Raw genomic sequence first — 43,910 nt, 5'->3', positions numbered from 1 at the left:
GTGTACATATCCATTCCTGCGGTAACGGCGGCTGGCGGTTTCGCCCTTACGGCGACTCACTTTTTTTACAAGCGCCTAAAAAAAGTAAGCAAAAAAACGCTCGCCCCAAGCGTCCGGCCCCTCGCCTAGGCTCGGCGTTCCTTCGCTCCGGTATCCATCCGGGGACACTGCCCTCCGGTTGGCTTCGCTGCACCTACATGCAGCGTGTTCGACTGCGTCGAACGGCGCTTCGCGCCACTCCCCGGATGAACACCTCCACTCAGCCTTCCGAAAGGGGCGGGCAGATCAAAATCAAAAGCAGGCGAGCTAACGCTCGACCTATTGAGTGGTGAGAAGCGAAGCGTGTACGCCGATCCACTGTGGAGTGAGCCTGCTCGCGATGGCGGCCTGCCAGCCGACCAGTTTCTTGCTGATGCACCCAAACCCCTGTGGGAGCTGGCCTGCCAGCGATGGCGGCCTGCCAGCCGATCAATCTCTAGCAGGTGTTCACCGAACCTGTGGGAGCTGGCCTGCCAGCGATGGCGGCCTGCCAGCCGATCAATCTCTAGCAGGTGTTCACCGAACCTGTGGGAGCTGGCCTGCCAGCGATGGCGGCCTGACAGCCGACCAGTCTCTAGCAGGTGTTCACCGAACCTGTGGGAGCTGGCCTGCCAGCGATGGCCGCCTGCCAGCCGACCAGTTTCTTGCTGATGCACCCCAAACCCCTGTGGGAGCTGGCCTGCCAGCAATGGCGGCCTGCCAGCCGACCATTATCTTGCAGATGTACCCCATTCCCCTGTGGGAGCTGGCTTGCCAGCGATAGCGCCCTGACAGCCGACCAATTTCTTTCTGCTGCCCCCGATTGATCGTTCCCTACGCTCCGCGTGGGAATGCCGCGCGGGACGCTCCGCGTTCCATTTTTGTGTGTTGAAAGATGTGTAAGAAACACAGCGAATTCCCACACATTTTTCAGGTTGCCGGGTAGGAAGCTCTGTCTCTAACCTCTGGCTGTCGCTGAAAACTCAGCGACCGGGTGTGAGAACCCGGTAAGCCTGTTAATACAACACCAGTACAACCATAATTGCCGCCAGCTTATCCTCTGTCGACAATGCTCTATGGCGGCTGTGTGCGGGCGGACTTCGGTCCGGCCGGGTTTGGGCTCTGACCGGTTTCTCACTCCGCACATAGCTGCCACCCCTTCGTCGCGTGAGAAACGGCAAGTGATGGCTCCAACCGAGAAAGAGCATACAATGAATAAGCTGATTCCCGATCCACCCGTCAACACCGCACCCACCTCCGAAGCCCCCGAAGCCGAAGCGCTCCTCAGAGACCGCGAAGCCATAAAACGCGCCCTCGATTACTACCTCGACCCGCCAGACCAATACCTCGAAAAACCCCGTAGCCCGAGCACGATGTTCATGATCGCCCCCAACATGGACACCGAAAGTCTCCTGGCCCAAGTCTGCGAGTCCCTGGCCTCGGCGAGTGTCATGGCCAGCGATTTCGCCGCGAACCTGCTTGGCCCGCAGCGCAATACGGCGCTGGCAATCCAGCAGATCATCATGCTGGCCGAGCTCGCCGTGAACCGAGCCTTGGATAACGTCGATCCGCAAGCGACCTGACTTTCTCCAGCCCATAAAAAAACCCGGCATAAAAGCCGGGTTTTTTGTCTGGCGTCGATCTTAAGCCTTGAAGGTTTTGCCTTCAAATTGCTCAGCCACGAATTTCCAGTTGACCAGGTTCCAGAACGCTTCGACGTATTTCGGACGAAGGTTGCGGTAGTCGATGTAGTAAGCGTGTTCCCAGACGTCGCAGGTCAGCAGCGGGGTGTCGCCGCTGGTCAGCGGGTTGCCGGCGCCGATGGTGCTGGCCAGGGCCAGGGAACCGTCAGCCTTTTTCACCAGCCAGCCCCAACCGGAACCGAAGGTGCCGATGGAGGTTTTGCTGAATTCTTCTTTGAACTTGTCGAACGAACCGAAGGAAGCGTTGATGGCTTCAGCCAGCGCGCCGGTTGGTTGACCGCCGGCGTTTGGCGCCAGGCAGTTCCAGTAGAAAGTGTGGTTCCAGACCTGTGCGGCGTTGTTGAAGATGCCGCCCGAGGAAGATTTGACGATTTCTTCCAGAGTCTTGCCTTCGAACTCGGTGCCTGGCACCAGGTTGTTCAGGTTCACGACGTAGGTGTTGTGGTGCTTGTCGTGGTGGTATTCCAGAGTTTCCTTGGAAATGTGCGGCTGCAGGGCATCGTGTGCGTAGGGCAGCGGCGGCAATTCGAAAGCCATGATGATTCTCCTAATCAGGTCAGTTGCGGTGAGCGCAAGGCCGATCACGGGCGGCCAGACAAGCGCCGGGGAGTTTGTACTCTTTGCGGCGCATCGGATCGGATCATAGCACCGGGGGTGCGGCATAACCACGCAACAACTGTGTGGAATAGAGGTTCCAGAGCCTTTTGGAATAATCAGGGCGCGACGATTAATTGAAACGCCACGGCAAACATCATTACCGCGACCAACAGATCGAGAATCCGCCAGGTGCTCGGCCGGGCCAGCCACGGCGCCAACCATGCGGCGCCCAGTGCCAAGGTGAAAAACCACAACAACGACGCACTCGCGGCCCCCACTACATAAGCGCCGGGCTCGGTTTGTTGCGCGCCCAGTGAGCCGATCAGCAACACGGTATCCAGATAAACGTGCGGGTTGAGCAGGGTCACGGCCAAAGCGCTGAGCATCACCGCGCGCAACGAGCGCACCGTCTGGTTTTCACCTTGTTGCAGGCTTTGTTTCGAGCACGCCCGACGTAACGCCTGACTGCCATACCAAATCAGAAATACAGCCCCACCCCAACGGGCAACCGCCAACAGGGTCGGGTTTTGCGCCAGCACCGTTGCCAGCCCGAAGACTCCGGCGGCAACCAATAAGGCATCGCAGGTCACGCACAGTGCTGCGACTGGCAGGTGATGTTCACGCCGAAGGCTCTGCGCCAGCACAAACGCGTTCTGCGTGCCGATCGCCATGATCAGCCCGGCGGCCACCAGCAGGCCGTTCACATAGCTTTGCCACATAGGTTTTACTCCGCGTTGGCCGCCAGATCGCGCAGCACTTGAAGGGCGCGTTGGGCATCGGCCTGACCGACGAACAGGTGATCGTGGTAGTAACCGGCAATCACGTTGCAGCTGATGCCGGCCTGTCCCAATGCGGTGGCGAAGGCGGCCGTCAGGCCGACGGCTTCGAGGGCCGAATGCACGTTCAAGGTGATCCAGGCCGCGACGTAGTCGAAGCTGAAACCGGCTTGTTCCGCGTGGGAACGTTCCAGAATTACTGTCAGGCCTTCCTGCTCGCGAAAGCTGCCGACGATCTCGAGGCCGGCGGGCAACTGGCCGTCACGCAGTGTGCAGAACACGAATTCGCCGTCGTTGAGCTGTGGGCTCATGCTGCGCAGCAGCGTTGCCAATGAAGTTTCGCCAGCCATGTCGGTGATCCTTGTTCAAGAGTTCTTGCTGGCCATTCTCCGGTGCAGCGCGGTATAAGAAAAACCAATCATGCTGATCGCTCATTAGGAAAACTGATGTTCGACTATAAACTGCTTTCTGCTCTGGCCGCCGTGGTCGAGCAGGCCGGATTCGAACGCGCCGCGCAGGTGTTGGGTTTGTCTCAATCGGCGATTTCCCAGCGCATCAAGCTGCTGGAGGCGCGGATCGGCCAGCCGGTGTTGGTGCGGGTCACGCCACCAGCGCCCACCGAGATTGGTCGGCGGTTGCTTAACCATGTCCAGCAGGTGCGTCTACTCGAACGGGATCTACAGACGCTGGTTCCGGCGCTGGATGAAGAAGGCCTGCCGGAACGCCTGCGCATCGCCCTGAACGCTGACAGCCTCGCCACCTGGTGGGCCGCCGCCGTCAGTGATTTCTGCGCCGAGCAACACCTGCTGCTGGATCTGGTCGTCGAAGACCAGACAGTCGGCCTCAAACGCATGCGCGCTGGCGAAGTGGCCGCGTGCATCTGCGCCAGCGAGCGTCCGGTGGCTGGCGCGCGCAGCGTGTTGTTGGGTGCTATGCGTTATCGGGCGCTGGCCAGTCCTGCATTCATCGCCCGGCATTTTCCTGAAGGCGTGCGGGCTGACCTGTTAGCGAAAACGCCGGCGCTGGTGTTTGGCCCGGACGATTTCCTACAGCATCGCTACCTTGCCTCCCTCGGTGTCGATGGCGGTTTCGAACACCATTTGTGCCCATCATCTGAAGGCTTCATTCGCTTGACCGAGGCCGGTCTTGGCTGGGGACTGGTGCCTGAATTGCAGGTGCGCGAGCAGCTGGAACGCGGTGTATTGCAGGAGCTTTTGCCAGATAAGCCCATCGATGTGCCGCTGTACTGGCATCATTGGCGCAACGGCGGTCAGCTGCTGGGGTTGCTGACCGATCAATTGGTGCGGTCGTCGAAGCAATGGCTGGTGCCGTTGGACTGACGGGCAGCGTCAAGACTCACGCATTACGCAAAACGAAACACATCGGAGCTCTACATGAAAATTCTGGTCACCGGCGCAAGCGGCTTCATTGGCGGACGTTTTGCGCGTTTTGCCCTGGAGCAAGGCCTGGACGTGCGGGTCAATGGGCGCCGGGCCGAAAGCGTCGAACACCTGGTGCGCCGTGGCGCCGAGTTTATCCCTGGCGACTTGAGTGACCCGGAACTGGCGCGCGAGCTGTGTTCCGATGTCGAGGCAGTGGTGCATTGCGCTGGCGCGGTCGGTTTGTGGGGACGGTATCAGGACTTTCATCAAGGCAACGTGCAGGTCACCGAAAACGTGGTCGAGGCTTGCCTGAAGCAGCGGGTTCGGCGTCTGGTGCATTTGTCGTCGCCTTCGATCTACTTCGATGGCCGTGATCACCTGGGGCTGACCGAAGAACAGGTGCCTAAACGTTTCAAGCATCCCTACGCCGCCACCAAATTCCTCGCTGAGCAAAAAGTCTTTGGCGCGCAGGAATTCGGTCTCGAAACCCTGGCCCTGCGCCCGCGTTTCGTGACCGGGGCAGGTGACATGAGCATCTTCCCGCGCCTGCTGAAGATGCAGCGCAAGGGACGCCTGGCGATTATCGGCAACGGCCTGAACAAAGTCGATTTCACCAGCATGCAAAACCTCAATGAAGCGTTGCTCAGCAGCTTGCTGGCCAGCGGTTCGGCACTGGGCAAGGCCTACAACATCAGCAACGGTACGCCGGTGCCGCTGTGGGATGTGGTCAATTACGTCATGCGCAAGATGGAAGTCCCACAGGTGACGCGCTACCGTTCCTACGGTCTGGCCTACAGCGTTGCCGCGCTCAACGAAGGGGTGTGCAAGCTGTGGCCGGGGCGGCCCGAGCCGACGCTGTCGCGTCTGGGCATGCAAGTCATGAACAAAAATTTCACCCTGGACATCAGCCGCGCCCGGCATTATCTGGATTACGATCCGAAAGTCAGTCTCTGGACAGCCCTGGATGAATTCTGCGGCTGGTGGAAGGCCCAGGACATTCGCTGACTTTCCAGCTACCCGTCTGCCAGCACTGAACCGAGTCTGGCGTTGAGGGTCAATCGGTGCGGCCGTGGGGTTTATACTCGCCGCATACAGCCATCACCGCGTTCCACAAAGGTTGACTCAATGTCCATGCGAAACGATGCCAACGACGACTTCGATTTACCGAGCCTGCGCGCAGACGTCCCCGATGACGATGATTTTCCGGCCACTGCTCGCACCTCCGTGCATTCACGGACGGCGCCTGCGGTCAAAGTCAAAAGCGCCAGCACCGGTCCTCTGTGGGCCTTGGTCGGCGCGTTGTTCTTTGCCTTCGCCGGCCTTGCCTGGTGGAGCTTTCAGCAAATTTCGCTGATGGAACAGCAGCTGGTGGCGACCCAGGAAAGTTTCGCGCGCATCAGTGAGGATGCGGCGGGGCGCTTGCAGGACATTTCCGGCAAGGTGGTCGCCAGCCAGACCAACGTCACCAGCGACAGCGAAGCCTTGAAGCTGCAAATCAAGCAGCTGGAAACCCAACTGCTGGATCAAAGCAAGCAGCAGCAGGGCGTTGTCGGCCAGACCAGTGATCTGGACAAGCGTCTGGCGCAGATGACCGCGCAAACTACCGATCTGGACAAGCGCCTGGCGCAGATGACCGCCCAGGACACCGAACATCAGACCGCCAACACGCAATTGCAGGCGCAGGTCAAAGCCTTGAGCACTGAATTGGCGGCGCTGAAAAGTGCCCCGGACGACAGCAGCAAATTCGACGCCCAGCTCAAAAGCCTCGGGGCCGATATCGTCGCGCTGAAGAAACAGGGCAACCCGAGCGCCGCCATCGAGCGTCTGGAACAGGACATGATCGTGCTCAAAAGTCAGCAGGACAACCGCCCGACGCCTGCGCAAGGCGCCACCAATACCGCCGAGTTCGACGCGTTCCGCGGCCAGACCACCCGCAACATCAACACCCTTCAGGCGCAGATCCAGAATCTGCAGCAACAACTGCGCGCCCGGGCGCAATAGGCCGGTCACTGAATACCTGTGGCGAGGGAGCTTGCTCCCGTTCGGCTGCGAAGCAGTCGCAATCAGGCGACTCGGATTAACTGAAGGACCGCGGTGAATGGTTTTGGGGCGGCTTCGCCACCCAGCGGGAGCAAGTTCCCTCGCCACAAAAAACCCATTTGCCGCAATGGCCTGCGCTTTCCTGAATATTCGTACATATCCCATTGCCGTCTACGCTCTTGAAACACCGACAAGAACGAGGGATGCATTATGGGGGGGCTGCACAAGTTGGCCGTGCTGGGCGCGATGCTTTTGCTGTGCCTGGGGCAGGTTCAGGCCGCCACGGCGGAAAAGGATGACAGCCAGGCCGCCAAGGCCTTGCTGGAAAAAGCCCTGGCGTATTACCACGACAACGGCGACAAGGCCTTCGCGGCCTTCAGCCGCCAGGGCGAGTTTGTCGATAAGGATCGTTACGTCTTCGTGGTCGATACCAAAGGCGTGATGCTCGCCAGCGGCGGGCCGTCTTCGGCGTTGATCGGGCGTGATGTGTCTGAAACCCTCGGGCCGGATTTGCAAAAAGCCTTCAAGGACGCCTTGAACGTACCGGAGGGCAATGGCATCCAGCAGGCCGAATATCGCTGGCAGAACTGGTCCGACGGCAAGGTCGAGCGCAAACATGTGTTCTATCAGCGCGTTGGCCAGCGGATTCTGGCCGTCGGTTATTACCTGCCACGGGCGTCGGCGGAACAGGCAATGGCTTTGCTGAACAAAGCGTCGACGGATCTGACCAAGGACGAAAAGGGCACGCTGACCGCGATCAATTCCCTAAAGGGCGGGTATTTGCAGGATGACCTGTATGTGTTCGTCGTCGATCTGAACACCCAGCGATACGTGGCCCACGGCACCAACCTGCGGCTGATCAATACCGACTTCGGCAAGATCAAGGACCCGGAAGGCAAACCGGTGGGCGAGCCGATCCTGGGATTGATTGCCAAACAGGATTACGGCGAATACGCATACCGCTGGAAAAACCCGGTGACCGGCAAGGTCGAGGACAAACATGCATACCTGAAGAAGGTCGGGCATTTTCTGGTGGCTGTCGGGTATTACAGCCCTTGATTCATGGGTGTCTGTGAGGACGCCATCGCGAGCAGGCTCGCTCCCACAGTGGATCTCTAGTGTTCACGGCATATGTGGACGACAAAGATCAAATGTGGGAGCGAGCCTGCTCGCGATGGCAGGCGACTCGGTCTATCACCGGACCTTATCCTCCCGTCCCCGCAACAGCATATTCGGCATCGCAACCGCCGCCGCCAACCCCAGCAACGACACCGCCGCACTGACCATCAACAAATGCTGGAAGGTCAGCAGCAATTCAGCGCGCAAGGCGTTCTGGGCCTCCCCCGGCGCAGCGTTCAACCCCTCCAGCAACACATTCCCCGAACTGCCCTCGGCAATCAACGACGAGCCGGCCAGGTGGGCGAAGCTCGAATCCTGCAGCAACGCCAGCAGCAGCGCCGACATCAACGCCACCCCCATTGCACCGCCCAGCGAGCGGAACAGGTTGGTGGTGCTGGTGGCGACGCCGATATCCCGCTGTTCCACCGAGTTCTGCGTGCCGACCAGAGACGTCGGGAATTGCATGCCGCCGGCGATCCCGCTGAGCAACATAAACAGGCTGCAGAGCACAAAAGCCTGAGGCGGACTGAATGCCATGCCGAGAATCGAGATCGGCATCAGCACCGCACCCGTCAGGATCATCGGTTTGTAGCGCCCGGTCACTGACGTGCGGCGTCCGGCGAAATAAGCTCCGATCGGCAAGCCCATGGCCAGCGGCAATAAGTGCAGTGCGGCGCTGTCGGCTCCGGCGCCGGTGACACTCTGGAAGCGCAGCGGCATCAGCACGATCAGCGAGATAGCCTGGAAACTGGTGAAGAAAATCGTGCACCAGCAGAGAATCGCGTTGCGGTTGGCGAACAGGTGCATCGGCAGCAACGGCTCCCGCGCCCGGCGTTCATGCCAGACGAACAGCGCCAGCACCAGCACCGCACACCCGAGCAGGCCCAGCACTTCGGCACTGCGCCATGAATGGCCCTGACCCACTTCGGTGATGCCCAGCAGCAAAGCGGTCAAGCCGATGATCATCAGCAGCGTGCCGAGGTAATCGATGACCGGTTTGCGCTGCGGCACGGGCAAACCCACTAGCGTGCGATTGGCCACCAGCCAGGCACCGAGACCCAGCGGCAGGTTGATCAAAAACACCCAGCGCCAGGACAGGTATTCGGTCATGTAACCGCCGAGCACCGGGCCGGCGACACTGGCCACGGCGTACATGCTGCTGAAATAACCTTGGTAGCGACCGCGCTCCCGGGGCGGAACGATGTCGCCGATGATCGCCTGGCTGACCGAAATCATCCCGCCCGCGCCGATGCCTTGAATGATCCGCGCCAGCACCAGTTGCTCCATGCTCTGGGCCATGCCGCAGAACAACGAGGCCAGGGTGAACAGCCCCATGCCGAACAGCATCAACTTGCGTCGGCCGTACAGATCGCCGAGCTTGCCGTAGATCGGCACCGCCACGGTCATCGCCACCATGTAGCCGGAGATCACCCAGGCCAGCAGGCTGACGTCCTTGAATTGCGCGGAGATGGCCGGCATCGAAACGGCGACGATGGTCTGGTCCAGTGCGCCAAGAAAGATCGCCAGCATCAGGGCGATCAACACGCTGCGAATGGCCGGTTTGGGCGTTTCAGGCTGGTTGAGATTGGTCACGGGCGGAACCTGCGGGCAGTGATTGACCCGCAAGCCGCCAGGCGAACGGGGATGCTCGCCAGTGTAAGTCGGTAGCAGGCTATTCGATAGCCTCATAAGGAAGCCCGACGTAATTTTCTGCAATGGTTTTTCGACCGGCCTCGGAGTCGACGAAATAGTCCAGCTCCGACTCGCTGATGCGCTGGCTGAAGGCGTCGTGATCGTCGAAGCGGTGCAGCATCGAGGTCATCCACCAGGAAAACCGTTCGGCTTTCCACACCCGGCGCAGGCAGATCTCAGAGTACTTATCCAGCAAATCCATACGGCCTTCGCTGTAAACCTTCTGCAAAATAGTGAACAAAGTGCTGACGTCGCTGGCCGCCAGGTTCAGGCCTTTGGCACCGGTAGGCGGAACAATGTGCGCAGCGTCGCCGACCAGGAACATCCGCCCGTACTGCATCGGCTCGACCACAAAACTGCGCAGCGGCGCGATGCTCTTTTCGATGGACGGCCCGGTCACCAGGGATTCGGCCAACGCAGCAGGCAGGCGCGATTTGAGCTCATCCCAGAAGCGCTGATCCGACCAATCCTCGACCTTCTCGTCCGCCGGCACTTGCAGGTAATAACGCGTGCGGGTTGCCGAGCGCATGCTGCACAAGGCGAAACCGCGTTCGTGGCGGGCGTAGACCAGCTCGTCGTGGACCGGCGGCGTATCGGCGAGAATGCCGAGCCAGCCAAACGGATAGACCCGTTCGAAAACCTTCAGGCACTCAGCTGGAATCGACTGCCGCGCCACGCCATGGAAACTGTCGCACCCGGCGATGTAGTCGCAATCGAGGCGATACGTTTCGCCATCCTTCTCGAACGTCACGAACGGTTCTGCGGTTTTCATCCCGTGCGGTACGACGTTGGCGGCCTGGTAAATCGTCTGCGCGCCAGCCTCCCGACGAGCGGCCATCAGGTCCCGGGTGACCTCGGTCTGGCCATAGATCATCACGGTTTTTCCGCCGGTCAGCGCTTGCAGATCGATGTGCACCTGTCGTCCGTCGAGGGCCAGTTCGAAGCCGCCATGGACCAGCCCTTCGGCGTCCATGCGCTGACCCACCCCGGCCTGACGCAACAGCTCTACCATGCCTTGTTCAAGCACCCCGGCGCGGATTCGCCCGAGCACATAGTCGGGGGCCTGGCGTTCGAGAATCAGGGTGTCGATTCCGGCGTTATGCAGCAACTGGCCGAGCAGTAAACCAGCGGGGCCGGCGCCGATGATAGCGATTTGGGTTTTCAGCATTTTCATTGTTTTTATGACTCGCAAGCTTCACGCGACCAGAGCCGGTGAATGATTTTTATGGATCGAGTGCTTGCATTTTTCCCTCGCGGGTCTGTCAATTGAAGGTGAAAACTGAGCCGATACCTGTACATTCTGCCAATCGGTGCGATTATCGCCCGTAACCCTTTGAGGCCTGGATTGAAGTGATGAACAAGCCTGACCTGCCTTCGATTCCAGTGTTCAAGCTCTACGGTGAAAGCCTGGATTGGCCGACCCCTGACTTGCTGCACTGTGAAACCATTTCCAAACGCAGCCGCGAACACCAATGGGAAATCAAACCTCACCGTCACGCCGATTTGTGCCAGTTGCTCTTCGTATTCAAAGGTCAGGCAGAGCTTGAAATCGAAGGCAAACAGACGCAACTGACTGAACCGGCCATCCTGATCCTGCCACCGTTATCGGTGCATGGTTACCGGTTTTCCGAGGACGTTGAAGGGTTCGTCGTGACCCTCGCCGCGCCGCTGGTGGCCCATCTTCAGTCGCAGCTGGGCAACTCGGTGAACGCGCTGGCCCAAGCCGAAAGCTACCCGGCGGGCAAGGAAAGCGACTACCTCAACAGCCTGTTTTCAGCGCTGCAAGACGAATACACCGGCCACCAGCCCGCCCGCGAGATGCTCATGCATTCGCTGGTCAGCGTGATCATGGTCTGGGTCAGCCGTCAGGTGATTTCGCGCCGCGCCGCCAGCCAGCGTCCGCAACGGGCCAGGGAATACCTCAATGGTTTTATCCAACTGGTGGAAGAGACCTACCGCCAGCACGTCAAGGTCGAGGACCTGGCGCATCGGCTGGGGATTTCCGTCTCGCACCTCAACGGCACCTGCCGAGAGCTGGCGGGGCAACCGGCGTTGCAGATCATGCACGAGCGCCAGCTGCTGGAGGCCAAGCGCTTGCTGACCTACACCAGCATGACCATTTACGAAATGTCCGACGTGTTGGGGTTTTCCGATCCCACCAATTTCACGCGCCTGTTCCGACGCCGGGTGGGGATCTCGCCCAAGGCTTTTCGCGACCGCTTGAAGGCCGATCAGGACAACGAGGCCTGACCGCCTTCGTTACCGAAGGGCGTTGAGGGTCGCGTTGTGGGGAATGCAGCGCTCGAAGTTACAACTCGCGTAGTCGCGGGGCAGTTGTCGCAACTGCTCGACACGCCAGGCAGCGGTGCCATACAGCGCCAGCGTCGCCGCGCAGGTGATGAAAATGGCGAGGTATCTTCTTGTTTTGGTGTTCATGGCGTTGACCTCTGAACGAATACCCTTCGGTATTACTTTCAGCATAGGTCAGCGCGGGCGAGATGCCAGCGACGGCGCTTTTGCATTTACCCCGACATTCAGAACACTGATGCCCCCTGTGGGAGCGAGCCTGCTCGCGATAGCGGTGGGTCAGTCGCCATCATTGTTGAATGACCCACCGCTATCGCGAGCAGGCTCACTCCCACAAGGGATTGGTGTCGAGCACAAAAGCTGCGGTATCCCCAATCAAACTGTGGTAGTGAGCCTGCATCGGTTCGGTTACAGGCCAATATCCCACGCCGGTTCTTCTGGGAATCTGAGCACCAGAAAATCCAGCATGCTGCGCAGCGCCACCGGCATGTGTTTGCGCGAGGCATACACCGCGTACACGTTCATCTGCCGAGGCTCGGCATGGGGCAGCAGCCGAATCAGCTCACCACTGTGGATATGTACGCCCGCCTGATAACTGGGCAGCATCGCCACACCCGCACCGGCCATGGTTGCGCGCAGCAATGTGCTGGCTTCATTGGCGCTGATGTTGCCCTGCACCGGCACCGACACCGGCTCGCCGTCCTCTTCGAAATGCCAGAGGCTTTTGCCGAAGTAGGAATGGGTCAGGCAGTTGTGCTGGCTCAGGCCCTCGACCCGTTGCGGGGCCGGGTGTTCGCGCAGGTAAGCGGGGGAGGCGCAGATCACCGAGCGGCAGACCGTCAGGCGCCGGGCGATCAGGTTCGGGTCCAGGTCGTTGCTGGTGCGGATCGCCAGGTCGATACGCTCGTCCACCAGGTTCACGGTGCGGTCGAGCATCTGCATGTCGATGCTGACACCGGGATAGCGTTTGACGAAAGCCGCCATGGCATCCGCCAGTTGCGCCTGGCCGAACGAAGTGCTGACGCTGATGCGCAGCAGGCCGCGTGGCGCCTCATCCGGCTCGCTGACAGCGGCTTGCATGTCGGTGGACAGGTCGAGCATCTGCCGACAGCGAGGCAGGATTTCGCTGCCGGCGGCGGTCAGGCTCAATTTGCGCGTGGTGCGGTGCATCAGGCGAGCGCCGACCCAATCTTCCAGCTCCGCCAGATAACGCGAAACCACCGGGCGTGAAAGGTCCAGATGATCGGCGGCAGCCGATTGGCTGCCGAGGTCGACCACTGAGACGAACACCCGCATTGCTTGAAGACGATCCATGATTTGCCCGCTTTCAGAAACAAACTATGTTCAAGCATCGCATTTTTTTTACTGAGTCAGGCAACTAAGCTCTGTCCCCATCGCCAGACACGGCATTCAGACCACGGAGCAACAGATGATCGGCTTCACCTCTCTCAAGCGCATTTTTGCTGGCCACCGCCACCCTCGGCTTCGCAGCCCACGCCGCGGCGGCATCGACCCTGACCCTGGACGTGTATAACCCGGGTGACAAAGCGATCTTCCCGGTGACCTCGGTTCTGGTCAGCGGTGAGAAAGAAGCGATTCTGGTGGACGCGCAGTTCGGCAAATCCCAGGCCGAACAAGTGGTCGAGAAGATCCGCGCCAGTGGTAAGCAACTGACCACCATTTACATCAGCCACGGTGACCCGGATTACTACTTCGGCCTCGACACCCTGACCGCCGCGTTCCCGAACGCCAAGGTGCTGGCCTCGCAGCCCACCGTTGATCACATCAAGCACACCGTCGACGGCAAACTGGCGTTCTGGGGCCCAAAAATGGGCACCGACGTGCCGGCTAAAACAATCGTGCCCGGCGTGCTCAAGGGCGACAGCCTGATGCTCGAAGGGCAGAAATTGCAGGTGGTGGGCCTGGACGGCAAGCAGCCGGACCGGACCTTTGTGTGGATCCCGTCGATCAAGGCAGTCGTCGGTGGTGTGGTCGTCGCAGAGAACATTCACGTGTGGATGGCTGATACGCAAACCGCGCAGTCCCACGCCGACTGGTTGGCTACGCTGCACTCCATCGAAACCCTGAAACCGAAAACCATCGTGCCGGGGCATTACCTGGGTGAGAGCGCCCGTTCGCTGGCCGCTGTGCAGTTCACCGCCGATTACATCAAAGCCTTCGACGAAGAAACCGCCAAGGCCAAGGATTCAGCCGCGCTGATCGCCGCGATGAAAAAACGCTTCCCGGCAGTGGGCGAAGTGAGCTCGCTGGAGCTGAGCGCGAAAGTCGCCAAGGGCGAGATGAAGTGGGGTGAGTGAGTTGATGTAACCGCAGGATACCTGTGGCTATGGAGTTTTTGTGGCGAGGGGATTTATCCCCGTTGGATTGCGCAGCAGTCCCAAGCTTTGACGACTGCTTCGCAGCCGAACGGGGATAAATCCCCTCGCCACAGAAATCCCTTCACCGCAGATAAATCCCCTAACCACAGATAAGTCCCTTCACCACAAAAGCCCTTTTACCAAGCAAATTTGCATTGATCACTCAAGCCAACTGGAGAACGTCATGAGCAAAATCGCAATCATCGGTGCCACCGGTCGTGCCGGCAGCCAACTGTTGGACGAAGCCCTGCGTCGTGGTCATAGCGTCACGGCTATTGCTCGTGACACCTCGAAGATTTCCCCGCGTGCCGGGGTGGTCGCCAAGAATGTCGATGCTCTGGATGCCGAAGCATTGCAAGCCGCCGTCGAAGGCCATGACGTGGTGATCAGTGCGGCGCACTTCGCGACCCTGCCTGCCAGCGCTGTCATCGGGCCGGTGAAAAAGGCCGGGGTGAAACGTCTGCTGGTGGTGGGCGGTGCCGGTTCGTTGTTGCTGCCGGATGGCACTCGCGTCATCGACAGCAAGGGCTTCCCGCAGGAGTACAAAGTTGAGGCCAGTGCCGGTGCTTTGTTTCTGGAGAACCTGCGTCAGGAACAGGATCTGGACTGGACCTTTCTGTCACCGTCGGCAGAGTTTGTCGAAGGTGAGCGCACGGGTTCGTTTCGGGTTGGTAAGGATGATTTGCTGGTGAGCCGTGCAGGGCGCAGCTGGATCACTTTTGCTGATTATGCGATTGCGATGTTGGATGAAGTGGAAGCGCCGAAGCATTCTCGGCAGCGGTTTGCAGTTGGGTATTAGGCTGAAAACCACCCCTCACCCCAGCCCTCTCCCCAAAGGGGAGAGGGGGAAAGGGAGCCGATCTTCAAGCCTTTCAAAACCTGAGTTCGACTCGGAGTCGCAGGTCGCATTAGATACCCCAAGCACCTCGGTCAGTCCCCTCGCCCCTCTGGGGCGGTCCGACGTTTCGGGAGGGTTAGGGTGAGGGGTGGATGTAATTGACACACCACACACATTCACCGCGCCCGAGCCTGCTCCACCAACCACCCCATCAATTCACGCAATTTCGGCGAAGGCCCCGGTTTTTCCGGGAACACCAGGTAGTACGCCAACCCCGTCTTCACCTTCAATTCAAACGGCATGACCAGCCGTCCGGCGCTCAGGTCATCGCCAATCAACGACCAATCCCCAATGGCCACGCCGGTCCCCTGGGACGCCATCGACATCGCCAGGTCCAGGGTTTCGAAATGCTGACCCTTGCCGACATTGCTCAAACGAACATCGGCGCTGGCCAGCCAGGCTTTCCAGTCGCGTTCGTCGCGGGTCGGGTGCAACAGCATGTGTTGTTCCAGATCCTCCGGCGCCTGCAACGGCACCGGCCCTTCGAGATACGGCCGGGAGCAGACCGGCGTCAGTTGCTCATCGAACAGCCGATGGGACGCCAGTGACGTCTCCGGCGGGATGCCATAGATCACCGCCGCATCGAACTGCTCGCGATGAAAATCCACCCCGTGTTTCACCGTGGTGGTCAATTCCACCGGCACATCCGGGCGCTCCCTCTGCCACTGCATCAAACGCGGCAACAACCAGCGCATCACGCACGTGGGTGCCTTGAGTTGCAGGGTTTTGCGCTTCTCGCCGATCTGCTCAACCGCCTCGTCGATCAAGCCGAAAATCTGCTGGACCCGTGGCAGCCATTCGCGCCCTTCGGCGGTCAAGTCGAGGCCGCGAGCCTGGCGGATGAACAGTTCATAACCTAGATGTTCTTCCAGCCCGGCGATCTGCCGACTCACCGCGCCCTGGGTGATGTACAGCTGTTCGGCGGCCCGGGTGAAGTTGCAGCACTGCGCGGTGATCAGAAAAGTGTGCAGCGCCGGCAGGGGAGGCAATCGTTTCATTGGGATCCAAGGTATGACGTGAGGACATGGCTAGTATGACTTTTTATCCATTGTTGCGGCTATGTGTCGCCCGTTCCAATGAGGCCATCCCTGGACCTGCCCACGCATCATAAACACTGCGCAGGCCCGGCGTCTCAAACGAACAAAAAGGGCAAAGACATGGCGACGTGCGGCGAAGTATTGGTCAAGTTACTCGAAGATTACGGGGTCGAGCAGGTGTTCGGCATTCCCGGGGTTCATACCGTGGAGCTGTATCGCGGGCTGGCCCGTTCGAGCATCAACCACGTGACGCCGCGTCACGAACAGGGCGCCGGTTTCATGGCCGACGGTTATGCGCGCACCAGCGGCAAACCGGGTGTGTGCTTCATCATCACCGGCCCTGGCATGACCAACATCACCACCGCCATGGGCCAGGCGTATGCCGACTCGATCCCGATGCTGGTGATCTCCAGCGTGCAATCGCGCAGCCAGTTGGGCGGCGGTCGCGGCAAGCTCCACGAGCTGCCGAACCAGAGCGCACTGGTCGGCGGCGTGGCGGCGTTCTCCCACACCCTGATGTCGGCGGCCGAATTGCCGGGTGTATTGGCCCGCGCTTTCGCCTTGTTCCAGGCCGGTCGTCCGCGTCCAGTCCATATCGAAATTCCGTTGGACGTGCTGGTTGAAGAGGCCGACGACTTGCTCGCCAGTCTCCCGGTGAACATCGACCGCGCCGGTGCTTCGCCGAGTGCGATCAGCCGCATGACCACGCTGCTGGCCGGTGCCAAGCGCCCACTGATTCTGGCCGGTGGCGGTGCCATCGATGCAGCCGCCGAGTTGACCGAGTTGGCCGAACTGCTCGACGCGCCAGTGGCCCTGACCATCAATGCCAAAGGCATGCTCGAATCCAGTCATCCGTTGCTGATCGGCTCGACCCAAAGCCTGGTCGCGACTCGCGCCTTGGTGGCCGAGGCCGACGTGGTATTGGCCATCGGCACCGAACTGGCCGAGACCGATTACGACGTCACCTTCGCCGGCGGTTTCGAGATTCCCGGCGTGCTGCTGCGCGTCGATATCGACCCCGATCAGACCGTGCGCAATTACCCACCAAAAGTCGCCCTCGTGGCTGACTCGCGCAACGCCGCGCAAGCCTTGCTGAGCGAGTTGTCCAAGCACTCGCTAGCCGAGCGCCGCAACGATTGGGGCCAGGTTCGCGCTGCCCGTCTGCGCGAAGACCTCGCCGCCACCTGGGACGCCCCGACCCTGGCCCAGACCCGTTTCCTCGAAACCGTTTTGCATGAATTGCCGGACGCAGTCTTCGTCGGCGATTCGACCCAACCGGTGTACACCGGCAACCTGACCTTCAACCCGGAACGCCCGCGTCGCTGGTTCAACTCGTCCACCGGTTACGGCACCCTCGGTTACGCCTTGCCGGCGGCGATTGGCGCCTGGCTCGGCGGCAGCGTTGAGGGTGGCGCGCGTCCTCCAGTGGTGTGCCTGATCGGTGACGGCGGCCTGCAATTCACCCTGCCGGAACTGGCCAGCGCCGTTGAAGCGCGCACCCCGGTGATCGTGCTGCTGTGGAATAACCAGGGCTACGAAGAGATCAAGAAATACATGGTCAACCGCGCCATCGAGCCGGTGGGCGTGGACATCTACACCCCGGACTTCATCGGCGTGGCCAAGGCGCTGGGCTGCGCGGCCGAAGCGGTCAACGGTGTCGAGCAGCTGCGCAGTGCACTGCGTACTGCCGCTGATCGCCAGGGCCCGACCCTGATTGAAATCGATCAGACCCAGTGGATGAAGGCGGTGTCGAAATGAGCTTCCCTACTACTCTGGACGGCCTCTACATCAACGGTCAATGGTCGGCCGGCAATGAACATCTGCGCGTGATCAACCCGGCTACTGAAGCCCTGTTGACCACCGTGAATGGCGGCGATGAAAAAGCCGTCGATCAAGCCGTCACTGCCGCTACCCAGGCGTTCGGCGACTGGTCGAAAACCACCGGCACCGAACGTGGCGCAATCCTGCGTAGAATCGCCGCGGGTGTGCAGGCCGGTCGTGATCACTTGATGAAGCTGCAATCGAGCAACAACGGCAAGCCGCTGTTCGAAGCGGCCATCGACGTTGATGACGTGATCGCGACGTTCGAGTACTACGCCGGTCTGGCCGAAGGCCTCGACGCGAAGCAAGACAGCAATGTCGAGCTGCCCACCGACGACTTCAGCGCTCGCGTGCGCCGTGAGCCGTGCGGCGTGGTCGGTCTGATCGTGCCGTGGAATTTCCCGATGGTCACCACTGCCTGGAAACTTGCCCCGGCCCTGGCCGCCGGTTGCTGCGTGGTGCTCAAACCTTCCGAAGTCACGCCGCTTCCAGAGCTGGAACTGGCGGCGATCATCGCTGAAGCCGGCTTGCCTGCCGGGGTGTTCAACCTGGTGTGCGGCACCGGTCTGGCCGTCGGCGCGCCGCTGTCGGCCGACCCGCGTATCGCCAAAATCTCCTTCACTGGCAGCAATGCGGTCGGTGTGCAGGTCATGCAACGCGCAGCGGAAACCGTCAAAGGCGTGAGCCTTGAACTGGGCGGCAAATCCTCGCTGCTGGTGCTCAAGGACGCCGACATCGAACTGGCCGTGGAAGTGGCCTGTGGCGGCGGTTTCTTCAACGCCGGGCAGATGTGTTCGGCCACCAGCCGCGTGCTGGTCGCCGATGAACTGGCGGATGAGTTTTTATCGAAGCTGAAAATTCGTGCCGAATCCATTCGCGTGGCCGATCCGTTCGACCCGAACGTGGAAATGGGCGCATTGGTCAATCAGGCGCAATACCAGCGTGTGCTGGGCCACATCGATCGCGGTCTGAGCGCAGGCGCCAAGTTGATCTGCGGCGGCAATCGTCCCGCAGACCTGTCCCGTGGTTATTTTTTGCAGCCGACGATATTCACTGAAGTGCCCCTCGACAGTGCGCTGTGGTGTGAAGAGATTTTCGGGCCGGTGATCTGCGTGCGCAGTTTCGCCTCTGAAGCCGAGGCGATTGCCCTGGCCAACGACAGCCAGTTCGGTCTGGTCGCCAGCGTGGTGACACGCGACGCCGAGGCGGCCGATCGGGTCGCCAACGCCTTGCAGGCGGGGCTGGTGTGGATCAACGCGCCGCAGGTGATCTTCCCGCAGACCGCCTGGGGTGGCTACAAACAGAGCAGCATCGGTCGCGAATTGGGGCCGTGGGGCTTGCAGGCTTTCCAGGAAATCAAACACGTGATTCGCGCCGTCTGAAGGCACGAAAAAGGTCAGCGCATGCCTCGCGACGAGGCATGCGCTGACGTCATGGCTTCAATGAATTTTTATCGATAGTCAGGTGTTTTGCACGACCTCAGGATGAACTCGCTGGTTCAGCCAAGCCCCCGAAAATACGAGGGATAACGCTGGTCCGGCCGCGCGGATGCAACAGTTTCGACCTGCCTTATACCTACAAAAACAAAGGGAGTCCGTAATGGGCGAGCATGATCTGAACAGACGTCAATTCATCAAAACCGTGGGCGTGGCCTCGGTGGCAGCGGCGGCCATGAGCTTGCCCTTCGTCAAGGCCAATGCCAGCGACACGCGCTTCCAGGGCAAGACCCTGCGCCTGCTGACCTGGTCCGATGACACCGGCCTCGCTGCATTGCGCAACATCGCGGCCACCTTCGAAGACAAGTACGGCTGCAAGGTCATCGCTGACCGCACCGGCAGCACCTCGGAAATGGTCGCCAAACTCAAGGCCGCCGGCGATCGTCCGCAGTACGACATCATCACCCTGGCCGGCGTCGGCGCCGAAGGTCTGGCCGCCGCCAACCTGCTGGAAAAACCCGACCTCAACCGCATCCCCAACCTGGTCGATGTGCCGGAGAAATACCGCACCGGCGCCAATGGCCACGGCATCGGTTACCTGCTGTGGTGCAACAGCCTCGTCTACAGCACCCGCACCATCAAGGAAGCGCCAACCAGCTACGCCGCCCTGTGGGACGCCGAGCTGTCGCCGAACATCTTCCTGCCGCCGCCGAACTGGACCGAGGCCATGGACCTGATCATCATCGCCGCCAAACTGGCCGGTGGTGACGAGCACAACATCGAGCCGGGCTTCAAGAAACTCGCCGAGCTGAAAGATCGCGTGGTGACCCTGGGCGAAAACCCGAACCAGATCGCCGAACTGTTCCGCACCGGTTCCCTGGACATGGGCGGCCTGTACGCGCCGGCCTTCTTCCCGAAACAGATCCGCGATCCGGCCTACGGCCTGGGCGCCACGTTTGGCATGAAGGAAGGTTTCTACACGGACCTGATGCTGTCGGTGATGCCGAAGAATCGTCCGGGCGATACCGATCTGGTCTACGCCTTCATCAACCACTCTCTGGACCCGCTGGTGCAGGGCAAGATGGCCGAAGACATCTACAACGGCCCGGTCAACGCCAAGGCGATCATCTCCGCCGAAGCGCGCAAGAGCCCGTACATCCTCACGCCGGAGCAGATTGCCGAGAAAGCGATCATGCACGACAACGCCTTCCTGGCCTCCGTGCATGACCAATGGATTCGTCGTTACACGGAAATCTTTTCTTCCTGATCGAGTGGCGAACACAAGTCTTCAGAACACTGCGAACCCCTGTGGGAGCTAGCCTGCTAGCGATTGCGGTCTGACATTCAGCATTGATGTCGACTGACGGATCACTATCGCTAGCAGGCTAGCTCCCACAAGGGGCCAAGGTGATTTTGAGAATTGTGTTTGCCAGCTGCTTTCCATTGACGAGACCCTTGCTATGGAACACCAACCTCTGACTCATCCGGTCGCCGCCGCTCCACTGCGCGCCAGCCGGGGTGTTTCGCCGACGGCGCGTGCCTGGTTTTTCCTCACGCCGTCGATGCTGTTTCTGGGCGTGCTGATTGCCGCCAGTCTGCTGGTGCTGCGCATGAGCGTGGGCACCAAAGGCGCGGAATGGACCGGGTTCAGCCTGGCCAGTTACGCCCAATTGCTCGAACCCTATTACCTCAAATCCTTGCTGCTGACCCTGCGCCTGGCGCTGATCAGCGCGGTGATCGCGGTGGTGCTGGCGATCCCGGTGGCGTACACCATGTCGCGCCTGACCTCGCCATTTGTGCGCCGGATCTTCCTCGCCGCCGTGCTGTTGCCGTTGCTGGTCAACCTGCTGCTGCAAAGCTACGGCTGGCTGGTGATCCTCGGCCCGGGCGGGATGCTCAATCAGGCGCTGATGGGCCTGGGTTTGATCAAGCGCCCGATCATGCTGCTGTACAACCAGAACGGCGTACTGATGGGCCTGGTGCAAACCGCGTTCCCGTTGGCCGTGCTGCCGATTGCCAGCGCCATGCGCGGCGTTGCGCGCACCTATGAAGAAGCCGCCGCCACCCTGGGCGCGAGTCGCTTTCAGGTGTTCCGTCAGGTGGTGTTGCCGATGAGCATGCCGGGGATTATCACCGGCGCGACCTTGGTGTTCGCCTACAACGCCAGCAGTTTTGTGGTGCCGTTGCTGCTCGGTGGCCGGCGCGTGCCGATGCTGGCGGTGATGGTGCATGACCAGATCGCCCCGCTGATGAACTGGCCTGCCGCGTCCGCTGCCGGTGTGGTGCTGATTGTCACCACGCTCGCGATCATGACCTTGTCCGAATTCATCACTGGCCGTCGTCGGCGCATGCTGGAGGCTTCCCAATGAGCACGTTGACCAAAAAGCGTTATGGCCTGCTGCCCGGCGAGACCGGCAAGTTCGCCGGCATCCTCTCAGGCTTCATCCTGCTGCTGGCGGTGTTGCCGATCCTGACCATGATCGTCATGTCGTTCAGCGGTGCGTCGAACCTCGACTTCCCGCCGAGCAGCTACAGCCTGCAATGGTACAAGGCCGCCTGGCACACCTTCGTGTCGCCGGATTCCAGCGATGTGCTGAGCCTGGGCAAAGCCATGACCACCAGCCTGATGGTGGCGTGCCTGACCATGGTCTTCGCCACCATTGTCGCGGTGCCGGCGGCCTACGCGCTGACCCGTTGCGAATTCCGTGGCAAAGCCGTGGCGCTGCAATTGATGTCGCTGCCGTTAGTGTTTCCGATGGTGGTGTTGGGCCTGGCGTTGCTGCTGGTGTTCGACAGCCTGCCGTTCCAGATGACCACCTCACGGCTGGTGATTGCCCACGTGATCCTGGCCTTGCCGTTCGTGGTGAAGAACTGCACGGCGGCGATGCTGTCCATCGGCAGCGAAGTCGAAGAGGCCGCGCAAATGCTCGGCGCTTCACCGCTGCGGGCGATTATCGATGTGGTGGTGCCGTTGATGAAATCGGGGATTCTGGCGGGGATGCTGCTGGCGTTCATCGTCTCGTTCAACGAATTCACTGTGACCTATTTCCTCTACACCATCGATGTCATGACCGTGCCGATCTGGATGTACAGCCGCACCGTGTCATCGCTCGACCCCACCGTATTTTCGTTTGCCGTGCTGATCGTGCTGATCGACTTCGTCCTGATCTGGGCGTTGGAGAAGCTAGTCGGTGAAGGTGGCGTTTCGTTCTGATTTCTTGAGGTGATTTATGACTGGTCTGATTCTGGAAAACGTCGAGAAACATTACGGCTCGGCCTGCGCGGTAAAGGATGTGAACCTGCATTTGCCGGAAGGCAAACTGGTGTGTTTCCTCGGCCCGTCGGGCTGCGGCAAAACCACTTTGTTGCGGATGATCGCCGGGCTTGAAACCCTGAGCGGCGGCGAGATTCGCCTGGACGGTGAAGACATCGGCCACACCCCGGCGCATCAACGCAATTTCGGCATGGTGTTCCAGTCGCTGGCGCTGTTTCCGCACATGACGGTGGGGGAGAACATCGCCTACCCGCTGAAACTGCGCGGCGTCAGCAAGGCTGACCAGCAGGCGCGGGTGGTGGAGTTGCTGGAGCTGATCCAGCTGAGCGAGATGATTGATCGTCCGGTGGCCAAACTCTCCGGCGGTCAACGCCAGCGCGTGGCGATTGCCCGGGCGATTGCCAACCACCCGAAAATCCTCCTGCTGGATGAACCGCTGTCGGCGCTCGACGCCAAGCTGCGCGAGTCGATGCAGGTGGAAATCCGCCAGCTGCAACAGCGCCTGAACATCACCACGATCATGGTGACCCACGACCAGCGTGAAGCCATGACCATGGCCGATATCGTCGTTGTGTTGGGCGAACATCGGGTACAGCAAGTGGGCACGCCGATTGAAATCTACCGGCACCCGGCCAACGAATTTGTCGCGGACTTTATCGGCTCGGGCAACATCTTCCCGGCCACGGCGCTGGGCAACGGCAAGGTGGGATTGCCGGGTGGCGATGCGCTGGAAGTGCCGATCTGCAGCAGCATTGTGGTGGGTGAGAAAGTGAAAATGCTGATTCGTCCTGAAGACCTGCAACTGTCGCACCCGCAGGCGACGGCGGGGAACCGGCTACTCGGTACGGTGACGTTTGTGCGCGATATCGGCGCGACGATTGAAACGACGGTGGAGTGTTCCGGTGTGTCGTTTACCGCGCTGAGTACGCCGTGTCAGGGGTTTGGGTTGAGCATTGGCAATCCGGTGTCGGTGACCCTTCCGGCCGAGGCTTGCCGAGTACTCGGCGCCTGATTCAGATTTGATGTTGGCCTTGCTGGCCTCATCGCTGGCAGGCCAGCTCCCACAGGTTACATCGGTGTTCACTTGATTGTGTGATCACCCACAATCCCTGTGGGAGCTGGCCTGCCAGCGATGAGGCAATCAGTTACACCCTCAATACTGAATCAGACACTCAACCGCAACCGCGCCAAATCCCTCAACGGCGGTGCCCCAAACAACCGGCTATATTCCCGGCTGAACTGCGAAGGACTCTCATACCCCACCCGATACCCCGCCGCCGAAGCTTCCAGCCCCTCGGCCAGCATCAACCGCCGTGCTTCCTGCAAGCGCAGCTGCTTTTGATACTGCAACGGACTCATCGCTGTCATCGCCTTGAAGCGGTGATGCAACGTCGACACGCTCAGGTTCACTTCTTTCGCCAGGTCATCGATGCGCAGCGGTTGCTCATAATTGCCGTTAAGCCACTTGATCGCCTGGCTGATACGGTGGCTTTGGCTATTGGCGATGGCAATCTCATAGAGTCGATGCCCCTGCTGGCTGCGCAACAACCGATACAGAATCTCCCGACGAATCAGCGGCGCGAGCATGGCGATGTCTTTCGGGGTATCCAGCAAACGCGCCAGACGCAACACCGCGTCGAGCATTGCGGTGTCGATCCGTTCGACATACAAGCCGCGTCCGGTCGGTCGGGTCGGTACGCCCAATGGGCCGGCGTCGGCAATCAACGCGGTGATTTCCGCCGGGTCGATGTCCAGCCGCACCGCGAGGATCGGTTCCTCAGACGTGACATTCACCACGCGCCCGCTCAACGGCATCGAGACCGAGACGACCAGGTAATTCAGCGGGTCGTAATTGAAGTACTCATCCGCCAGCCGCACCTCTTTGCGCCCTTGCGCCATGATGCACAGGGCCGGTTGCGCCAGCACCGGGGCAAAGTCGTGGGACTTGCTGTGTTTGGACATGAACAGCGAACCGACGGCAGTGGCATAAGTGCCATCGTCCGTGGTGTTGCGACGGATGATGGCGGCCAGTTCCGCGCGCTGCTTCTCCATGTCGGCATCCAGCGGGGCTTGAAAGTGATCGAACGACGACATGCCGGGCATCCTCGCTGAGGGGTGGGTAATGAGGCCAGCTTAAGTTTGTGCAAGACGCAGCGGTAGACACATCCTGCCTCAAGCTTGCCTGATTCTGCATTGAGTGGATCAGCGGTGCCTCTATGCCTGCACCCTCCAGGGAAAACTTGCTTGAAAGCCGTGTTTCATCGCTGCGAGGGCATTTACAGGTTGTTACAGGTTTATCGAAACGCCGCGCAGGATTGTGCAACAAGCCGGCAGGAATCGACTAACCACGCTTCCCCCTGCGCGCTTAACCTTTGATCCTGTCGCAGCCCGTCCCACGGCTGCAACCGGACTACCTGGGAGGGTTGAACATGTCTACGCAGATCCCCGTCAGTCATATGGCTTTTGTCCGTGCCCGCGCCGGGCGTTCGGCGGAACTCGGTGCGCGCCTGAGCGCCTTGATCGAGCCGTCCCGCAGCGCGCCGGGTTGCCTGAGTTTTTCCCTGCAGCATTCGCAATGTGATCCGGAGTTGTGGCTGGTGTCCGGTTTCTGGACGCACCAGCAAGCGATGACCGCTTACTTTGGCACCCCGGCCATGCAGATTTTCGCCGAGCTGGTGCAGGAGCTGGTAGTCAACAGCCTGGATTTTCATACCTTCAAGGACGTGTCGGCCGACCAGGCGAAGAGGCAGCCCGGCTCGTGGGTACACAAAATGGCGGGTTGAGGGTTTAATGGCTCCATTCTCAATCAGCCAGGATCCGCGACATGGGACGTAAAGCCTTTGAAACCTTCGAAGCCGTATCCGCTGTAGTGCCCCGCGAAGGCGGCTACTACGCTGCGATTGCCACCAAACCAATCGGCGGCTCCGGCGCACCGCGCTTCAACAAATTGCTGGAAGACCAGACCTTCAAGACCGCCAAAGAAGCGGACGAGGCTGCCGCGCTGGAACTGACCCGCCTCAAAGGCGTGGGCGAAGACGGCGAGCTGATCTGGTAATCACCTGACCGCCCCCGGGCGGAACATCTTGAACAATGCCTCTGGCCCCAGCTGAAAATAATCCGCTGGCCCGCCGCCGCGCAGAATCGGTTCTGCCGCGGCGGTGTCGTATACCCCATCCTTCAACAGCCACTTGGCGATATGCACGGCGACCACTTCGCCGAGGATCAGCCAGCTCGGCACCACGTTCCCGTCCGCCCGCTGCAACTGAATGATCTGCGTGACCTTGCACTCGAAGGACACCGGGCTTTCGGCCACCCGTGGCACTTGAATGATTTTCGACGCGACCGGGGTCAATCCGGACAGTTCGAACTCGTTGACTTCGGGTGCGACCATGGCGCAGCTCTGGTTCATCTGCTCGGCCAGCGGACGCGTGGCCAGGTTCCAGGCGAATTCGCCGGTCTGTTCGATGTTGTTCAGGCTGTCTTTACGGCCGACGCTGGAGAAACCGATGATCGGCGGAATGTAGTTGAAGGCATTGAAGAAGCTGTAAGGCGCCAGGTTCAAGCGGCCATTGGTGTCCTGGGAGGAAATCCAGCCGATGGGGCGAGGGCCGACGATGGCGTTGAACGGGTCATGCGGCAAGCCGTGGCCATTGGCGGGTTCGTAGAAGTGGATGTCGTCGGGCATGGGCGCGGGTTCCAGAAGCTTTATTCGTGGGCGCTCATAGTGCTGGGACGAACAGATAATTTCCAGCGATGCGGTCCAAATGTGGGAGCGAGCCTGCTCGCGATAGCGATGTGTCAGTCAGCCCATTTGTTGCTGATACACCGCTATCGCGAGCAGGCTCGCTCCCACAGGGGGGCTATGTCTATTCAATAAAAAAGGGGCAGAACCGCTAAGATCTGCCCCATTTTTTGCTGACGGGTTTAGTCCGTCTCGATCCGCGAATGCTTGCGGGTGTCTTTCATGGTGATGTACACCAGCAACGACACCGCAATACAGGCGGTCACATACCAGTAGTAACCGGTTTCCATGCCAATGCTCTTGAACCACAGCGCGATGTATTCAGCGGTGCCGCCGAAGATCGACACGGTCAGCGCGTACGGCAGGCCAACGCCCAGTGCACGAATTTCGGTCGGGAACAGCTCGGCCTTCACTACGGCGTTGATCGAGGTGTAGCCGCTGACGATGATCAGGGCGGCCATGATCAGGAAGAACGCGCCCCACCAGCTCTGGATCGTGTGCAGAGTGGTCAGGATCGGTACGGTGAACAGCGTCCCGAGGATGCCGAAGGCAATCAGGATCGGACGACGGCCGACTTTATCCGACAGCCCGCCGATGATCGGTTGCAGGCACATGAACAGGAACAGCGTGGCAGCGGAAATAGTGGTGGAGTCGGAGATGCTCATGCCGACGGTGTTCACCAGGTATTTCTGCATGTACGTGGTGTAGGTGTAGAACGCCAGGGTGCCGCCCATGGTCAGGCCGACCACGGTCATCAGCTCTTTTGGATGGCGCATCAAGGTGCGCATCGCGCTTTCCTTGGCCTTCTCTTTCTTGGTGAACGACTCGGTTTCTTCCATGCCACGACGCAGGTACAGCGCGACCACGGCACACAGTGCGCCGATGGCGAACGGGATGCGCCAGCCCCAGGCGTACAGCTCTTCGGTGGTCAGGACTTGTTGCAGCACGATCAACACCGCCAAGGCGATGAGCTGACCGGAGATCAGGGTCACGTACTGAAAGCTGGAGTAGAAACCGCGACGGTCCTTGGTCGCCATTTCGCTGAGGTACGTTGCCGAAGTGCCGTACTCGCCACCGACCGACAGGCCTTGCAGCAGGCGGGCGAAAATCAGCAGGATCGGCGCGCCTATGCCGATGGTTTCATAACCCGGGCTCAGGGCAATCAGCAGCGAGCCGAAGCACATCAGGTACACCGAAGCCATCAGTGCTTTTTTGCGACCGGCCTTGTCCGCATAGAGGCCCATCAGCCAGCCACCGATCGGGCGCATCAGGAAGCCCACGGCGAAGATCGCGGCGGTGTTCAGCAGTTGGGCGGTGGTGTCGCCTTTCGGGAAAAAGGCCTTGGCGAAGTACAGGGAGAAGGCGGCGTAGACGTACCAGTCGTACCACTCGACCATGTTGCCGACAGAGCCGCTGAAGATCGACTTGATGCGACTGGCAGTGGTTCTTTCTTTAGCCGGCACGGCAGCCGACCCAAGGGGCAGGGCGTTGGAGTTATCCATTGAAGGATCCTTCGTTTAATTGTTTTTGTGGAGCGCGTTGAAACGCAGCCTGACTGGGCTATAGCAGGAGGTGTGCCAAGGGGAGGAGGGCCGGTTTAGAGGGGGGGACGGGATTTTGTGAGCGGATGTTTGCTTATGAATGGCGGGAGCGTGAGCGGAAATCCGCTTATTCAGGGAGGGCCACCCCTCACCCTAACCCTCTCCCCAGGGGGGCGAGGGGATTGACCGAGGTGTTCTTGGAGGTACATCGACCTGAACAATCGAGTCGAACTCAGGTTTTGAAAAGCATGAAGATCGCTCCCTTTCCCCTCTCCCCAGGGGGTAGAGGGGACTGACCGAGGTGCTCTTGGAGGTACATCGACCTGAAAAATCGAGTCGGACTCAGGTTTGAAAACAAAACAGATCTGCTCCCTTTCCCCCTCTCCCCCATGGGGAGAGGGCTGGGGTGAGGGGTGGATTTCACGGCTGAACATTACTCCCCCAAAAACATCTCCCGACTCAACCCATGCCGCTGCATCTTTTCATTGAAGGTCCGGCGCGGCAGTTGCAGTTCTTCAAGCACCGCTTTCACATCGCCCTTATGCCGGGTCAACGCCGAGCGCAGGCATTGCGCTTCGAACGCTTCCGCCTGCGCCGCCAGTGACTGCCCGGGATCGATGCCCGCGGGTACAGTCTCACCCAGCCCCAGCACTTGCCGCTCGGCAACGTTCGCCAGTTCACGCACATTGCCCGGCCAGTCGTGGCTCAGCAAATGGCTCAGCTGCGGGCCGCTCAGCGGTGGAAAGGTCCGGCCCAGGCGCTCGGCGGCATTTTGCGCGAACGACTCGAACAGCAACGGAATGTCTTCACGCCGCTCACGCAACGGCGGCAGGCGCAACTCGGCCACATTCAAACGGTACGCCAGATCCTCGCGAAACCGTCCGGCCCGTGCCTCATCCAGCAGATCCGGTTTGGTCGCGGCGATGATGCGCAAGTCCACGCGGATGCTCTGGTTGGAGCCCAGTCGCTCAAGCTTCTGCTCCTGCAACACCCGCAGCAATTTCACCTGCTGGGCCAGCGGCATGCTTTCGATTTCATCGAGAAACAGCGTGCCGCCATCGGCGTATTCAAGCTTGCCGATCCGCTTGCCCGTAGCGCCGGTGAACGCGCCGCTCTCGTGGCCGAACAGCTCGGCTTCGAACAGCTGCTCGGGAATCGCCGCGCAGTTCAATGCCACAAACGGCTTGTCGGCGCGCGGCCCGAAGTCGTGCAGGCAGCGGGCGACCAGCTCTTTGCCGCTGCCGGTTTCACCGCGGATCAACACGTTGACCGGCAACGCCGCCAGGTCCAGCACCTGCCGGCGCAATGTCTGCAGACCACGGGACACGCCCAGCAGCGTCGCGTCGAGTTTGGCGCGGTTGTCCGCGAGATCATGCAAGGCGCGGTTTTCCAGCACCAGCCGGCGCTTGTCCAGGGCCCGGCGCAGACTGCTCAGCAGGGTTTCCGGGCTGAAAGGTTTTTCGAGGAAGTCATAGGCGCCATCGCGCATCGCTTCGACCGCCATTGGCACATCGCCGTGGCCGGTCAGCAGAATCACCGGCAAGTCGGCATCGCGCCGCTGAACTTCGGCCAGCAACTCAAGGCCGGTCATGCCGGGCATGCGCACGTCGCTGAGGATCACGCCCGGGAAGTGACCGGGCAATTGCGCCAGGCATTCCTCGGCGCGGCTGAACAGCTGCACCTCGAAACCCGACAGGCTCAGCCATTGTTCAACGGCGCTGCGAATGCTGCTTTCGTCATCGACCACCATCACGGAATTCAGCATGGGCCGGGAGCCTCCAGGTCGATGGGCAAGGTCACCGTGAAGACGGCGCCGTTGGCGTGATTGTCGGCGCTCAGGCGACCGCCCGATTCGTGAACGATGGCAAAGGATACGGCCAGGCCAAGGCCCAGGCCATCACCCACCGGTTTGGTGGTGAAGAAAGGATCGAAGACGTTCGGCAGGTGTTCTTCGGCGATGCCGCCACCGTTGTCGGTGACGGTCAGGCGCCAGAGTTGCTCGTCGGCTTCGAGGCGGATTTCCAGGCGTTTGCAGGGTTTGTCCTGCATCGCATCCAGCGCATTGCGCAGCAGATTGATCAACACCTGTTCCAGTCTAATCGCATCGCCGCGCACCCACGCCGGACGCGTCAGGTGCAGCACGGTGCTGACCTGCTCATCACGCAGGCGCGCGTCGAGCAATTGCAGCGATTGGTCAACCACTGCCGCCAGGTCCAGGCGTTCACGCAAGCCACTGGGGCTTTTGCGCGCAAAGGTTTTCAGGTGGCCGGTGAGGGCGGCCATGCGCGTCAGCATGTCATCCACCGGTTTCAACGCTTTGTAAGCATCATCGACCCGGCCGTGATCGAGCAGTAGCCTCAGCGTCGCCAGCTGCATGCGCTGGGCGGTCAGCGGCTGATTGATTTCATGGGCGAGGGCGGCAGACATCTGGCCGAGGGCCGCGAGTTTGGCCGACTGCACCAGACCGTCCTGAGCGGTGCGCAGGTCGCGGGTGCGCTCTTCCACCAGTTGTTCGAGTTCTTCACGACTGCGCTGGCGCATCTTCGCCAGGCGCCAGCGCTGGTTGAGGAACAGCAACAGAAATACCAGCGCCAGCCACAACCCGGCAGCGGCGAGCGCGGCGTTGCGGCTGTCCTCGAAGGCGACTTGCGGACGGCGCAGCAGGTGCAAGGTCCAGCCTTCCGTGGTCAGCGGCAGGGATTCCCACAGGTAATTGGCCGTGCCGTCGGGACCGACGACGCGGGTCAGATCGCTGTTATCGTCAAAGCGTTGCAGCGATTGATAGTCCAGCGCTGTCAGCGGTTGTTTGTCGTACTGACGGGTGACCTTGAGCTCGGCGTTATCGCTGTCACTCAGCGGTTTCAACAGGCGATAGCGCCAGCCCGGCTGGTTGGCGATGAAGATGATCCCGCGTGCATCGCTGACCAGCAGCGTGTCGCTGCCCTGGCGCCATTCACGTTCCAGTTCCGGAAATTCGAGTTTCACCACCATTGCGCCGAGGAACTCGCCGCTGTCGCTGGTCACCGCGCTGGACAGGAAATACCCCGGAATCCCGCTGGTCACCCCCACCGCATAAAAACGTCCGGTGCCCTGGGTGCGGGTCTGGCTGAAGTAGGGGCGAAAGCCGTAGTTGTGCCCAACGTAACTGCTGGGCAAACGCCAATTGCTCGCGGCCACAGCGAGGCCGGTGCGGTCGAGCAGTTCCAGGGTCGAGGACTGGGCGGCACCGTTGATTTTTTCCAGTTTGCGATTCAGTGCGTTCTGCTGATCAGCGGTGACCGGGCCATTGAGCGCGGCGCGCAGCTCCGGGTCCAGCGCCAGCACGGCGGGGAGGGCACGGTAGCGATCGATCAGGGTGTGCAGGGAATTGGCATAGAGCGCCAATTGCTGATTGGCACGCGCGGCGTCTTCGACCAGTGCCTGGCGTTCGGTGTGACGCAGGGCCAAACCGGCCGCCAGTACGGCACCGGTAACGATGAGCAAGGTATACAGCGTCAGGCGTAACATGCGCGAACGAGCAAACATGGTGTCTGAAACAATCAGCAATAGGGGCGCGCACCATAACATGACGTCGCCCCGGGATTTCAGGGGCGTCGTTGCAGGGCACGCCGTCAGGCGGCTCTTTTTTCGATGAGGTACTGAGAGACTCGTCCGGCCAGGTTCCTGGCTTGTTTGATTCCGCTTCTTGCGACTTTGAATTCCTGCTCGATCCTCGACCGGTCAAGGTCTCCGGAGCTCATCGGCATGTTCAGGGCACCGATCAGCCTGTCATCGCTGACGGCAGCGCCTGCCAGTGTTTCAAAGGCTTCGTTGACTTGCGCTTCTACGTCATTGAGATAGGTGTTCAACGCGTCGAGATTGGCCGTTATCTTGTCGAGATCGCCTTGGCCAAGGGAATCATTGAGCGCTTCGGTCAGTTGAGCCGCTTGACGGAATATGGCCAGGGATTGTTTGAGGTAAGGCACTTTGAGGTGTTTACCGATGACTCGCGCGGTCGTTTCGATGGCCGTTTTTGTCAGGCCTGCCGAATTTTCCGGACTGAAGCTCTTTGCAACAGCCTTCACGCTGAAAGGCTCGGCGCGGGATTTGCTTTTGATGCTGCTGACCGAGAAACCTGACGGGTCCGGTGTGATGGTATAGCCCAGCCCGGTTTCTTCGCCGAGTTTGTCCATGACTTTGGCTGCCGCTTCAGCGGCAAAAATGCCACCAACGGCCGCGGCGACCGGCACTGCAACGGGGGCCGCCGGCCCAGTCAGGCTGCCGACACCCGATCCCACTGCAGCTCCCGCTGCTCCCGCATGAAAAGTGACGGCAAAGGACACGATGCTATAGAGCAATTTCTTGCCTGCGGTTTTGTAGATGTCGCGGGTTCGAGTGAGATTGTAGAGTTGACGATTGAGTTTCTGCATCTCGCTATTGACGGTTGATAACGTATTGAATGTGTCGATGACCTGTTGCCGGGCGGCTTCCTCTTTATGCGTGCCGCCGTTATCCAGATAGCGCATCGGATTGTTTGTCACAAACACGAAGAAATTCAGGCCATCCACCTCCCAGGCTGGATCGGCGCTCACCCAACGCTGCAACCACGGCGCGTAGTAACGTGCGCCGTAGTAATAAAGCCCGCATTCATCCATTTCCTTGCCCGAATAACGGATGGTTTTGTAGCCGACTTCTAGCCAGGAAGCCGCAGTCAGCCAGGCGGTGCCGCCGAACGGGTAATAGCTTTCGTGGCTGATCAGCCGGGCGTTCTGATCCAGTTCCATCAGGCTGGAACCGAGGTGATCGTCAAGGCTGTAGCGCAGTTGATCCTGGTCGATGCCGTCGGGTTTTTTGCTGACCCAGTGCAGGCAACGCACGCTGCCGCGGCCCCCCGGCAAGGTAATGACGTGCAGCTCTTCGCCGTTGTCGCGGGTGCGGATTTCCAGCCCCGGCAAGTAGACCACCTGATGAAAATGGGTGAGGGTCGCCGCCTTCCATTCATGGCGCTTGAACACCCGTACACCCTGGCTGTAGCGAAAGACTTCTTCATCGTTGGCGGCAGTGTCACGTTCAACCAGCGTGGCGCTGGCCAGTTGATCGCGGCTGTTCCAGTGCAGGGCTCTTCCCGGCGCGCAGGCCTGCTGATTGCCATGATGGTCGAACGATCTGGCGAAATCAGGGATGGGTTCACCGGCTTTCCAGCGCACCCCGCGGTTGCTGGTCGGGTCGATGAACATCTCGTGGGTGTAGCCGCCCACTGCGCGCTCATGGACCAACCTGGTCAGGGAGCCGCCTTTGTCGTACGCGTATCGCTGTGTGTAGTTGAGGTGATTTTTAGGGTCGCTCGGCGAAGGGCGACCGGGCAGATCAACGCTCGGGGCGTTGTCATGGCCGGTGGCGCTGATCAGTTGGTACAGCGCGTTGTAAGTGAATTCGCGGTGGCCATCGATGAGCTGGTTTTTGAAGTACATCGCTTTGAACGTGAGGTCGTCGATGCGCACGACGTTGGCGACCCGGTCATACAGGTACTGGAAATGCTGGAGCGGCTCCTGGTTGGGCAGGCCAGCCTTCAGTGAGTCGAGACGACCGTCGGCGTCATCGTAAGTCCATGTGTTGACCACTTGGTTGCCGGCGCGTTGCTCGATGATCTGGCCGGCGGCGTTGTAGCGGGCGTCTTCAAGAACGGTCTGCCAGGCCGCCGCGGGGTCGAGCTGCAGGTGAACCTGTTGCAGCTGCCCGGCGCAGTCGTAGCGCAGGCGTTGCTGATGACCACCGGCATCGGTCTGGGTCAGGACCACGCCGAGCGGGCTGAAAGTCCGACTGCTGGAGAATGTGCCGGCCCCGGTAATCGTTCGGCTGTGGTGCAGTGGTTGGCCGTCCAGGCTGAAACTGTTGATTTCAACTTCGCCAGAGGCATCGACCTGCTTGATCACCTGGCCACGCAGGTTGTGCTTCGGGTCGGCCAGTGCGGTGGCATAGATCGCGGATTCGATGATGCCTTGAGTGTCATCTTCAAGGGTGAGCACGCGCAATTGATCGTCGTAAACGGTGAGCCAATGGTTGCCCCGTCCGTCCCAGCGCCGGAGGGTTTCACCGGCCAGCCCCGGCAGACTGATCCGCCAGCCGGCGTCGACGCTGTCAACCTTGACCGGTTGCCCGGAAAGACCGTAAACCGTGGACAGGTTGGGCTTGAGCGCATCGACCAGTCGCGGGTCGCGTTGCTCCACCAGTCGCCCGACAACGTCATGGCGTTGTCGGGTGATGAGGGGTTCAAGCGCGTTACTGATCTCATTACGCAGGTACACAATCTGCCGCACTGCCAATCCCCGAGGATCAACGGGTGTCAGTGTGGGAGTGTTCCAATGAGCCGTTGTGGTCATTGCAACTCTGCCTTGAGCTTTTTCGGAGGCGGTGCAATGTGGGTGTCATTGAAGTCCATGCTGATCTTGTACCAGGGATGGATGATTTCGCGAGCGATATCGCCTTTGGCATTGACGAGTTTGATCATGCGACCAAGTGCGTCATAAAAGCTCTTGTCGTGGTAACCGAAATTCCGGAAAGACTCATCGAGAATATAGCCCCACGCGTTGGCGAAATAGGAACGATAAGTTCGAACGGGTAAGCCCTTGTTGTTGTATTCCACCCGCGCGCTGATGCGCCAGCGTCGATCGGCGTGCTCCTCCTTGGGCTGACCGTTTTCGATCACCAGTTCGCCGTTTTCAACGACAAAGGCCTTGCCGGGCTCTACCAGCTGCTGAGTCTGCAGTGGCCTTGCGAAACCGTCTAAGAATGACAGGATGATCTGGATCTGTGCCCGTACAGCATCATCCGGGTACCGGTCCGCGGTAAGAACGACGCTGTGCACCGGAATGCGCGGGACGTTGAGCAGCAATTCCCACAGTGCCTGTTCGGCCGGCGTCCGGGACTTGAGCCGGGCCAGACGCAGTCGGGCACTGGCTCGAACGTGAAGGCTCGGCAACACATCACCTTGAGCGATCCAGTCGCTCAGCCAGTCGGGTGTCTGCAGGACGGAGTGGGGGAGACTGCCCATCCAGCTGAACAGGTCCTTGCGAAAGGTACTGGCCGCTTTTTGCAGCGCAGCCGTCGGATCATTGATCGCCGAGACCGGGGTGGCGTCCTTGGGGCGGTTATAATCGGCAATGGGCCAAAAGCCTGCGGGCAGGCCGTTTTCTGTCCCATGGAAAGTGACGGTGTGCGGGCCGGACGGATCGTAAAGGACATCTTCAGAGTTGTCGTTGGCATCAATGATGCGCAGCGGTTGCAGTGAGTGGTAATCGAAGTCGATGTGAGTGGTGCAGCCATCCGGCAGCTTGACGTTGATGGTTCCAAGGCCGTATGCGTCGTAAGTCGCTTCGGTCACACCATGGCTCATGGTTTCGTTGTACTGAATCACCTTGTAGAAGCGATCGAGGCTTGCATACTTGGTAAAGTTGTAGAGAGCGGACCAAAGATTCCTCTGCTTGTCCTCCTCTTCGTCGGCTGCTTTGTCCGTACCCAGAAACAGCTTCATGCACTGATAACCAATCTTCTCCAGTTCTGCCCGGATATCTATTGGAGGTTTCACGTCTCCGTACACCGCCAGCGCCTTCCTGTCCAGCTGAGCGATTTCCAGCGTAGCTGCCAAGGCCTCGAAATCGGCGGTGCCATCCGGCAATACCGTGCCGTCGGCTGTTTTGACGTAGCGTTGCACCGATTGCGCGGTCAGCTCTCGCTGAGTTACCCATTCGGTCGAGAAGAACAGGACAATGAACTGTTCGTAGGAAATCGTTTGCGGATTCAGACCCGCAGGTGCAGTGCCTTTGGGCAACACCAGCGCATTGCCGCGCTGCCGATACGTCAGGCCGAGCCGCCAGCCTTGCCAATCGGTCAAGTGAATGAACCCGGCGCGGGTTTCGCTCAGGTAGTAGGACTGCTGAGCCGGATCATGGGCGTCAATCCACCATTTCCTTTCATCCACATCCTCAAAGGGGGGTTCATCCTGTTCGGTCCTGCGTCGGGCATAACTGACCGTGATCGAGTGAGTCGGCAACCCGAAGGCATCACGACACAGGTTGATGACATGGCGGCACAATGGGTCTTCGATGAAAGACTCATAGTGGTAGCTGATGTTTTCCAGTGACGACACCATCAACACCGGATCGGGATAGTGTTCGCCGCGCTCGCGCACTTCACGCACGATGTAGCGCGACTGTTCAACCAGAAACGGAGCAGTCGAGTTTTCCGCCGCGTAGGTTTCCACTTGCAGTACATTGCCTGCGAGCGCGCGGGCGATGGCATGGGTGGTGGCCTCATCGGCAGGCGTCATGAGTTCCTCGCATTCGTCGCCCGGGTGGTAACGACAAAACAGCGTGTCACCCAGCGGGTGTGCCTCAACATCAAGATCGAAGCAACCGTCGCAAGGCTGGTCAATCTGCCTGCCGGTATGAAACCAGGTGCGGACCAACGCCGCAGCGGTGAAGCTTTCGTCTTCGTCCGATGAGGTTTCGCTGTCGATCTGATGCAGACACCCGAAGCCGCGGAACTCCCTGTCCCGACTGTCGTAGTAAGCCTGGAAGTAGTAAAAAAACTGATTGAGGTGATTGCCGGTCACTTCGTCCAGTTGGCGTTGATGGCTTGCGACCTGAACAGGGAAGGGCAAGTAACAGGCCGTGTTGGTCGCGGATTTTTCATCCAGCCAGAACTGCGCAGAGCTCCGATACACCACCTCGGTGCTGCACCCCATGTTGTTATTGCTGGCAATCATCAAGTAGGGCTTGGCGCTGACAAAGTCGTAGCGCCAGTGCTGAGATTTCATGTGCGGCACAGTCAGGATCAGACTGGCGCAGCCCAGCCCTTGCAAGTCGGCAAGCGTGACCTGGCACAGGTTGTCGTAACGCACGCCTTGGGCCCATGCAACCGTGATGGGTGTCTGCTCGAATCCCATACCGCCGAGGTTGAGGTAGATCTCGAAATAGTCCGAATACAGATAGATGAGCGCGGGGGCGCCGGACCCGTTCAAATCCGCGATGCGCACCCGCGCGGCGTCGAACGTTTCGTAATCGAAGCCTGGACCGCTGATGACAAAGCCCTTGCCGAATACCCCGTGCCCAAGGTTTGGCCAGCATTTGATTTCGTTGTGACGAATGCGGCACAGCTCGGTCATGTCGCTGCCCAGCAAATTGCCCAGAAACACCAGTTCGCTGCGTGAGTTGCTGATCAGGGGCAAGCGGTCATCTACGGGCGTATGAGGGACATCCTCTCCTTTGGCAAAGCCGTCTTCACGTTTGTTGGCATAAAGGCGTACAGCTTTGGGTCCGATCATTGCCAGCGAGCTGAGGCCATCGCCTGTCAAATCACCCAGTTGGGACAGCGCATTGAAAAACTCTGCCGGGAACGCCAGAAACGGTATGAAGTCTGACCAGGTCCGATCCGGGTTGAGCGTATAAAAACCACACAGGCCGGGCTGGGCGATGATCCAGCTCAGACGACCGGCGCCGGTCAGGTCCATGAGGGCTTGACGCGCGGATTTATTGCGGTCGGCCACCGGGATTTGCGTCAGCGCTGTCCATGGCCCGTAGTGGATATGGTCGGGACCTGTGGTGGCGCGCAAGGGTTCCCGGTAGTACCAGCATTGGTCATAGCGACACAGGAAGCCCGGCAGGCCTTCACCGAACAGGTCGACGCACTGATAGAACCCCCCGTCTTCGACGCCCGGCATGTTCTCGAACGGGAAGAATGCTTGCGGCTGTGTATTGAGTTCGAATGTCGAATAGTCGAACTCCACCGGAGGCATGTTTTCCACGGTGCCGCTGGCGTCATACGCCTGATAATGCGCCGCCGCGATCTGGCTGTACGACCAGGGTGCCGTGGTGGCCGAGTACTCCAGCAGCAGGCGGCGGACCAACACCGGTGTGTTACCCAGTACCGGGAAATTGTGAAACATCAGCACTTGCTGGCAGAGGCGGCGGGTGCCCACTTCGAAACCTTGGCCATAGGTCGAAAATGGGTCATTGCGGATCAGCCACGGATCGAGCGTTTCATACACTGGTTTTTCAGTCAGGTCCCGTGTGCGCTCGCCGTAGTCGAACACCAGGTGGAAGTGCCATGAAGGCGTCGGTGTCTGCTGCACATCCCAGCCGTACAAGTGCTCGTACGCTTCGAAGTTGCCATAGAACACGCGATGCACATACCGCTGGGCCCGATAATCATGCGGGTCAGGAGTCTCGGCAGAATCCTCCGGTTTGTACTCGTAGCAGATGTGCTCGCCATGGGTGTTGATGCTTTCTTGCAACAGCCAGGCGGCCACATGCTCCGGGGCTTGCGGGTCAGACCGGCGCGAGTTCGCGGTTTTGCCGAACAGGTGCAGGCTGCCATCGGCGCCATGTACCAGCCAGAATCCTTCGGGTGAGGTGGCGGAGCTCCAAAACTCCACGAGCTCGAACGTCTGTTCCACCCGAGCCCAGTAACGCACGACCGTATGTTCACCGACGGCCAAGCCACGGTACTGGCTTTCGATTCTGGACTTGATCTGCCCCACGTCATCACGCTCGGGCATCAACTCTTCACCGGTTGGCCCGATGATCACGTCATCTTCCAGATAACGCGGTACGCCTTTGCCGGTCTGGCGGAAGACAGCGCTGAGGTTCAATTGCCAACCGATGCCGAACGGCCCGTTTACGGATTGACTGCTGTAGGTCAGCGATAGTTGGGGGTCCCAGCCGCGTCCAGCCGAAAGCGGCAAAGGCAGTTCAAATGAAGCCGCTCCTGTCAGGCCGACTTTGCCCCAGCTTTTACCAATGGTGGTGATCGGCGAGTTATCTATGATGGGTGTAGTAATACTCAGGGACGCTTTGTCTTCCATGGGGCTGATCCTGTTTTGGCCTGACGCTCGCCCGCGGCAGGGGTGTCGCTTGATGGATCAAACGCTAACAAGATAGGGGCGGTACGTAACCTGTCAGATCTGACAGGTAGGAAGGGATTTTCTAGAACAAATAGCTGTAAGCGGGCGGCTTTTAATGCCATTGGTGTCATTAACAGATAAAAAAACGGCCGGGTCGTCCATCCAGACGCCCGGCCGCATTGGCAATGCTGAAGCGCTTATTGCACTTCGACCGCCAGACTTTCGCTGATCTTCTGCTGCCAGATCGCAGGCCCGGTGATATGTACCGACTCACCCTTGCTGTCGACTGCCACAGTGACCGGCATATCTTTCACGTCGAACTCGTAGATCGCTTCCATGCCCAGTTCGGCGAACGCCACCACGCGGGATTTCTTGATGGCTTGCGCCACCAGGTAAGCCGCGCCGCCGACTGCCATCAGGTAAACGGCTTTGTGGTCCTTGATCGCGTCGATTGCGGTCGGACCGCGTTCGGATTTGCCGATCATGCCCAGCAAGCCGGTTTGCTCGAGGATCTGACGGGTGAACTTGTCCATCCGCGTCGCGGTGGTCGGGCCAGCCGGACCAACCACTTCTTCGCGCACCGGATCAACCGGGCCGACGTAGTAGATGAAGCGACCTTTCAAGTCTACCGGCAGGGTTTCACCCTTGTTCAGCATCTCGACCATGCGCTTGTGCGCGGCGTCGCGACCGGTGAGCATCTTGCCGTTGAGCAGGACGGTTTCGCCCGGCTTCCAGCTCTGCACGTCTTCCGGGGTCAGGGTGTCGAGGTTGACGCGACGGGCCGACGGGCCGGCTTCCCAGACGATTTCCGGGTAGGCGTCCAGCGGTGGCGCTTCCAGCGAAGCCGGGCCGGAACCGTCGAGCACGAAGTGCGCGTGACGGGTGGCGGCGCAGTTCGGGATCATGCACACCGGCAACGAAGCGGCGTGGGTCGGGTAATCCATGATCTTCACGTCGAGCACGGTGGTCAGGCCACCCAGGCCCTGGGCGCCGATGCCCAGTTGGTTGACCTTCTCGAACAGCTCCAGGCGCATCTCTTCGATACGGTTGGACGGGCCGCGTTTTTTCAGCTCGTGGATGTCGATGGATTCCATCAACACTTCCTTGGCCATCACCGCGGCTTTCTCGGCGGTGCCGCCGATGCCGATGCCGAGCATGCCCGGTGGGCACCAGCCGGCGCCCATGGTCGGAACAGTCTTGAGCACCCAGTCGACGATCGAGTCGGACGGGTTGAGCATGGCCATTTTCGACTTGTTTTCGGAACCGCCGCCCTTGGCCGCCACGTCCACTTCCACAGTGTTACCCGGAACGATGGAGTAGTGGATAACGGCCGGAGTGTTGTCCTTGGTGTTTTTACGAGCGCCCGCCGGGTCGGCGAGGATCGAGGCACGCAGGACGTTTTCCGGCAGGTTGTAAGCCCGGCGCACGCCTTCGTTGATCATGTCGTCCAGGCCCATGGTGGCGCCATCCCAACGCACGTCCATACCCACGCGGACGAAGACGGTAACGATGCCGGTGTCCTGGCAGATCGGGCGGTGGCCGGTGGCGCACATCCGCGAGTTGATCAGGATTTGCGCCATCGAATCGCGAGCTGCCGGCGATTCTTCGCGCAGGTAGGCCTCGTGCATCGCCTGGATGAAGTCAACGGGGTGGTAATAGGAAATGAACTGCAGGGCGTCGGCAACGCTCTGAATCAGGTCGTCTTGCTTGATCACGGTCATGAGTCGCGCTCCTCTAAAAGACGGGAACATTCAATAAGGTGCTTGCAGCTTGGGTGCATCGGTCGGTTGCAAGCACCTTTCAAGGCACGCCGGGGCTGCTGGCGCGACGCTAAAAAGGCGCGGCAGTATACCGTGCCTCGGTGGCGGGCACACCCGCCGGTAGTCAATCGTTGGTCGCATAGTGTTTGGGGTGGTTGGGGAGATCCACCCCTCTCCCCACAGGGGAGAGGGGGAAAGGGGGCAGATTTGTGTTGGTTTCAAATCTGAGTTCGGCTCGATATTTCAGGTCGCAGAATTTCTTATAAACACCTCGGTCAGTCCCCTCGCCCCCTGGGGAGAGGGCTAGGGTGAGGGGAAATGGTTTACACGCGCAGTCATGACATTGGCGCCAGTTTTCTGCCCCGAAAATTGAATGGTCATTTATCAGACACCCCACTAAAGTGGCATTCGGTCTGTAGAGTAGGACACTCGATCAGCCTCCTTTCGCACGGTGAGTCAACGATTGACCCATAACGCCATCCAACGGCTTTTACTCAAACGTTTTGCCCTCGCAGCCGGCACCTATGCCCTGGCGTTGGTATTGCTGTGGCTGGCGTTTTTCACCGGGCATTACGACGAACCGCTGACCAGCGTGGCCATCGGCAGTGCGCTGGTGGTGATCACCCAGGCCACGTTATTCGCGGTGTTTTACAGCGGCTGCAACCTGCGATTTTCCGACCCGAGCCTGACCGAAGCGCAGGTCCTGATGGGCCTGGGCTGGCAGACGTGGCTGATTGCCAATCTGGATGAGGCTCGCGGCGCGTTCCTGGTGTTCTACCTGCTGATCATGTTGTTCGGGCTGTTCCATCTTTCCCGTCGTGCGTTTGTGCGCTGTGCGTTACTGGTGTTTTTCAGTTTCAGCTCGATCACGCTGTGGGAGGGTTACCACTTCCAGTTGCACGACCCGGCGCTGGCCGCGTTGCAAGTCTGCGTGTTATTCATCGTGCTGATCTGGCTGGAGCTCTATGCCCGTTATGTCCAGGCCTCGCGCCAACGTATGCGCCAGCGACGGTTTGCCTTGCAGGCGCATCAGGACACCCTGCGCGGGATGATGCGCCAGCTCGAAGACCTGGTCGCCACCGACGAACTCACCGGGCTGTTCAACCGCCGTCATTTCCTGCGCCTGGCCTCCCGCGAGCTGAACGCCATGGAGGTGGGCGTAGTGCATGGCCTGGCGTTGATCGACCTCGACCACTTCAAACGCATCAACGACGTTCACGGCCACGCTGCGGGCGATCAGGTGCTGCAAGCCTTCGCGGGTGTGGCCACAGCGTGCCTGCGCGAAGGCGATGTGTTGGCCCGTTATGGTGGCGAAGAGTTCGTGGTGCTGTTGCCCGACTGCAACGCCGAACGCCTGACGTCCTGCTGCGAGCGGCTGCGCATTGCCTTCACCGATGTCGAACTGATCGGGCTCAACGTCGCCCACCTCAGCTTGTCTGCCGGCATGACCTTGCTGGAACTGGGCGATGATCTCGACGACGCCTTGCAACGCGCCGATCAGGCGCTGTACCGCGCCAAGCGCGACGGTCGCAATCGTTGCGCGGCGGCGTGGGAGAACGTCGATGCCTGAGTTGCGCGTCGGCGAGCGTCACTGGTCGGTGGCGCCGGGCAGCAACCTGCTCGATGCCCTGAATCAGAACGGCGTGGCCGTGCCTTACAGTTGCCGCGCCGGCAGTTGCCATGCGTGCCTGGTGCAATGCGTACAAGGCTTGCCCAGCGACAGCCGCCCCGATGCCTTGAGCTTCGAGCAGCGTCAGCAAGGCTGGCGTCTGGCATGCCAATGCCAAATCATCGAAGACCTGCAAGTGCACACCTTCGATCCGCAAGTGGACGGCCGCCCGGCGCAGGTCGCGGCGGTCGATTGGCTGAGCGCCAGCGTATTGCGTCTGCGCCTGACCACCGAGCGGCCGTTGCGCTACAGCGCCGGGCAACACTTGGTGTTGTGGGCGGGCAACGTGGCACGGCCTTACTCCTTGGCCAGCCTGCCGGAAGAAGACCGCTTTCTGGAATTCCACCTCGACTGCCGGCAGCCGGGGGAATTCAGCGACGCGGCCCGTCATCTCAAAATCGGTGACCCGATCCGCCTCGGCGAATTGCGCGGCGGGGCGCTGCACTACGACCCGGACTGGAACACCCGGCCGCTGTGGTTGATGGCCGCCGGCACGGGGTTGGGGCCGTTGTTCGGTGTACTGCGCGAAGCGTTGCGCCAAGATCACCAAGGCGCCATCCGCGTCATTCACCTGGCCCATGACGCCAGCGAGCATTACCTGACCAAACCCCTGCAAGCCATGTGCGATGTGCGTGAGAACCTCAGCGTCGAACTCTGGACCCCGGCCGAGTTGCCACAGGCGTTGGCGCAACTGCGGCTTGTCTCCCGGCAAACCCTGGCCTTAGTCTGCGGAGGCCCCGACAGTGTCGACGCCTTCGCCCGACGTTTGTACCTGGCCGGATTGCCGCGCAACCAACTGCTGGCGGATGTCTTTGTTCCCCGTGGTTGAGCGCTGATTTTGTGGCGAGGGAGCTTGTCGGAACGCCGCACCGTCCCGCTTGAGTGCGCAGCGCTCACAAACTTTTGGGGCCGCTGCGCAGCCCAGCGTCGGATCGCCGCCCGGAGCAAGCTCGCTCGCCACAGTTGACCTCTCAGATCAGGACTCGCCATGACCGATGCCATCCAGCTTGAACGCGAACGCGGCCTGCTGACCCTGCGCCTGAACCGCCCTGACAAGAAAAACGCGCTGACCCGCGCCATGTACAGCCGTTTGGCCGAAGCGCTGAAACAGGCGAATGCCGACCCCGAAATCAACGCCGTGCTGATCACCGGCAGCGCCGAGTGCTTCACCGCCGGCAACGACATCGCCGACTTCATTCAGCAACCGCCGAGCAACCTCGACAGCCCGGTGTTCCACTTCATGCTCAATTTGCTGGAATGCCGCAAACCGGTGATCGCGGCGGTGGCGGGTGCGGCGGTGGGGATCGGCACGACGATGCTGCTGCATTGCGATCTGGTGTATGTCAGTCGGGATGCGCGGTTAAGGATGCCGTTTGTGAATCTCGGGTTGTGCCCTGAGTTTGGTTCCAGCCTGATCCTGCCGCGACTGCTCGGGCATGCCAAAGCGGCGGAGTTGCTGTTGCTGGGCGAAGGCTTCAGCGGTGAACAGGCCGCAGGGTGGGGGATTGCGACCGAAGCGTTGGGCAGCGGCGAAGAGGCGTTGGCCAAGGCACGGGAAATGGCGTTGCGCTTCGAATCATTGCCACCGGAAGCGGTGCGGATCAGCAAGCAATTGATGAAAGCGCCGGACCGGGAACAGTTGCGCAAAGTGATAGAAGAAGAGGGCGCGTTGTTCACCCAAAGGTTGCGGTCGCCTGAGGCGATGGCGGCGTTGTCAGCGTTTATCAAACGGCATTAAGTTCTGTGCTGGCCGGGCCGGCCTCATCGCGAGCAGGCTCGCTCCCACAGGGATTTTGTTAACGCCACAGATCCACTGTGGGAGCGAGCCTGCTCGCGATGAG

34 protein-coding genes and 1 pseudogene are annotated in these 43,910 nt (G+C 60.3%); 19 read left to right on the top strand and 16 right to left on the bottom strand.

The features are described 5' to 3' along the window. The first annotated feature begins 1,229 nt into the window (after positions 1-1,229). The gene (locus ACRC4F_RS30170; RefSeq protein WP_438662584.1) at positions 1,230-1,601 is read left to right on the top strand and encodes a DUF6124 family protein; all 372 of its coding nucleotides are present in this window, start codon (positions 1,230-1,232) and stop codon (positions 1,599-1,601) included. Positions 1,602-1,661: 60 nt separating this feature from the next. Here ACRC4F_RS30170 and ACRC4F_RS30165 read toward each other — a convergent pair whose 3' ends face one another. From ACRC4F_RS30165 to ACRC4F_RS30155, 3 genes are all read right to left on the bottom strand, one after another. Next, positions 1,662-2,258 carry a superoxide dismutase gene (locus tag ACRC4F_RS30165; protein ID WP_438662583.1) on the bottom strand — a complete coding sequence of 199 codons (597 nt, stop codon included), beginning with the start codon at positions 2,256-2,258 and terminating at the stop codon, positions 1,662-1,664. Between the two features lie 176 nt (positions 2,259-2,434). Further along, a complete protein-coding gene (locus tag ACRC4F_RS30160) occupies positions 2,435-3,037 on the bottom strand; it encodes a LysE/ArgO family amino acid transporter (RefSeq protein WP_109634398.1) in 603 nt (200 codons plus the stop codon). Positions 3,038-3,042: 5 nt separating this feature from the next. Further along, positions 3,043-3,444 (bottom strand): ACT domain-containing protein, encoded by a 402-nt coding sequence (locus ACRC4F_RS30155; protein WP_438662582.1) that lies wholly within the window; start codon positions 3,442-3,444, stop codon positions 3,043-3,045. A 96-nt stretch (positions 3,445-3,540) separates the two neighbouring features. Here ACRC4F_RS30155 and ACRC4F_RS30150 point away from each other — a divergent pair, with 96 nt between their 5' ends. The 4 genes from ACRC4F_RS30150 (at position 3,541) to ACRC4F_RS30135 (ending at position 7,575) form a co-directional block, all read left to right on the top strand. Continuing rightward, entirely contained in the window at positions 3,541-4,434 is an 894-nt protein-coding gene (locus ACRC4F_RS30150) for a LysR family transcriptional regulator ArgP (protein WP_438662581.1), read from the top strand. A 54-nt stretch (positions 4,435-4,488) separates the two neighbouring features. Continuing rightward, complete coding sequence (locus tag ACRC4F_RS30145) at positions 4,489-5,481, top strand: NAD-dependent epimerase/dehydratase family protein (RefSeq protein ID WP_438662580.1); 993 nt, start codon at positions 4,489-4,491, stop codon at positions 5,479-5,481. 120 nt (positions 5,482-5,601) lie between these two features. Beyond that, positions 5,602-6,477, top strand: a complete 876-nt coding sequence (locus ACRC4F_RS30140; RefSeq protein WP_438662579.1) for an ATPase — start codon at positions 5,602-5,604, stop codon at positions 6,475-6,477. A gap of 249 nt (positions 6,478-6,726) precedes the next feature. Next, the gene (locus ACRC4F_RS30135) at positions 6,727-7,575 is read left to right on the top strand and encodes a cache domain-containing protein (RefSeq protein WP_438662578.1); all 849 of its coding nucleotides are present in this window, start codon (positions 6,727-6,729) and stop codon (positions 7,573-7,575) included. Positions 7,576-7,710: 135 nt separating this feature from the next. On the opposite strand, the gene ACRC4F_RS30130 is transcribed toward ACRC4F_RS30135, so the two are convergent. Beyond that, positions 7,711-9,228: an MDR family MFS transporter gene (locus tag ACRC4F_RS30130; protein WP_438662577.1), complete on the bottom strand. Its 1,518-nt coding sequence runs from the start codon at positions 9,226-9,228 to the stop codon at positions 7,711-7,713. A gap of 79 nt (positions 9,229-9,307) precedes the next feature. Beyond that, on the bottom strand, positions 9,308-10,492 hold the full coding sequence (pobA, locus tag ACRC4F_RS30125) for a 4-hydroxybenzoate 3-monooxygenase (protein WP_438662585.1): 1,185 nt from the start codon (positions 10,490-10,492) through the stop codon (positions 9,308-9,310). A gap of 188 nt (positions 10,493-10,680) precedes the next feature. On the opposite strand from pobA, the gene ACRC4F_RS30120 reads away from it, so the two are divergent. Next, positions 10,681-11,577 carry a helix-turn-helix domain-containing protein gene (locus ACRC4F_RS30120; protein ID WP_438662576.1) on the top strand — a complete coding sequence of 299 codons (897 nt, stop codon included), beginning with the start codon at positions 10,681-10,683 and terminating at the stop codon, positions 11,575-11,577. Positions 11,578-11,586: 9 nt separating this feature from the next. Here ACRC4F_RS30120 and ACRC4F_RS30115 read toward each other — a convergent pair whose 3' ends face one another. Together ACRC4F_RS30115 and ACRC4F_RS30110 are read right to left on the bottom strand one after the other, a co-directional pair. Next, positions 11,587-11,763 (bottom strand): hypothetical protein, encoded by a 177-nt coding sequence (locus ACRC4F_RS30115; RefSeq protein ID WP_176457761.1) that lies wholly within the window; start codon positions 11,761-11,763, stop codon positions 11,587-11,589. Between the two features lie 279 nt (positions 11,764-12,042). Continuing rightward, the gene (locus ACRC4F_RS30110) at positions 12,043-12,948 is read right to left on the bottom strand and encodes a LysR family transcriptional regulator (protein ID WP_438662575.1); all 906 of its coding nucleotides are present in this window, start codon (positions 12,946-12,948) and stop codon (positions 12,043-12,045) included. A gap of 115 nt (positions 12,949-13,063) precedes the next feature. Between ACRC4F_RS30110 and ACRC4F_RS30105 the strand changes: the two are divergent. Both ACRC4F_RS30105 and ACRC4F_RS30100 read left to right on the top strand, forming a co-directional pair. Then, positions 13,064-13,952: pseudogene (locus tag ACRC4F_RS30105) on the top strand (MBL fold metallo-hydrolase). Positions 13,953-14,196: 244 nt separating this feature from the next. Beyond that, a complete protein-coding gene (locus tag ACRC4F_RS30100; protein ID WP_438662574.1) occupies positions 14,197-14,811 on the top strand; it encodes an NAD(P)-dependent oxidoreductase in 615 nt (204 codons plus the stop codon). Between the two features lie 215 nt (positions 14,812-15,026). On the opposite strand, the gene ACRC4F_RS30095 is transcribed toward ACRC4F_RS30100, so the two are convergent. Next, on the bottom strand, positions 15,027-15,908 hold the full coding sequence (locus ACRC4F_RS30095; RefSeq protein WP_438662573.1) for a LysR substrate-binding domain-containing protein: 882 nt from the start codon (positions 15,906-15,908) through the stop codon (positions 15,027-15,029). 159 nt (positions 15,909-16,067) lie between these two features. Between ACRC4F_RS30095 and ACRC4F_RS30090 the strand changes: the two genes are divergently transcribed. The 6 genes from ACRC4F_RS30090 (at position 16,068) to ACRC4F_RS30065 (ending at position 23,490) form a co-directional block, all read left to right on the top strand. Continuing rightward, a complete protein-coding gene (locus ACRC4F_RS30090) occupies positions 16,068-17,705 on the top strand; it encodes a 5-guanidino-2-oxopentanoate decarboxylase (RefSeq protein ID WP_438662572.1) in 1,638 nt (545 codons plus the stop codon). Next, positions 17,702-19,150: an aldehyde dehydrogenase family protein gene (locus tag ACRC4F_RS30085; protein WP_438662571.1), complete on the top strand. Its 1,449-nt coding sequence runs from the start codon at positions 17,702-17,704 to the stop codon at positions 19,148-19,150. Before ACRC4F_RS30090 ends, ACRC4F_RS30085 begins: the two co-directional genes overlap by 4 nt. Positions 19,151-19,367: 217 nt before the next feature. Beyond that, positions 19,368-20,471 (top strand): ABC transporter substrate-binding protein, encoded by a 1,104-nt coding sequence (locus tag ACRC4F_RS30080; RefSeq protein WP_438662570.1) that lies wholly within the window; start codon positions 19,368-19,370, stop codon positions 20,469-20,471. Positions 20,472-20,664: 193 nt separating this feature from the next. After that, the gene (locus ACRC4F_RS30075; RefSeq protein ID WP_438662569.1) at positions 20,665-21,573 is read left to right on the top strand and encodes an ABC transporter permease; all 909 of its coding nucleotides are present in this window, start codon (positions 20,665-20,667) and stop codon (positions 21,571-21,573) included. After that, complete coding sequence (locus ACRC4F_RS30070; RefSeq protein WP_094470951.1) at positions 21,570-22,418, top strand: ABC transporter permease; 849 nt, start codon at positions 21,570-21,572, stop codon at positions 22,416-22,418. Before ACRC4F_RS30075 ends, ACRC4F_RS30070 begins: the two co-directional genes overlap by 4 nt. 16 nt (positions 22,419-22,434) lie before the next feature. Next, on the top strand, positions 22,435-23,490 hold the full coding sequence (locus tag ACRC4F_RS30065; protein ID WP_438662568.1) for an ABC transporter ATP-binding protein: 1,056 nt from the start codon (positions 22,435-22,437) through the stop codon (positions 23,488-23,490). Between the two features lie 152 nt (positions 23,491-23,642). Here ACRC4F_RS30065 and ACRC4F_RS30060 read toward each other — a convergent pair whose 3' ends face one another. Next, positions 23,643-24,572, bottom strand: a complete 930-nt coding sequence (locus ACRC4F_RS30060; RefSeq protein ID WP_438662567.1) for an AraC family transcriptional regulator — start codon at positions 24,570-24,572, stop codon at positions 23,643-23,645. Between the two features lie 335 nt (positions 24,573-24,907). Between ACRC4F_RS30060 and ACRC4F_RS30055 the strand changes: the two genes are divergently transcribed. Together ACRC4F_RS30055 and ACRC4F_RS30050 are read left to right on the top strand one after the other, a co-directional pair. After that, complete coding sequence (locus ACRC4F_RS30055; RefSeq protein WP_438662566.1) at positions 24,908-25,261, top strand: putative quinol monooxygenase; 354 nt, start codon at positions 24,908-24,910, stop codon at positions 25,259-25,261. Positions 25,262-25,302: 41 nt separating this feature from the next. Then, positions 25,303-25,533, top strand: a complete 231-nt coding sequence (locus tag ACRC4F_RS30050; protein ID WP_438662565.1) for a hypothetical protein — start codon at positions 25,303-25,305, stop codon at positions 25,531-25,533. Here the strand turns inward: ACRC4F_RS30050 and ACRC4F_RS30045 are convergent, their stop codons facing one another. The 7 genes from ACRC4F_RS30045 to ACRC4F_RS30015 all read right to left on the bottom strand — a co-directional run bounded on the left by ACRC4F_RS30045 (position 25,534) and on the right by ACRC4F_RS30015 (position 40,361). Continuing rightward, the gene (locus tag ACRC4F_RS30045; protein ID WP_438662564.1) at positions 25,534-26,163 is read right to left on the bottom strand and encodes a flavin reductase family protein; all 630 of its coding nucleotides are present in this window, start codon (positions 26,161-26,163) and stop codon (positions 25,534-25,536) included. 239 nt (positions 26,164-26,402) lie between these two features. Then, on the bottom strand, positions 26,403-27,722 hold the full coding sequence (locus ACRC4F_RS30040) for an MFS transporter (RefSeq protein ID WP_438662563.1): 1,320 nt from the start codon (positions 27,720-27,722) through the stop codon (positions 26,403-26,405). A 472-nt stretch (positions 27,723-28,194) separates the two neighbouring features. Beyond that, positions 28,195-29,526: a sigma-54-dependent transcriptional regulator gene (locus tag ACRC4F_RS30035; RefSeq protein ID WP_438662562.1), complete on the bottom strand. Its 1,332-nt coding sequence runs from the start codon at positions 29,524-29,526 to the stop codon at positions 28,195-28,197. Further along, positions 29,520-31,328: a sensor histidine kinase gene (locus tag ACRC4F_RS30030; protein WP_438662561.1), complete on the bottom strand. Its 1,809-nt coding sequence runs from the start codon at positions 31,326-31,328 to the stop codon at positions 29,520-29,522. The genes ACRC4F_RS30035 and ACRC4F_RS30030 overlap by 7 nt, the downstream gene beginning before the upstream one ends. A 44-nt stretch (positions 31,329-31,372) precedes the next feature. Further along, a complete protein-coding gene (locus tag ACRC4F_RS30025; RefSeq protein WP_438662560.1) occupies positions 31,373-34,057 on the bottom strand; it encodes an RHS repeat domain-containing protein in 2,685 nt (894 codons plus the stop codon). A 59-nt stretch (positions 34,058-34,116) separates the two neighbouring features. Then, complete coding sequence (locus ACRC4F_RS30020; protein ID WP_438662559.1) at positions 34,117-38,601, bottom strand: SpvB/TcaC N-terminal domain-containing protein; 4,485 nt, start codon at positions 38,599-38,601, stop codon at positions 34,117-34,119. Between the two features lie 236 nt (positions 38,602-38,837). Beyond that, on the bottom strand, positions 38,838-40,361 hold the full coding sequence (locus tag ACRC4F_RS30015; protein WP_438662558.1) for a fumarate hydratase: 1,524 nt from the start codon (positions 40,359-40,361) through the stop codon (positions 38,838-38,840). A 502-nt stretch (positions 40,362-40,863) separates the two neighbouring features. On the opposite strand from ACRC4F_RS30015, the gene ACRC4F_RS30010 reads away from it, so the two are divergent. From ACRC4F_RS30010 to ACRC4F_RS30000, 3 genes are all read left to right on the top strand, one after another. Beyond that, on the top strand, positions 40,864-41,970 hold the full coding sequence (locus ACRC4F_RS30010) for a GGDEF domain-containing protein (RefSeq protein ID WP_438662557.1): 1,107 nt from the start codon (positions 40,864-40,866) through the stop codon (positions 41,968-41,970). After that, on the top strand, positions 41,963-42,898 hold the full coding sequence (locus ACRC4F_RS30005; RefSeq protein ID WP_438662556.1) for an iron-sulfur-binding ferredoxin reductase: 936 nt from the start codon (positions 41,963-41,965) through the stop codon (positions 42,896-42,898). The genes ACRC4F_RS30010 and ACRC4F_RS30005 overlap by 8 nt, the downstream gene beginning before the upstream one ends. Before the next feature lie 159 nt (positions 42,899-43,057). Then, positions 43,058-43,807, top strand: a complete 750-nt coding sequence (locus tag ACRC4F_RS30000) for an enoyl-CoA hydratase-related protein (protein WP_438662555.1) — start codon at positions 43,058-43,060, stop codon at positions 43,805-43,807. The last annotated feature ends 103 nt before the right edge of the window (positions 43,808-43,910 follow it).

Source organism: Pseudomonas sp., from assembly GCF_051660785.1.
Lineage (GTDB): Bacteria > Pseudomonadota > Gammaproteobacteria > Pseudomonadales > Pseudomonadaceae > Aquipseudomonas.
Note: the sequence above shows the minus strand (reverse complement) of the source record. Positions and strands in the feature narration are given on the sequence as shown.

Coding starts and splice junctions, on each gene's coding strand:
- ACRC4F_RS30170 (WP_438662584.1), top strand. CDS start 1,230: ATGAATAAGCTGATTCCCGATCCACCCGTCAACACCGCACCCACCTCC.
- ACRC4F_RS30165 (WP_438662583.1), bottom strand. CDS start 2,258: ATGGCTTTCGAATTGCCGCCGCTGCCCTACGCACACGATGCCCTGCAG.
- ACRC4F_RS30160 (WP_109634398.1), bottom strand. CDS start 3,037: ATGTGGCAAAGCTATGTGAACGGCCTGCTGGTGGCCGCCGGGCTGATC.
- ACRC4F_RS30155 (WP_438662582.1), bottom strand. CDS start 3,444: ATGGCTGGCGAAACTTCATTGGCAACGCTGCTGCGCAGCATGAGCCCA.
- ACRC4F_RS30150 (WP_438662581.1), top strand. CDS start 3,541: ATGTTCGACTATAAACTGCTTTCTGCTCTGGCCGCCGTGGTCGAGCAG.
- ACRC4F_RS30145 (WP_438662580.1), top strand. CDS start 4,489: ATGAAAATTCTGGTCACCGGCGCAAGCGGCTTCATTGGCGGACGTTTT.
- ACRC4F_RS30140 (WP_438662579.1), top strand. CDS start 5,602: ATGTCCATGCGAAACGATGCCAACGACGACTTCGATTTACCGAGCCTG.
- ACRC4F_RS30135 (WP_438662578.1), top strand. CDS start 6,727: ATGGGGGGGCTGCACAAGTTGGCCGTGCTGGGCGCGATGCTTTTGCTG.
- ACRC4F_RS30120 (WP_438662576.1), top strand. CDS start 10,681: ATGAACAAGCCTGACCTGCCTTCGATTCCAGTGTTCAAGCTCTACGGT.
- ACRC4F_RS30115 (WP_176457761.1), bottom strand. CDS start 11,763: ATGAACACCAAAACAAGAAGATACCTCGCCATTTTCATCACCTGCGCG.
- ACRC4F_RS30110 (WP_438662575.1), bottom strand. CDS start 12,948: ATGGATCGTCTTCAAGCAATGCGGGTGTTCGTCTCAGTGGTCGACCTC.
- ACRC4F_RS30100 (WP_438662574.1), top strand. CDS start 14,197: ATGAGCAAAATCGCAATCATCGGTGCCACCGGTCGTGCCGGCAGCCAA.
- ACRC4F_RS30095 (WP_438662573.1), bottom strand. CDS start 15,908: ATGAAACGATTGCCTCCCCTGCCGGCGCTGCACACTTTTCTGATCACC.
- ACRC4F_RS30090 (WP_438662572.1), top strand. CDS start 16,068: ATGGCGACGTGCGGCGAAGTATTGGTCAAGTTACTCGAAGATTACGGG.
- ACRC4F_RS30085 (WP_438662571.1), top strand. CDS start 17,702: ATGAGCTTCCCTACTACTCTGGACGGCCTCTACATCAACGGTCAATGG.
- ACRC4F_RS30080 (WP_438662570.1), top strand. CDS start 19,368: ATGGGCGAGCATGATCTGAACAGACGTCAATTCATCAAAACCGTGGGC.
- ACRC4F_RS30075 (WP_438662569.1), top strand. CDS start 20,665: ATGGAACACCAACCTCTGACTCATCCGGTCGCCGCCGCTCCACTGCGC.
- ACRC4F_RS30070 (WP_094470951.1), top strand. CDS start 21,570: ATGAGCACGTTGACCAAAAAGCGTTATGGCCTGCTGCCCGGCGAGACC.
- ACRC4F_RS30065 (WP_438662568.1), top strand. CDS start 22,435: ATGACTGGTCTGATTCTGGAAAACGTCGAGAAACATTACGGCTCGGCC.
- ACRC4F_RS30060 (WP_438662567.1), bottom strand. CDS start 24,572: ATGTCGTCGTTCGATCACTTTCAAGCCCCGCTGGATGCCGACATGGAG.
- ACRC4F_RS30055 (WP_438662566.1), top strand. CDS start 24,908: ATGTCTACGCAGATCCCCGTCAGTCATATGGCTTTTGTCCGTGCCCGC.
- ACRC4F_RS30050 (WP_438662565.1), top strand. CDS start 25,303: ATGGGACGTAAAGCCTTTGAAACCTTCGAAGCCGTATCCGCTGTAGTG.
- ACRC4F_RS30045 (WP_438662564.1), bottom strand. CDS start 26,163: ATGCCCGACGACATCCACTTCTACGAACCCGCCAATGGCCACGGCTTG.
- ACRC4F_RS30040 (WP_438662563.1), bottom strand. CDS start 27,722: ATGGATAACTCCAACGCCCTGCCCCTTGGGTCGGCTGCCGTGCCGGCT.
- ACRC4F_RS30035 (WP_438662562.1), bottom strand. CDS start 29,526: ATGCTGAATTCCGTGATGGTGGTCGATGACGAAAGCAGCATTCGCAGC.
- ACRC4F_RS30030 (WP_438662561.1), bottom strand. CDS start 31,328: ATGTTATGGTGCGCGCCCCTATTGCTGATTGTTTCAGACACCATGTTT.
- ACRC4F_RS30020 (WP_438662559.1), bottom strand. CDS start 38,601: ATGGAAGACAAAGCGTCCCTGAGTATTACTACACCCATCATAGATAAC.
- ACRC4F_RS30015 (WP_438662558.1), bottom strand. CDS start 40,361: ATGACCGTGATCAAGCAAGACGACCTGATTCAGAGCGTTGCCGACGCC.
- ACRC4F_RS30005 (WP_438662556.1), top strand. CDS start 41,963: ATGCCTGAGTTGCGCGTCGGCGAGCGTCACTGGTCGGTGGCGCCGGGC.
- ACRC4F_RS30000 (WP_438662555.1), top strand. CDS start 43,058: ATGACCGATGCCATCCAGCTTGAACGCGAACGCGGCCTGCTGACCCTG.